Consider the following 55061-nt stretch of genomic DNA (forward strand, 5'->3'; position numbering starts at 1 on the left):
GTACTGGGAAGAAGACGGCAACTCCTAATAAAATAATGATATAGGAGTATATATTTCCAGTAAATAATTGACTATTAATAGAAGAGGCTGCCCCGATAAATAAATAGAAAAGGATATAACTAGTAACAACGAACCCCTTCGAAATATTTTTATAATAATGATAAATGAATAGAAACATAAGGGAGATGATAAGACCAATGATGTGAATGGCAGAAAGATTGAATTTAAATGTAGGGCTGCTCAGATTATTAAACAGGAAAAAGTCAACGATGAAAAAACAAGGATAAGTAGAGATTAACATATAAGAAACGAGCTTAATTCGCTCAAATAATACATCGTAGTTACTATGAATAAACTCTTGATTCAGAGGAGAATTCTTATTCTTTCTATTAAAAAGATTGATTGAAAAGGACCACAAATAGTTCACCCCTTTTTTTACCATTACCTCGAGTATTTTAGCATAGATTGGAAGGTCTGTCATAAAAAAAGCGGTGTCAGGCACTAACAAAATATGCCTATAAAATATTGGTGTCAGGCACCACTTAAAACATGAAAAAAAGCCCATTGCTTGTATGTGGACGATACAGCAATTGGGCTTTTAAGGATGTGATTTATTGGTTTAGTTTTATTTCTTCTGTTCGTTTTTCGCCGTAGATGCCCTTTGACTCGATAAATCTCTGGATTCTTTTCAGGGCTTCTTGCAGCTGTGGCATGGAGGCTGCGTAGGAGCAGCGAATATAACCTTCTCCACTTTCTCCAAACACATTGCCGGGCACAACTGCGACTTTCTCCTTAATCAGTAGTTCTTCGGCGAATTGTTCGGAACTGAGGCCAGTTGCTTTGATCGAAGGAAAGACATAAAAGGCTCCCCCAGGTGTGTGACAGTCCAGGCCGATTTTATTCAAGGTATGCACGACATAGTTCCGTCTCATTCGATAGCTTCGTTTCATCGCTTCTACTTCATGAAAAGTATTCCTTAGTGCTTCAATAGCGCCGTATTGGAGCATGGTCGGAGCACACATCGTCGTATATTGAAAAATTTTCAACATGACCTCCACAAATTCCTTAGGAGCAGCGAGCATGCCTAATCTCCAGCCGGTCATCGCAAAGCCTTTTGAAAATCCGTTGATTAAAATCGTCCGCTCGTACATGCCTTCAATCGTTGCGAAGCTTGTATACGTTTCTTCATAGGTTAATTCTGCATAGATCTCGTCGGAAATAACAATTAAATCATGTTTTTCAACAATTGCGGCAATTTCCTTCAGTTCTTCTTTGTTTAGGGTACTGCCCGTTGGATTGTTGGGCGAGCAAAACAAAATGGCTTTCGTTTTTTCTGTAATCGCCCCTTCTAACTGCTCGGCTGTTAATTTAAAACCATTCGCAGGCGAGGTAGAAATGGCGATTGGTGTCCCGCCGGCAATCGAAACCAAGGGAGCATAAGAAACAAACGCTGGTTCAACAATCAGTACTTCATCATCCTGGTTTAGAATGGCGCGAAAGGCTAGGTCGATTGCCTGGCTTGCTCCGACAGTGACGATAATTTGGTTTGTTGGATCATAATTGACTGCAAATCTTGTTCCGAGATAATTAGAGATCTCCTGCCGCAATTCTAGTAAGCCTGGATTCGCGGTATAGGCGGTATTACCTTGTTCCAGCGATAAAATGGCGGCCTCTCTAATGTTCCAAGGCGTAATGAAGTCTGGTTCGCCAACGCCTAAAGAAATCACGTCTTTCATACCGGCAGCTAAATCGAAGAATTTCCTGATCCCAGATGGCTGTAATTCTCTAGCAGTTTCAGATATATAGTGGGAGTAATCTTTTCTCATGGTGTAATCACCATTCTCCTGTCTTTCTCATCGCCGCCGCCAAAAATCACCCCATCATGTTTGTATTTTTTTAACATGAAATGGGTTGTGGTTGAAATGACATTATCAATCGTTGATAGTTTTTCCGATACAAAGGATGCGATTTGATTCATGGTTTGACCTTCAATGGTGATCGATAAATCGTAGGCACCACTCATGAGGTAAAGAGATGTTACCTCTGGAAAACGATAAATTCTTTCGGCGACCTCATCGAATCCAACTCCACGCTTCGGTGTTACTTTAACATCGATCATCGCAATGATATTTTCCTGCCCCTCGACTTTGCTCCAATCGATTAAGGCCGGGTAACTGACAATTACTTTTTCTTCTTCTAATTTTTTTATGGTGTTTCTTACGGTTTCTTCGCTGCTCATCACCATTAAGGCAATTGTTTCTTCTGAGATTTTGTGATTTTCTTCGATCAGTTTTAATATTTCGAGTTCTTCATTACTTAATTTCATCGGGTGCCTCCAAATTTATATTTCATATTATTGATTTTATAGGAGGAAGCCTTTTAACTCAAATGAAAGTGAAGTGATTATTCATTTTTTTTTGACAATTATCCTGAGCAAATGAACCTTTGGTGAAGGTAACTAGTTATATAGGACTATCTAATAACTGGTTTATAATTGCTCGATTTTTCTTAAGAATCTGCTTGAAAAATTATACCGCTTTCCACTTTAACTTGGTGAAATTTGTGGAAGAGTCAGTAATGCTAGGTATTTGCATTAGGAAGATTCAGCTACAATTCGGGTTCCTTTTTGTTAATTTTATGTAAAATTTTGTAGATTTTAGAAAAATATAGAATTATAATAAATTTGAATATAAAATAATAGTAGTAAAATATTTACTAATGGAAAGTGAGGGTGAGTCAGGAGCTGTAGGAGTTTTACAGCTTAGTAGTCTGCTCGTGATTTTCAAAGATTAGTAATCTAAATTTGGAGGGAATTTATCTGTGACTAAATTAGTAAACAGGTCGAAAAAGTGGATTAGCTTAGCATTGACTGCTATTTTGCTGTTAGCGATTGTGTTACCGTCTGGTGTAAGCGCGGCTTCAGAGCCTGTATCATTGGCGAAGTGGGATTTCAGTAAGGGTAATCTAGTAGCTACCTCAGGAACGGCTGCGAACTTGGACAAAACATTGTCTGTAAACGGGTTGAATAAAGCTGTAGCAAGCATCTTAAACACAAAATATAAGCCAGCAATTGATGCGAAAAAAGCTAAAGCTACTGTAGTTGGTACAGCAGCAGTTGATTTAGTAGGTGGAAATCCTGCACGTACTGGGGAAACAAACCTAGGTAACTTCGTTGCTGACGGTATGCTTGCAAAAGCAAAAACAATCAACCCTAACACTGTTATTGCTTTTCAAAATGGCGGCGGAGTTCGGAAAACTCTTCGTGCAGGAAACATTACATTAGCTGATGTATTGAAAGTATTACCATTCGGAAACACATTAGGAATCATGGACTTAAAAGGTGAAGAAATCAAAGCAGCTCTTGAGTACAGTGTGAAGGATGCACCAGCTGCATTTAGCGGGTTCTTGCAAGTTTCAGGCTTGAAATTCTCTTACGACCCTACTAAACCAGTCGGTGGAAAAGTTCAAACCATTGAAGTAAAAGGTCAAGATGGTACATACACAGCACTAGACCTTACTAAGAACTATTCTGTTGCTACAAACATCATTACTGCTAAAGGCAGCAACGGCTACACAGTGTTTGCTAAAGCTTACGCAGAAGGCCGTGTAAGTGTGCCAGGCTTTGTGGATTGGGAAATGTTCAGAGACTATATTGAAGCGCAGCCAAACAAAACGGTTACTGCAAAAGTTGAAGGACGGATCACAATCGCAAAACCAAAATTCACTTTGAATTTAATGCACACAAATGACACCCATGCAAACCTTGATAATGTGGCGAAAAAAATGACCGCGATTAAGTCGGTCCGTGCCACAAAACCTGCAGCATTATTACTTGATGCTGGAGACGTGTTCTCTGGAACATTGTATTTTAATGAGTATAAAGGATTAGCAGATTTAGAGTTTATGGAACTAGCAGGTTATGATGCAATGACATTTGGTAACCATGAGTTCGATATGGGTACCAAAGTATTATCAAACTTTGTAAAAGAAGCAGATTTCCCGTTTGTAAGTTCAAACGTAAACTTTACAAATGATGCAAATTTACAATCCCGTTTCCATAACGATGTAACAACTGCTAGACCATTGGGCGGCGAAATTTACAACGGCATAATCAAAGTTGTAAATGGTGAAAAAATCGGTATTTTTGGTTTAACAACAGCTGAGACTCCAACTATTTCTAGTCCAGGAGCAGGTGTTACTTTCGAAGATTATATCCAAGAGGCACAAAAATCTGTTTATGCCCTAAAAGCACAAGGCGTTAACAAAATTATTGCTTTAACACACATAGGTTTTGATGACTCACCAGTATGGGACAATGACAAAGTATTAGCTGCGGCGGTTGAAGGAATCGACGTCATTGTTGGAGGTCACTCTCATACTAAGCTTGATGCTCCTTTCTTTGATACATCAGGCGTTGAGCCAACAGCTATCGTTTCAGCCAACGAATACAACAAGTACCTCGGAACATTGGATGTAACATTTGATGCGGCAGGTAAAGTAATCGTTCCTGAAACAACTGGCAAACTTCTTGACATTGCTGCGTTCGCGGAAGATGCAACTATAGCAAACATCTTAAGTACAAAATATAAGCCAGCAATTGATGCGAAGAAAGCTACTATCGTTGGTACAGCTGCTGTTACATTAGAGGGTGGGAATCCTCTTGCACGTACAATAGAAACTAACCTTGGTAACTTTGTTGCTGACGGTATGCTTGCAAAAGCAAAAACAATCAATCCTAACACGTTGATTGCCCTGCAAAATGGTGGCGGAGTTCGGACAACTCTTCCAGCTGGAAACATTACATTAGCAGATGTATTTAAAGTATTACCATTCGGTAACGCTTTAGGAATCATGGACTTAAAAGGTGATGAAATTAAAGCTGCCCTTGAGTACAGTGTGAAGGATGCTCCAGTTGCATTTGGTGGATTCTTACAAGTTTCAGGGTTGAAATTCACTTATGACAGCACGAAACCAGTCGGTCAAAAAGTTCAAACAATTGAAGTGAAAAGTCAAGATGGAAGCTATACTGCTCTAAACCTTACTAAAAACTATTTTGTTGCAACCAACATTTTTACTGCTAAAGGTGGAGACGGATTCTCAATGTTTGCTAAAGCTTACGGAGAGGGACGTGTAAGTGAGCCTGGCTTTGTGGATTGGGAAATGTTTAGAGACTTTATTGAAGCACAGCCAAATAAAACGGTTACTGCAAAAGTGGAAGGACGTATTGTAAACGTAGCTCCACAAGTAGTTCCAGCAGCAACATTCAGCGGAACAGAAGCCAGTCCGAAGATATATACTGGAAATGTTATTGTTGATGTAACAGGTGTTACAAAACTTGAATACGCAACAGTAAAAGGCAACCTTATCTTAAGCGGTGGCACTAATGTTGAGTTATCAACTGTAACAGTTGAAGGCGACACAATCTTTGAAGATAATTAATTAGTAAATTCCTCCAGTGCAACTGCTGGAGGAATTTACAACTATTAAAAAAGATCCAAATAATCACCGAACCCATTCAGGAGGTGCAAGGATTTGTCTAGAAAAAATAAGAAGAAATTAAATATTATACTTGTGGCAATCATGTTTATCAGTATAGTATTACCAAACCTTTCTATTAACTCTGCCACCGCAGCCACTAAGGCCACTGATCTATTTATTTCTGAATATATTGAAGGCACCAGCTTTAACAAGGCACTTGAGCTCTACAATGGGACAGGCGCTGCTGTTAAATTAAGTGAATATTCACTTGAAAATTATAGTAATGGTGCGACTACAACCACTTTTAAAATGTCTTTATCCTCAGATCCGTCTGCAACACTTGCAAGTGGATCAACATTTGTCATTTCTCGTAGTGATGCGGATGCGGCTATCGTCGCAAAGGCAAACTTATTAGACGCTGGTAAAACCATTATCAACTGGAATGGTGATGATGCGGTTGTTTTAAAACATAACGGGACCATTATTGATGTTATCGGTCAAGTAGGAATTGATCCTGGTACTGCTTGGGGAACAACTGTCAAAACATTGGACCAAACGATCGTCCGCAAAAGTTCCGTTACAGCTGGCGATAGTAACCCAAATGACGCATTTGATCCAGTAACTGAATGGGATAGCTTGGGTGTTAATGTGTTTACAAACCTTGGCAGCCACACCATGGATGGTGAGTCTACTCCGGTAGAAACAAAGGTTGCAAACGTAACAACTTCACCCGCTGAAGGTACAGTGGCAGCTGGAACAAAAGTATCTTTAGCAACAGCGACAGCAGACGCTAAAATTCACTACACTACTGATGGCACTACACCAACAGCAGCAAGCATTGAATACACAGCACCAATAGAAATTAGTGCAGACAAGACAATCAAAGCAATTGCTGTAAAAGCTAACTTAGAAAACAGTGATGTCGCAACTTTTGCTTATACAGTTCTACAAGCAAGTACCATTGCTGAAGTTAGAGCAGCTGCGTTACAATCAAACGTTCAAACTAGCGGTGTAGTTACCGCCGTACTAGGCAGAGCAATTTATTTCCAAGATGCTACGGCTGGAATTGTGGCTTATACACCGACTAATAGCACCACGATTCTACCAGGCGATAAAATCACTGTGTCTGGTAAATTAACGGAATTTTCTACGTTGCTTGAAATTGAAGCCAATCATGAAAATATTATTGTTACTGGGAAAGAAGCAGTTCCTGCAGCAGAAGTGTTAACTGCGGTTCAGTTACAAGAAAGCAAAGAAGCAAAACTAGTAACAGTAAAAAATGTAACAGTAGGGGCATTTTCTGGTGGAAACTACACAGTAACTGATGTGGATGGAACAAGCTTCCAAGTTCGTCCACCAAGTTCAACTATGTTAACTACAGGTACAACTTATGAAGCGATTACCGGAGTTCTTAGTGCATTTAATGGTGTCTATCAATTAATTCCACGGAACGAAGGCGATATTTTACTTGATTCAAGCATCGTACAAGCTGTTATTGCTACTCCAGGTGCTGGATTGGTAAATACAGGAACATTAGTAACCTTAGCAACAGGTACAGCTGGGGCAACGATTCACTATACCCTTGATGGCAGTGAACCAACCACAACTAGCCCAGCGTTTACACAGCCAATTGTTATTAGTAAGGCAACAACGATTAAAGCTGTGGCAGTCAAAGAAGGAATGACAAATAGTGCGGTTGCGACCTTTGATTATATCAATCAAGATGGCCCAATTCATATCTATGATATCCAAGGCAAATCACACAACTCGCTATTAAACGGTAAAACAGTATCGGATGTAGAAGGTGTCGTTACTTATATTGATGGAACAAGCCGCTTCTTCATCCAAGACTTAGTCGGTGACGGCGATAAGAGTACATCAGACGGGATCTTGGTATTTAAAACAGCACATGGTGTATCCAATGGTGACCGTGTGAAAGTATCAGGAAAAGTAACCGAATTCTACGGCGAAGGTTTCGCAGAGAAAACAACTACTGACTTAACGATTACAGAAATCGAAGCTGCAACGATTACTAAAATTGGCACAGCTCCAGTACCAGCACCAATCAAACTTGGTGTAGATCGCATTGCACCAACAGAAATCATTGATAATGACCAATTTGCAGCCTTTGATCCTGAGGAAGATGCAATTGATTTCTGGGAAAGCATTGAAGGTATGTATGCACAAGTAGACGACGGGAAAGTTATTGCGCTGCAAAAAGACGGATTAGTTTGGGTTGTTCCTGGAACATATCCAACCAACGTGAATCCTGGCGGTTTACGTATTACAGCAACTGACACGAATCCCGACCGAATTGGGGTTGATGTAAGAAATGGCTCAACAGCCAATAAATCCTACCGTGCAAAAATGGGCGACTATTTTAGGGGAGCAATTAAGGGTGTTGTGAACTACGGTTACAGCAACTATAAATTGATGGCTCAAGAATCAAGTCTTCCAACGTTAACAGAAACACCAATCGTTCGTCCAGCTACAAAAATTACACCAGCAACAGACAAGGTAACAATTGGAACGTATAACGTTGAGAACTTCTCAACCGCTACTCCAGATGCAAAGGTAACAAAAATTGCCGATGCGATTGTCACAAAGATGAAAAATCCTGACATTATCGGCTTAAATGAAGTCCAAGATAACAATGGTGAAACCGATAATGGTTCGGTAGATGGTGCACAAAGTGCGCAAAAAATTATTGACAAGGTCGTCGCTCTCGGTGGACCAACCTATGTTTATACAGAGATCACACCAGTCAATAATCAAGATGGCGGGGCACCAGGCGGGAACATTCGTGTCGCCTTCCTCTACAATCAAGATCGCGTTTCTTTAACTGCAGGAGCACCAAAAGGAACTTCGACACAAGCAGTCGGCTTTGAAAATGGGAAACTGACATTAAACCCGGGACGGATTGATCCAACAAATGCCGCGTTTAATGCAAGCCGTAAACCACTGGCAGCTCAATTTGATTTCCAAGGCCAAAGTGTGATCGTGGTAGCCAACCACTTCAACTCTAAGGGTGGAGATTCGCCGTTATTCGGGAAAACTCAGCCGCCAGTATTAAGCAGTGAAATTCAACGTCATAAGATTGCGACGATTGTTAATAACTTCGTTAAAGATGTAAAAGCAAAAGATGCAAACGCAAACGTTGTTTTACTAGGAGATTTTAATGATTTTGAATTCACGAAAACGCTAGAAATAGCAAAAGGGAATGAATTGACCAATATGGTTGACTTTGTTCCTGAAAATGAGCGTTATAATTACTCTTACCAAGGGAATGCACAAGAACTAGACCAAATCTTAGTGTCCAACAATATGGCAGCTAATACAACGGTCGATATCTTGCACATAAACTCTGGCTTCATGGAAGAGCATGGCCGTGCAAGTGACCATGACCCATTGATTATTCAAACGAAATTAAAGGCTTCAGAAGTCTTACCACCAGTGACACCACCAGAATCAACAAAGGTTTACAACTTAAACGGATTCAAAACGAAGAAGTTAACTATAAACAATGTGGGTGCTGACATTTCTGTAAGTGCAAACTCTATCATTACAGAAGGTATAGTCATAAAAGGTTCTTACGCGAAGCTTTCTGGCGAAGGCTTAAAGACTACTACGGTCATTCTTAGCCCAACCGCACCAGGTGCAGTTATTGATCTTGGCGGCTTAGTGGTAAAAGAAGTAGTCATTGATAATGCGAATATCAGTCAAATTAGAGGCGTCGAGCAGGTTCAAGAATGGACAGTGAAAGACGGCGTCGATACATCTGTCATTAAATTCACAAATACGAGCGGAGTGGTTCTTCCTTCTCCAATCGCATCACCACCAAAAGTGAATCATGCGCCCGTAGTTTCTAAAGCCTTGCCAAATGTTTCAGTTCAAGTCGGCACACCAGTTTCAGTGAATTTAAGCGGCTATTTTGCTGACCCAGATGGCGATGCTTTAACGTACACATCAACTGCTGGTACAGTTCAAGGATCATCGTTAACAATTCAAACTCCACTAGAAGGTACTGTCAATGTGACGGTAACCGCAAATGATGGAACAAAAACAGTTAGTGCAACATTTACGATAACGGTAACGGCTGTACCAGCTAATACTGTGGAAGCTTATTACCAAGCAGCTGCTGGAAAAACAGGTGCTGAACTGAAGCTTTCTTTACACAATATCATAAGAACACAAACAAAATTAACGTATGCGCAAGTAACAGAAGCGTTAAAGAAAACCGATGAAGATCCAAACAATCCAAATAACGTCATCCTGCTATATACGAACCGTTCGCAAGCTAAAACTACGTTTGGTTCAGGTGTAAACGACTGGAATCGTGAGCATGTTTGGGCAAAATCTCATGGTGATTTTGGAACAAGCGTTGGACCTGGAACGGATATCCACCATTTACGACCAACTGACGCATCTGTAAATAGTACACGCGGACATTTGGATTTTGATAACGGTGGTAACCCTCAAGGTGAATGTGCTGAATGTTTTTATGATAGTGATTCATTTGAGCCGCCTAATCGCGTAAAAGGTGATATTGCTAGAATGCTTATGTACATGGATGTCCGCTACGAAGGTGACGGAGGCGAGCTTAACCTTGAGTTAGCTGACAAAGTGAATACGTACCCAACACCATTCCATGGCAAGAAATCCGTTCTTCTGCAATGGAGCAAAATGGATCCGCCGGATGCGTTTGAAAAGCATCGAAATGATGTCATTGAATCGATTCAAGGCAACCGCAATCCATTCATTGATCACCCAGAATGGGCAGAATCTATCTGGCCAGCAAGCTAATTAATAAACAAGAAAAAGCCTCTGCAATCGCAGAGGCTTTTTCTTGTTTATTCGAATAAAGAGTTTAAGGACAATGAAGAGTGCAATAGGTAGTCAAAATAACCAATCTAATGAACATCTCTAACATTTTCACAACTCCTTCTGTGGAATTGATTATTACTATTGATATCATATCGATTGTTTATTAAGTCTGTATTTATTAAATGTAAATTTATTGTCAATTTTGTAAAAGCAGTGAAATAGGTTAACGCTGGTGTATGTCATTATAGGAACAATGGATGGAATGAAATAAAGAAAGGGCGAAATGGACTAAACTATTTTAATATTTCGCTAAATTGTTATGAAAATTGTAAATACTCTGTTAATAAATGTAAAGAATGAGTGATTCTTCTTCTTTTTCTCACAGATTTTTATATCATGAGATTGTACTAAAATTTGAAACAATCAAGGAGGAAGAAAAAATGAAGGATCTAAAAAATTGGGTGTTAGTGTTAATGGCGTCTTTCATGTTGGTAGGAGTTGCCTCAGGTTGTAGCAATACAAAAACAGATGCGGATACAGAGCAAAATCAAGATTCAGGCGATACTGGTTCCCCAGACAGCGGAACTGATCAAGAGTCAGGAAAATAAGGGAAATAATAAAAAAGTAACCAATCATAATTTACAATAAATCATGCTCTAATTGGGAAATTCGTATGTAAAAACGAAATTTCTACTGGATTAATAAGAGTAGCTAACAGGGTGACCTAAACTTTTAGGCACCTTGTTTTTTTACTTATTTTACATGGGCATATAAACAGATGTTGACTGAGTTAAAACTACTAAACGAGAAAGGCAACACTAAAATTTTCCTATTTTTCTTTATATTTCTTTAACTCTACTTAACTTCTAATTTACAAAGCGAGAGTAGGATGGAGCGTGTAAGGACTACATATTAATAAGGAGATGTTTTTATGAAACGCAAAAAGATTCTGGCAGCATCGCTGGCTACTTTGCTTCTAGGTTCAACGTCAGCCTATGCAGGTTACACACAATTTGTCGGTCCTAAGGCAGATGGAACGGCTGTTACCTCTCATGGGTGGCCCGTTACTCCGTCTGGTCAACAAGTGACGCTTGGTGATTTCCCAATGGGTGGTGTATTAAGCCCGGATCACCGCTATCTTATTGTTTCCAACGATGGACAAGGGGAACAATCGCTTCAAGTGGTTGACGTTAGCACCCAGAAGGTCGTACAGACCATCCCATACAAATCTCCTGAATCCCTCTATTTTGGGGTCGCATTTAGCAGCGATGGAAAAACAGTCTATGCCTCAGCAGGAGGGAATAACAAGATCCGTGTCTATGGATTTGAAAATGGAACGTTAACTGAACAATCTCCAATTATGCTTAAAGATAGCAGCAAAACAAACTTTTATCCTGCTGGAATTTCCGTTTCACAGGATGGAACGTCACTCTTTGTTGCGAATAATTTAAATCATTCCGTTTCAAAAATTGACCTTTCCACAAATCAAATCGTAAAAACTATCGCAGTTGGGAAGCATCCGTATGCAGCTGTAATGAGCAATGATGGGAAATCCCTTTATGTCAGCAATTGGGGTGAAAGCAGCATCAGTGTGGTCGATCCAAAAACGCTGACGATCAAAAGCACCATTCCAGTAGGGCTGCATCCGAATGCGATTATTGAAAATGCATCGAACGGCATGATCTATGTATCCAATTCCGACAGCGATTCCGTTTCAATCATCGACACGAAACAACAAAAAGAAATCAAAGCCATTTCGCTTAGCCCATATAAAAATGCTCCTGCGGGAAGCCAGCCTAATGCTCTAACATTAAGCGAGGATGGCAAAACTTTATACGTTACCAACGGTGGAAATAACGACGTTGCGGTCATTGATCTGCAAAAAGGTGAAGTGAAGGGGTTAATTCCAACTGCCTGGTATCCAAGTGGTATCTATTTACATGATGACAAATTGATGGTTTTGAATGCCAAGGGCCTTGGTGCTGGTTCCAACCGAGAAGGCCAGTACATCGGTAATATGATGAAAGGAACCATGTCTTTTATCGATGTTCCGGATGATAAACAGCTGAAGAAATATACGAAACAAGTAGAAAAGAATAATGAAGTATATAAACCAACAGGATTCAGTGGAAGCGAAAAATTCCCAATCCCGCGCTTTGAAGGACAAGAATCACCGATTAAGCATGTCATTTATGTTATCAAGGAAAATCGTACGTATGACCAAGTATTTGGTGATATGGAAAAAGGAAATGGCGACCCCACCTTAACCATCTTTGGTAAAGGTATTACACCGAATATTCATAAGCTGGCCGATCAATTCGTTTTATTAGACAACTTTTATGCGAATGCTGAAATCAGTGCTCAGGGACATAACTGGTCTACAGCTGCACAGTCCAACGACTATGTAGAGAAAAACTGGCTTGCAAACTATTCTGGTCGTAACCGCGGCTATGACTTTGAAGGAGGCAATGAAGCGGCCTATCCAAAAGCGGGATTCTTATGGACGAATGCAAGTCGCTCGGGTGTATCATTCAGAAGCTATGGTGAATTCGTCAATTATGACAAAAATACAGGAAAATATGTAGCAGCTGAAGCTAGCATGGGCAATAATTTTGACCCTGACTACCCTTCCTATAATCTTAAAATTTCGGATCTTACCCGCTTGGAGGCGTGGTCTGAAGAATTTAAGCAATACGAAGATAACGGCAATCTTCCTCAGCTACAAATCGTTCGCCTGCCTAACGACCATACACTTGGAACAAAACCGGGTGAGTTAACCCCACAAGCCATGGTGGCACAAAACGATTATGCGCTTGGTAAGCTTGTCGATATGGTTAGTAACTCTTCTTATTGGAAGGATACTGCTATTTTTGTTACCGAAGATGATGCACAGAATGGTTGGGATTCAGTGGACGCTCACCGGACTACATCACTAGTTATCAGCCCTTACACACAAACGGGCAGCGTAGACAGCACATTATATGATACAACGTCCATGCTTCGTACGATGGAAATGATTTTGGGCATGAAACCTATGACACAGTTTGATGCATCAGCGGTGCCAATGGTCAATTCGTTCACCCAGAAACCTAACTTTTCAACATTTAAGGTTGAAGAACCAACCTATCCACTTGATCGTAAAAATGGAGAAACGGCACCGATGGCTCAAGAATCTAAAAAACTAGATTTCTCAGGAGTTGACCATGCCGATTCGGAAAAATTGAACAAGATTCTCTGGAAAGCTGCAAAAGGTGATAAACCTTATCCAGGCGAAAAAAAGAATAATTAAATAATGTAAGGAGGGTGACCCCATAGCAGGGTGTCAGGCACCATTCGTAAAATGCTGTAAATTCACAAGAGTTTTATACAGTATTCTGTCAGTGAGACCAGACACCATGGGTCATCCTTTTATTTTTGCAATTATAAAAATTACTATTTTAAAAGGATGGTTTTAAAAAATGATTCGATTTATTGAAGGATCGATGAAACGGTCCGTATTGATCCTGACATGTGTGGTTCTAATTATCGCCTGGGGTGCCATGTCTGCCGTGCAGATGCAGCGGGATTACTTACCTCCGATCAACAATACTGCCCTAATGGTCACGATTCAAGCCGATCAATATCAAGCTGATCAGGTCAAACAAATCCTTACCGCAAAGGTTGAGGAAGCGGTCGGATCTGTTGATAAGCTTGATTATCTGGAAACAAACTCATTTGATGGCGGTTTAATGGCGAGCCTCTATTTTCCAGGCCACACCGATATGGAAAAGGCAGAAACTGAAGTGAGGGCGGCGGTTAATAAAATTAACTTGCCGAACGGTGTGAAAACGCCGTTGATTACACGGGTCAGTACGAACTCTTTTCCAGTCATGCGAGTAAGCTTGACGAGTGCTGCCGGAAAAATTGATGAAAATCAATTACGTACATCTATTCAAGATCAAGTGGCCAATGAAATCAAGCGTGTTCCAGGCGTAAGAGAAGTACGTGTCACCGGGGCAGGGACTTCCGGATACGTGTTGACTTTGAAAGCAAATGCCCTCCAAAAATATGGGTTAACCATAAAAGACGTACAAGATGCTCTTGCTTCCATTCATCCAGAATGGCCGCAGGGAACCATCAAAGAAAAGGGCGGACCTGATGGCCAAATCTCCATGCCAATCCGTGTGACCGATTGGACTCTTAATAGTGCTGACTTAAAAAGTGTAAAGATTCCTGTTAGCGGGGGGATCATAGTAAGTTTACAGGAAGTAGCAGACATTGAGAGCAGTATTATTGACTTACAGACCATTTCTAGGACAGCAGGGCAGCCGAGTGTTTTGCTCGATGTCTTAAAAACACCTTCTTCAAACATTACCGATGTGACTGAACGAATCAACGAAAGGATTAAAGAAATACCAGAAATCAAGTCAGGAACAGTCGATCTTTCTATTCTTTTGGACCAGGGAAAAGACATAAACGCTGCTTTGAAGGGTCTGATCAAAGAGGGGTTATTGGGGATTCTGTTCTCGATCATTTGTGTATTTTTATTTTTCAGGAATGTCCGTTCGACATTGATTATCGCCTTATCCTTGCCTATCTGCCTCCTTGGTGCAACAGCGATCTTAAAAGCGATGGATGTCAGTTTGAATATCTTAACCATTTCTGGATTAATTGTTGCGATGGGCCGAGTCGTAGATGATTCGATCGTTGTCATCGATAATATGTACAGGAAACAAATGGAAAAACACAACGGACAGATATCAGCTCGGAACTTGGCTAGCGGGGTAGTGGAAATGATCCCAGCGATTGTTTCCTCCACTGCAACCACCGTTGCTGTGTTTCTTCCAATTAGTATCATCGGCGGGATGATTAGTACTGCTTTTTCTGGATTTGCCTGGTCAGTTGTAATCGCCCTTGTGACATCTCTTGCCGTTTCTATTATTGTCGTCCCAGCGTTAGCTCACTTATTATGGAAAAAATCGCCAATGAATAAGTCAGTAGAAATGGAGAGAAGGGCGCAAAACCTTCTTCATTGGGCATTTCTGAGGAGAAAAGTGGTAGTGGGACTTGCTGTGGTGCTTTTTGCCATCACCATAGCAGAAGCCGTATTTCTGCCGGTTAACTTTTTTCCAAGAGGAAATTCAAAGGATATAGCCATCCAGATCGAGCTCCCTGAAGGTGTACAGCTATCTGATGTGGATGCGGAAGTAAAAAATATCGAAACCATCTTAAAAAATGATCCTGAGGTAGATACCTACACTTCGACTCTCGGTTCGACATTTACACCAATGTTTGATGATGTCTTTGATGAAGGCGGCGGTTGGATGCAAAAGCAGAATATCGCCAATATTTCAGTTGGAATCAAAGATAAAAGCGACATCGATTCATTCGTAAAAAAAATGCGCCAGCAGTTTGGCAGATTATCCACATCTGCCGTCTATACCGTTTCTAATCAAAATATTTCTGGAGATGATTCTCGCTTAAAGGTGATTTTAACCGGGGCTGACCAGCAAAATCTTTCCAAAGCTAGCATTATGGTAAGAAGTAAACTGCAGATGATCCCTGGTTTAAGTATAGAAGGAGCGGCAAATGATGCCGATGCATCAATGAAACATTATCTTTCACTTAAGCAGGAGGAAATTCAACGCTTGGGTATAAATGTCGATGAAGTTCTTAATCGGATTGATCGTTATTTATCTAAAGACGTTAGGATGGATGTTTCCTCCGGTGACCTGACTACCCCAATTGCCCTTCGGTTAGACAATCAGGAAAGTCTTGTTGCAGCTGATGACCCGGATCCTGAAAAAACGATTCTATCAAAAATTGGCCATGAAATGTTTACTGCCAAGAACGGTTCAAAGGTGTCGTTGGCAGAGATTACGACCTTGGAGACCAGTACCCAAACGGTGAGCAGTGAGCGGGAAGGACGTCCATTTGCTGCCGTGACAGGAAATATTATTACTCGGGACATTGGGAAAGTAACAAATCAAGTAAATGAAACAATGAAAGGTTTGGACCTGCCTTCCGGTATTGATTATTCGCTTGGAGGGATCTCACAGCAAGTCAAGCAAATGGTGATTGAAATGAGCCTTGCTTTGGCACTGTCCCTATTGCTAGTCCTTATGATTGTAAGTGCAGTTTTTCGCGGCTGGCATGCACCGGTTTCTGTGATCATGTGCATTCCTTTGGCGTTAATCGGATCGGTTTGGAGCATGGCCATCTTCGGAATGGAGTGGAATCTTGCCGCATTGATTGGAATATTGATGCTCGCTGGTATTGTCGTCACCAACGGAATTGTGCTTGTCGATAAAATTGAACGTAACATTTCTGAGGGGATGGAAACAAAACAGGCGATTCTGCTTGGAACCTCTACAAGGGTTCGACCTGTGTTAATGACAGCAGGAACTACCATCTTAACCTTGCTTCCCTTAGCTTTCTCAGGTAACGGAAATACGATTATTTCAAAAACGCTTGGTGTTGTTGTCGTTGGCGGCATGATTAGCTCGACACTGATCAGCCTTTTGGTTATCCCGATTATGTACGATTGGATGAGTGGGAAAGTCAGAAAAATAAAGACTAAACAACAACAGTTGTCAGCATAATGACTGGAAAGCAAATATCACCTGCTTAATAAGGGCGGTGATATTTTTATTAAATGAAGAAAGGTGAATTTTAACAAAAAAGGACAACAAGCAATTCAAATTTACAAAAAACATCATATCTTTACAAAACTATACAAACCATTAATACTCAGTTAACAAAAAAGGATTAATCTAAAACACGTAAACAACAACATAATTCATAGGGGGATTTAACGAGATGAAAAGTTTGAAAAAATTAAGTCTACTTACATTGCTAGCTGCGTTAATGGTTTTTATGGCTGCTTGTGGAGGCGCAGCTTCTACAGAAAAGACAGAAGGAACTGCGAAGAAAGAAAAAGCAAAGACTGAAGAAACAAAAGAACTTTCTGGCTCATTAAGTATTTCCGGCTCCTCGGCGATGCAGCCTTTAGTGGCAGCGGCAGCTGAAGAATTTATGGCTAATAATCCTAAAGTTGATATTCAAGTAAATGCGGGTGGATCTGGTACAGGCTTATCACAAGTTGCTGAAGGATCCGTTCAAATTGGTAACTCAGACGTTTTTGCAGAAGAAAAAGAAGGTATCCCGGCTGATCAGCTTGTAGACCATAAAGTTGCTGTAGTAGGTATGACTGCTGCTGTTAACCCTAAAGTAGGGATTAAAGATATTAAAAAAGCTGATTTAATTAAAGTTTTCACTGGAAAAATCACAAACTGGAAAGAACTTGGCGGTGCTGATCAAAAAATCGTTCTTGTAAACCGTCCTGACTCTTCAGGAACTCGTGCTGTATTCAATAAGTTTGCCCTTGATGGTGCAACACCTGCTGAAGGAATTACCGAAGATTCTTCAAACACAGTTAAAAAGATTATTAATGAAACTGACGGTGCCATTGGTTACCTAGCATTCTCATACTTTACTGACGAATCTGTTACACCTCTTGCCATCGATGGTGTTGAACCAACTGCAGAAAATGTACAATCTGGTGACTTCCCAGTTTGGGCTTATCAACATTCATATACTAAAGGTGAGCCAGATGAGCTTTCTAAAGCATTCTTCGATTATATGATGAGTGATGATGTTCAAAACAATTTATTAAAAGAACAAGGCTACCTGCCTGTAACAGAAATGACAGTCGAACGTGACGCAAAAGGTAATCAAAAAGATATTTAAGAATGGTATTTTTATATTCATTATGTTTAGTAGCTGATAGAGAACCAACATAACCTTTATCTAGGAGGATATTAATGAATAAGAGGAGATTAGGTAAAAGAGGTACTGCTTTCGCTCTAACACTAGCTTTAACCATTCCTGCTCTAACACCTGCAGCAGCCGCAACAAATAGTCAGGTAAAAATTGATTCCGTAAAATTTAACGGAATGCCAACACCTACAACTATAGAGCAAATGGTAAAAACGTATTCAACTGCGACGGTTGATGTAAAATACAGCAATGGAAAAGTAAAAACGTTCCCTCTATCATATAAAAGACTTTTTAAATCAGAAGATAAGATCGCTATCAATAACGGTGAATTAATTCCTGCAGGTACACCGATTGATTATTATGGGGATCCAATCATGGACACTAGTATTCCTGGATCACCACAACCATTCGTGTCGGATGCACCTGATTCCAACAGTTTACTAAATCCGATTAACGGTAATCTTTATATGGTTACACATTATGAATATCAGACATTAGATGCGGCTGGTAATTCAGCCTATGGAATTGTTCCGGCTTCGATGTCCTTAACCACTTTAGACCAAAATAAGAAGACTGGTGAATTGAAAGCTAAAGAGGTCAAGAAAATTGATTTTTCAGATGTTAACGGACTTTGGATTCCTTGTAATGGATCGCTTTCACCATGGAATACACATTTAGGATCCGAAGAGTATGAGCCAGACGCACGCAAGTACGAATTTGACGTGAAGTCATCGGCAAGAACTTCCGTTGAAAGCTTTTCACAGCTTTATTTCGGGGATAAATTAAAAGCAAATCCATATTTCTATGGTTACGTTCCAGAAATCCAAGTAAAGAAAAACGGTAAAGTAAAAGTTGAGAAGCATTACAGTATCGGCCGTTTCTCACATGAATTAATGAAGATGATGCCTGACAACCGTACAGCCTACTTTGGTGATGACGGCGCAAATACCGGTATGTTCATGTATGTAGCCGATAAAGCGAAAGATTTATCAGCTGGTACATTATACGCTGCTAAATTCGTCCAAACTGGGACTGAAAATGGCGGTTCAGGAAATTTAGAATGGGTTAAGCTAGGACATGCCAATGATAAGGAAATTCAATCGATCATTGACAAGGATATTAAATTCAGTGACATTTTTGAAACGTCTGATACTGCTCAACCAGGTTTTAAAGCGATTAAACAATATTCCTATGGCCAAACAGAATATGTAAAACTTAAGCCTGGTATGGAAAAAGCGGCAGCATTTCTTGAATCACGCCGCTATGCAGCGTACCTTGGTGCCACTACTGAATTCAACAAAATGGAAGGTGTCACTTATAACGCCAAAGATAACAAGGTGTATATCGCTATTTCCGACCAAAGCGGCAGCATGGAAAAAGACAGCACAGGAAAAGATCCAGTTGATGATATGCAATTACCTAAAATTAAGTCCGGTGCAACTTATCAATTAGATTTAATGAGCGGTCAAAAAGATAACAGCGGCCGCGGCATTCTTAGTAAATATGTAGCTACAACGATGTCAGGTTTACTTACAGGTGAAGACCTTGCTACGGCTGATGCTTTCGGTAATACAGCGAATGTAGATAAAGTAGCAAGTCCTGATAATTTAAGCTACTCAGAAGAAATGAAAACCTTATTTATTGGTGAAGATAGCAGTAAGCATACGAATAACTATGTATGGGCTTATAATGTCGATACGAAAGAGTTAACACGTATTTTATCGAACCCAGCAGGAGCGGAATCCACTGGATTGTTCGCAGCGGATGATCGGAATGGTTTCTCTTATATTATGAGTAATTTCCAACATCCTGGAGATGAATTAGATGCTAAAGCTATTACTGCCGTTAATAAAGAAGATTTAAAGAAAGCAATGGAAACAGAAATTGGTATTGATAAAACAGGCGGTGTTGGTTATATCTCTGGTCTTCCGTCATTTACGAATATGCCGGATTTCACAGCTCCTGCGGCTCCAACAGTTAACCAAGTAACGGATCAATCAACATCTGTAACAGGGAAAGCAGAAGTGAATGCAACGGTTAAGCTTTATGTAAATGGAAGATATCAAAAGAGTTCCACTGCTGATAAAAATGGTAATTATAAATTTGTAATTGCTAAGCAGCGTGCAGCAACAGAAATAAAAATTACTGTGACTGATGAAGCCGGGAATGTAAGCACTGCAAAGAGTGTTAAAGTTGTCGATAAGACAGCTCCTGCTAAACCTTCAGTAAATAAAGTAACCTCTAAGTCTACTATTGTTACAGGAAAAGCTGAAATTGGCTCGACCGTCTATGTTTATAACGGAAAAACATATGTAAGCAAAGCAATTGCAGATGCAAAGGGGAATTACCAAGTCAAAATTAAAGCTCAGAAAAAACGTACTACCTTGACAATTTTTTCTAAAGATAAGGCTGGTAATAAAAGCAATTCTGTCTCCATTAAAGTAAATTAGGAACAATTACTCAAACAAACACTTGTTACCTTATCTAGATTGGCCTAAGAATAATCAACATAAAAAAAGCCTTAATTCCCTTACTGTACAAGGAATTAAGGCTTTTTTAATATTGTCCATCTCAAAGCTGGGTGTCAGGCACCATGTGAAATTTTCACATGGTGCCTGACACCCTTCATTTTTTTCTTAAGGATAAGTTAAGGAACCGACAAGATAATAGGCTCATCAAATAAAAACTTCCCTGGTGTCGGAGGGGTAATGCAGCAGGGAGCAAAAGGAGTATATAGGAATGAAAAAGTTGATTTGGATTCTCATAAGTGTTTTGGTGATTGGTTTTGTCGGGTTTCAATACTATAAATCAAAAACAGTCAGCACGGAGACAACGGCTCAAACTCGAACCGCCGTTGTACAACAAGGCAAACTCGAAGTGAAGATTAGTGGATCTGGCACCGTTGCACCAGTGACTAGTGAAGACATTAAATCCACGGTCGATAATGATGAAATTGATGAAGTGTTAGTTTCTGCAGGGGACACCGTAAGAGAGGGAGATGAGTTGATTACCTTCACAGATGATAGTGCCCCGATTACGGCCCCAGCAGATGGTAAGATTACAACCGTCTCCGTTACTGACGGAGAACGGGTTACAAATGGACAGGTTATCGCTCATCTTACTGATTACGAGGATTTACAAACAGTGGTTCAGGTGGATGAACTAGACATTACTAAGATAAAAAAGAAACAAACCGTTAGTATAACTGTGAGTGCCTATCCTGACACCACTTTTACAGGAAAGGTAACGGATATTGCAGCTGAAGGAACCTCTGCAAACGGAACATCCACTTTTGATGTCACCATTCATATCGATCAACCTAAAAACTTAAAGGTTGGGATGAGTACAGAAGCAAGTATCCTCACCGAAAGTAAGGAAAAGGCTCTTTACGTTCCAGTTGATGGTGTGTATACAAGCAATAATGAGAAGTATGTTGTTGTGACTTCCACTGCTACCGATGCTAGTTCTGCAAGCAGTACTAGCCAGCAAAAGACCGTGAAAACGGGCATTTCGACTGATGATTATGTAGAACTTACAGAGGGGGTAACGGCAGGCGAAACGATTCAATTACCTGCTCTTGCAACTAGTAGTTCTTCTAACAATCAAAGCGGCAGGATGCAAGGCGGCATGGGCGGAATGGGAGCAATGACTGGCGGTGGAATGCCTCCAAGCGGTGGTGGACAGGGACAAACTAGCACGAGTGGAAAGGGTGGCAATTAATGAGTACCCCAATTATTGAGATAAAAAATATGATGAAGTCCTATAAACTTGGCGGTGAAACCGTCTATGCTCTCAATGATGTTTCACTAGAAATTCAAAAGGGCGAGTTTCTAGCGATTATTGGCCCATCGGGATCGGGAAAATCGACATTAATGAATATGCTCGGCTGCCTTGACCGACCCAATAAGGGTACCTATCACCTAGATGGCAAAGATATTGGAAAAATGGACGATAACAGCTTGGCGACCATTCGTAATGGTAAGATTGGGTTTATTTTTCAAAACTTTAACTTATTAAATAAGCTCACAGCACTCGAAAATGTAGAATTGCCATTGTTATATGCCGGTGTGTCAACGCGTGAAAGGCGCGAGCGCGCTTTAGACGGATTGGATAAGGTGGGCTTGAAGGATCGTGCCGGACATCTTCCGACCCAACTTTCCGGGGGTCAGCAGCAAAGGGTTGCGATTGCGAGAGCGCTTGTTGGGCAGCCGGCGATTCTCCTCGCCGATGAACCAACAGGGGCACTGGATAGCAAAACGAGCAAGGAGATTCTCTTTTTAATGAAGGAATTGAATGAATTAGGACATACGATTATTTTAATCACACATGATCTAGAGATAGCGAAACAAGCAAGAAGAATGGTTAGTATTCAGGATGGCCAGCTCTTTGAGAATGGGGGTGTACTACTTGGGAATCATGCAATCTATTAAGATGGCCCTTCGGAGTATTCGAAGCAATAAACTCCGGGCTGTCTTGACGATGCTCGGCATCATTATTGGGGTCTCGTCTGTCATTGTGCTGGTGTCGATTGCACAAGGGTCAGCGAAAAACGTCACAAGTCAAATCAATCAATTGGGAACGAACCTTTTGACCGTTAATACCTATAGTACGGACATTGAATTAACCGAGGATAAAATTAATGAGTTAAGTGATATTGATGGAGTCAAAGCTGTTGCACCGGTTGTTTCGGGTCGTGTTTATGTGAAGAAGGAGCGGACCTCCTCACAGATTACCTTAACAGGAACAAACGCCGCATATTCAACGGTACGTGATACGAAGGTTAGTCAAGGTCGCTTTATTACCGATCTGGACGTAGAATACCGCCAAAAGATTGTTGTTCTTGGCTCGGATACCGCTGCGACATTTTTTGGCACAGAGAATCCAATCGGCCAATATATCCAGGTGTCAGGCACCTCGTTCAAAGTTGTCGGGGTATTAGCTTCGAAAGGGAGTTCACTCGGGCAGAGCGGGGATAATGTGGTCATCGTCCCATTAAGCACGGGGCAGCGTTTAGTTGGCAGTACGACAATAAGCACCGTTTATTTGCAAGGCAAAAGCGAAGAACAAATGGATTTCGTCATGAATGAGGTTAAATTGTCACTGGCCAGTATGTATCCCGGCAAAAGTGACTATTATGGCGTAACGAATCAGCAGGATGTGATGGACACGATGAGTTCAGTATCCGACACGATGACGATGATGCTTGGAGGAATTGCAAGTATATCCTTGCTTGTCGGCGGGATCGGCATCATGAATATTATGCTTGTGTCCGTATCAGAACGGACGAAGGAAATTGGAATCAGAAAAGCGATTGGCGCAAAAAGACGTGATGTGCTCCTGCAATTCTTAATTGAGGCGGTCGTCTTAAGCTCAATGGGTGGATTGATTGGAATTTTATTCGGATTAGGATTAGGAAAGGTTGTCTCATCACTGATGAGTTTAAGCATCGCTTACTCCCCAACCGTGATTCTATCATCGTTCCTATTCTCGCTTGTGGTCGGGGTCGTCTTCGGCGTATTCCCTGCCAACAAGGCATCCAAACTGAATCCGATCCAAGCACTTCGCTACCAATAAACTTGATTTATTAAAAAATTAGTAGTTCAAAGCGGCAATTTACAAGAGAGTATCTATAAAAATATAACAAAATGAGGAGAATTTATATGAAAAATACGAGAAAAGCCCATTTATGGATTGGTTTAATTTGTTCTATCTTTATCCTAATCGAGTCAATTACGGGTTTGTTAATGAACGAGCCGTGGTTAATCGGTCAGACACAAATGGAAGGAAATCGAGGCAATTTCCAGCCGGGTCAATTTAATCAAGGTGTAGGCCCACAAGGTGCAACCACAAACTCAAGCCAAACAACTGGGCAAACTCAATCGCAGAATCCTGCTAGCAATCAAATGCAGACAAACGGCCAAACTCAAGGACAAACAGGAACAAACGCAACTGGTCAATTCCTTGGACGCATGGGCGCTGGCGGCCCTGGGGGAGAAGGCGGAACGAGTTCGATCACAAGTATCATTAGAGGTCTTCATGAAGGGAAAATCGGCACGACTAATGTGAAATGGCTGGTCGACCTAGTTGCGATCGCCATGATTTTCTTAACAGTTTCAGGAATTTACTTATCCTTGAAAGTCCTTCATGCAGAAAGGATGAGGAAAAAACGAAAAGCAGACGGGAAGGTGGCATAAATTTTTTGTCAAAAAAAGGAGCAGTAGACCATCAAATAGATTGTGAATTCTGACCAGATTGGTGAAGATGGGGACGGCAAAATATATATTTACCCGAATTAAGAATCATAGTATGAGTAATGGTGTATTATCTGGCTTAGTTGCACCAGGGTCTTCCTGCTTACAAAGGATAGGTGAGGGAGACCGAGTGCATACTAGTCTTTTTAATTTTGAAGAAATATCTGGAGTCACAGATGAAAATACTTCTCAAGAAAATCTATTAAAGTGGTTTGATAGAAAAATTAATGCTGCTTATATACAAGTAACTATATGATACTTGTATATAAGCAGCTATTTTATTGTACAAAAATAAACAATTAACAAGAAAAGAAATACGTTTAAGAGATCTCTAAAACTATGGTGTTTTAATTATGTTGTAAGACTAATAAAACCTGCTTTAGTTAAAGTTTTTCAATAAATCTTATCTTGGCATAAGAGGACTTCAGAAAAATAATCACGATATAGGCATAAGGGGCTAATTCTCTAAATATATTAGACTCGTATGATTTTTTAACAAGTTTATAGTTGAAGGGAGAAATGGTATGAGGAAGAAGATGACTGCTTTAATGGTGAGCTTGGGGTTGTTATTCGCTAGCATTCCTGCGCTTGCTACATCAAATGAATCTGGGAACGGTGGCACTCAGAATTTCAAAAAGGCCACACAAAAGGTCAATCCCGTCATTCAGATTCAAGAACGGAAGTCACAGAGCGATAAAGCCATGGCTACATTTAAAAGCAGCAATGGTAAAAGCTATAAAGAAGGGGAAGTAATCGTAAAGTTTAAAAATACTTATAAAACTGAAAGTTTAGGTGTTTTACAGACGAAGTTCAGCTTGAAGACGAAAAAGAATTTAAATCAATCTAATACAAAACTCATCAGCTTCAATGCTAAAATTCCAATGCAGGAAGTACTGAAATCTCTTAATGCCTCTCCGCAAGTCGAGTATGCGGAGCCTAACTATATACTTAAAGCTGATGCTGTATCAGACCCTATGTTTGGACAGCTATGGGGACTGAAAAATACAGGTCAGTCCATTTTGGGGGTTCCTGGTAAAGCTGGAATTGATATTGGAGCGGAAGCCGCATGGGCTGTGACAAAGGGAAGTACGAGTTTAGTCATAGCGGTCATTGATACTGGGGTAGATATCAATCATCCTGATTTGAAAGCTCAGATCTGGAAAAACCCTGGAGAGGTTGCTGGAGACGGCATCGACAATGACAAAAACGGATATGTTGATGATGTAAACGGCTGGGATTTCTATAATATCGACAATACAGTTTTTGACGCGGCCGATGGGGATGAACACGGTACACACGTTTCTGGAACAATTGCAGGAACAGCCAATACATTAGGGGTTATTGGGGTAGCGCCAAATGTAAAGATTATGCCGCTGAAATTCCTTGGTCCTGATGGAGGCTACACGTCTGATGCTATTTTAGCAGTAAATTATGCGAAGGCAAAAGGGGTCAAGGTTACCAACAACTCGTGGGGTGGAGGAGGCTTCAGCCAAGCCTTGTACGATGCGATTCAAAATTCTAACTCCCTTTTTATAGCGGCAGCTGGAAATGATGGAACAGACAATGATTCTTCACCACATTATCCATCTAACTATAATTTACCGAATGTTTTGTCGGTAGCTGCCATTGATAATACAGGAAACCTAGCATGGTTTTCCAATTATGGAGCTACAACTGTTGATATCGCAGCGCCTGGCCAGGATATCTTAAGTACAGTACCGGCAACAACGCCTGGAAATTACACCAATGCTTACGATTATTTCAGCGGAACATCAATGGCTACTCCTCATGTCACTGGGACAGCAGCATTGTTCTTGAGCAAGAATCCAGCCGCTGCTCCTTTAACAATGAAGGATGCTATTTTGAAAAATTCAACAGCTCTTTCCTCCTTAAAAGGGGCTATATTAACGGGAAGTATGTTAAGTGCAAACAAAACAGTCAATTTCCAACCGGATAACGATATTCCGGGCTTACCATTCCCAGGCACAAGTGTAACAAATACTGTAAGTTCAACAAGCGATCTAGATGATGTTTACGCCATCAATATGCTGAAAGGCGAAAAAGTCACGATTACCTTGTCCGGTGCAACTGGTACGGATTTTGACATATATCTATATAACAGTAGCGCTACAACGGTAAAAAGTAGCGCAGGTATTGTGGCTTATTCTGAAAAAACTGGGACATCGAGTGAGACATTAACGTACATTGCTCCAGCAGACGGCAAGTATTACTTAGATGTATACGCTTTCAAAGGAGCAGGAACTTATACAGCGACCGTGAAGGCTGGCGCAACAGTCGGAACGTATGAGAATACGGCTAAAGAAATTGGATATATCGGTACTTGGAGTACTTTCTCAAATGTTAATACATCGGGTGGATCATTTGCTGGAACAAATACCATGGGATCAAAGGCACAGTTTGTTTTTAATGGTACAGGAGTTACTGTATCAGGGGTCAAATATGGAACGCAGGGAATTGTGAAGGTAACTGTGGACGGTGTAAGTACTTTTGTATCATTGTATTCCGCTACTTCGCTTTATAAGCAGCTGTATTATACTAAAACAGGACTCACTGCTGGGCGGCACGTCCTAACCATTGAATGGACAGGAAAAGCTGCGACAGGCGTGAAAAAGACCGCAACCGGGGTGAATCTCGATACGATTATTGTAAAGTAATTTAGCTATATGGCATGGTCATCAGTTTAGGTTGCTCAAAAGCGGTTCAGGCATTTACCTATCCTTAAAAGTCCTCAAAGCCGATAGAAAGAGAAAAAGTCGTAAAAACAATGACCAAGTAGCTTAACAGTCAGGGTGTCAGGCACCATGTGAAAAATTCACATGGTGCCTGACACTTTTTTACTTTAACGCAAAATATACGTTTTTTCGTCAAAATGCTATAATAAAAAAGGTAATTGAAATTCTAGCTAAGGGGAAATGAATATGATTCTCGTCGTTGGCGGAGCAGGTTACATTGGTAGCCATCTTGTAAAGGAATTAGTAGAAAAAGAAGAGGTTCTCGTTCTCGATAACTTATCGACTGGTCACCGCGCAGCAGTTGATAGCCGGGCCGTTTTTGTCGAAGGTGATCTTGGCAATGAAGAAGATTTACAAATGATCTTCAAAAGTTATCCCATCAAGGCGGTTATGCACTTTGCTGCCTTTAGTTTGGTAGGGGAGTCTGTTGTGGATCCTTTGAAATATTATCAGAATAACGTGGCGTCCACACTTACCTTGTTAAAAGTGATGATGAAAAACAACGTAAAAAACTTTATTTTCTCTTCCACTGCAGCTACCTATGGAATTCCTGATGTGGAGTTGATTGATGAAACAACTCCAACCAGACCGATTAATCCGTATGGACATTCCAAACTGATGATCGAACAAATCCTGTCTGATTTCTCAAAATCCTATGGATTGAACTATGTGGTCTTACGTTACTTTAATGCAGCAGGAGCCCACGAATCAGCAGTAATTGGCGAGAGTCATGACCCAGAAACACATTTGATTCCGATTGTCCTTCAACAACTGTTAGGCCAGCGGGAAAAAGTATCTGTCTTCGGATCCGATTATGATACAGCTGATGGTACTTGTATTCGCGATTATATCCACGTGACTGATTTAGCCAGTGCCCATATCCTCGCACTTGAGGCGTTATTAACTGGGAAGAAATCGGCTGAGGTTTATAATCTTGGCAACGGTCTTGGCTACTCTGTTAAGGAAGTCATTGAAACATGTGAAAAAGTTACCGGTGTGGAGGCAAACGTAGAAATGGCTGACCGCCGTGCCGGAGATCCTGCGATGCTTGTCGCTTCCTCTCAAAAAATTCTTAGCGAACTAGGATGGAAGGCTGAACGGAATCTGGAACGAATTATTGCAGATGCGTGGAATTGGCATCAGAAACAAACATATTAATTGGCAGCTCTGTCTACAAAAGTAGGCAGGGCTTTTTTATATTAGCTTCCTGGCGGAGCGGCGAATGTTATAGATTAAAATGAAGTGAGAATTTAATGTTCTTGAAGTATTTTTTTATCTTGATTTTTGGCCTAATTTGTAGTTTGATGGTTATTATTTACTAGGTTAAGATAAGGATATAAATTTCGTTAAGGGGTTCTTTTTTATGAAGAAAACGTTGAAGGATATTACATATATTTTGCTAGGATCACTTATTTTTGCGGTAGGTGTCAATTATTTTACAATCCCGAATCATCTATCAGAGGGTGGAATTCTAGGGATTACGATTATTGCTCATTACTTATTTGATTGGTCGCCAGGTGTCGTAAATTTTGTATTGAATGCAGTGCTGCTCGTGGTCGGTTATAAATTTTTTGAAAAAAGAACGTTTGTCTATACGCTGATTTCGATTGCAGCGTGCTCGCTATGTTTATTTTTAACCGAGGATATTGGACATCAATTAACTGAGGATACGTTCTTAGCCTCAATCTTTGCGGGTTTGCTTGTCGGAGCTGGGTTGGGATTGATTTTCCGGACGGGAGGAACCTCGGGAGGATCGACAATATTAGCGAGATTGGCGAACCAATTGCTAGGTTGGAGCATTGGGAAAGGCATGCTAATTATTGATATTTTAGTAGTGGTTGGTTCGATTTTCGTCATTGGTTTGGAAAAAGCGATGTATACGCTGTTGATTGTGTTCATCGGAGCGAAGGCGATCGATTTCATTGTCGAAGGACTCGATGAAAAGGTAGCAGTGATGATTATTTCCAATTCTCCTGAACAGGTTTTGGCCAACATCACCAGTCGGATGTCGCGTGGATTAACCGTTTTAGACGGACGAGGGGGCTATAGCGGTCAGAACAGAGAAGTCCTTTATATCGTCATCAATAAGCAGGAAATCGTCCAACTGAAAAATATTATTAAGGAAGTAGATGAAAACGCCTATGTCACCGTCCATAATGTCCATGAGATGATCGGGCATGGCTATAAGGCTAGTAAGACGAGTGCCTGACACCCATTGTAGGTGTCAGGCACTATTTATATTTTTTCCACACTTACCCGTCCGGAAAAGAAGGTGGCACCGCCGCCCATATCGGCGATTCGGTCCGGGGTAAGGGAGTTTACTAACTGTTTTGTTGCTGTTTGGTTTGTTGAGTCAGCTGAATCTGCCCACAGCCCTTGTGTAACGACGACTCCAGGAAGAACATGATCTCCGACAGCCGCTTTTAGCTGGCATTCTCCTCGATCGTTCCAGACACGGACCGTATCTCCATCTACAATCCCCGCCGTGAAAGCATCCTGATGATTCATATACACCTTTGGTTCTTTTTCCAAGCTGATGTGCTTTGGATTGTTGGAAAAGGTAGAGTTTAAGAAATTATGATTCGGGCCAGGAACAAACTGATACGGATGATCCCCGTCGTTTACTAATGGTACGTAAGTTGGCAATGCGGGATAGCCATCCTCTTGCATCTTCTGTGAAAATAATTCAATTTTTCCACTAGGGGTTGACAGGTTCCCAGGAAAAATTGCTTTCACCTTCGCTTTCATGAATTGCAGCTCAACTAAAGCTTCGTAACTAATTCCTTCCAAATAAGGATTGCGTCGATTATCAAGGGCCTGGGAAATCATTTCTGCCTCTGTCTCTTGGAAAAGCGGTTCATCAAAGCCCATTTCCTTTGCGAGTAGCCTGAACACATCAACATTGGATTTTGACTCAGCAAATGGTGCAATAACGGGCTGCTGCAGTTGAATATAATGATGCCAATACGATGTGTAGATGTCCGTGTTTTCAAAGGAGGATGTCGCTGGTAAAACGATATCCGCGTATTTGGCAGTCTCTGTTAAAAATAAATCATGGACCACGGTAAATAAATCTTCCCGCGCTAACCCATTTCGGACTTTAATAGACTCAGGTGCGACCACGGCAGGATTCGAACCGTACACATAAAGTGATTTCATAGGAGGGTCTAGTGAAAGTAATGCCTCACCAAGTAAGTTCATGTTAATCACGCGGGTATGTTTATTTTTTAATAAATCCGGTCGTTGCAAGTGAGCCGTATTCGGAGCAAGATAGGCTGAATTTCCTTTGATCGCGCCGCCGCCTTTGACAAGCCACTGTCCAGTGAGGGCAGGAAGGCATGCGACCGTCCGGACGAACATCCCGCCATTGTCGTGATGCTGTGGTCCATTGCCAATACGAATAAAGGATGGTGACGTTTCGCCATATATCCGTGCCAGCTTATAAATATCTTCTACTGGTACACCCGTGATAGTAGAAACCGTGATCGGGTCGTACTGGGCAACATGTTCGCGCAGCTCTTCGGATCCGACGGTATATTTTTGTAAAAAGTCTTGGCTGACCAGGCCTTCAGCAAATATGATGTGCATCATCCCTAAAGCGAGAGCACTGTCGGTTCCAGGCAATATCGGAATAAACCAATCTGCTAATCTACCAGTTTGATTTTTGTGAACATCGATAACGATGATTTTGGCGCCATTTTGTTTGCGGGCTTTTTGAGCTAACGCGACTTGATGCATGTTAGTGCTCGCTGCATTAATACCCCAAAAAAGGAATAGTTTGGAATGGATCGTATCCTCTGGGTCGATGCCGATACTGCCGCCCATCGTATATTTATAGCCTACCGAACCAGCCGCCGAACAGATGGTTTGATCTAACCGCGATGCACCGAGGCGATGGAAGAATCGGCGGTCCATTCCCTCGGCACTAAGCCTGCCCATGTTTCCGTAAAAACTGTAAGGAAGAATGCTTTCCGGTCCATCGGATTCGATCAACTCTTTCCAACTGGAAGTAATCGTCTGGATGGCTTCCTCCCAGCTGATTTGTTCAAATTTACCCTCGCCTTTCGCGCCTATGCGTTTCAACGGGAATTTTAGGCGGTTTTCATCATAAATCCGTTCCGTCATATTCCGAACTTTGTTACAGATATGACCTTTGGTGACCGGGTGCTCGGGATCGCCTTCCACTTTGATAATCTTCCCGTCTTCCTTATGTAAAAGTAATCCGCACTGATCCGGGCAATCCAGCGAACAAACCGCATGAAAAACACCAGCTCGTTCATCAATAAAAGAAGCCATAGCTTAGTCAATCTCCTTTCATGTTTAACTTGAATTTTTAAGATTGGTACTATCATAACATCAAATTCTTTGTTATGAACACATCTGGCGAGCTATTTTTATAGGTAATCAAGTCTTATAAACAATGTATCGATTTTGAATAAATGGATAAAAAAAGACGGTCACGTAGAAGTTTCATGTGACCGCCTTTTTGGATATACGAGAACCCGAGAGGACAATTTATTATTGCCCAAGCTCTTTGATTTGATTAAGGATATTGGTTATATCTTGTACGCTTTGAAATAATTCTGTATTTTCAAGGACAGAAGGATCGAGTAAGCCATTCTTCATATGTTTTAGATACACGTCAATTCCGGCTGCAAGTTTGTTGTTTTGATCGACAATTTGCTGGTGTAAATCAACAGCTACGTTTGGGGCTTGAAGTTTATTGAATGCATTTATTTCTTGTTTCATATCTTGGAGCATGTTTTGGAAATCTGCTGCACTTTGCTTATCTCCAACGGCAAGTTGAGCAACAGAGGGTGCTTCATTTGCAAATGCCGTCGCCTTGTCTAAGTAATCCTTTGCATCATTTACATACGTAAGCGTATCTTTCGCATCATTTAGCAGTGAACAACCGCTTAGGAGCAATGCTATAAACGCGGATAAAACCAATAACTTCTTTTTCATGTAAGAACCTCCGTTTTAAAATTTTTAAGGGAGCTTTTGGCCGTTTAACTATCATTAAAATAGGGTTGAAAATTTGTTTCGTTTCTAAGGCATAAGCAGTTTCGTAAGCTAATATCAATAAAAATAGCAGGATCTTCGTTTAGAAGTTCCGCTTATTTTTGAAGAGAGCACTTTTACCATTCTTTCTAAAAATGAACCATACTAAACGGTGTCAGGCACCACAGCTGATATTTTCATTTTACTTTCCCAAAGAAGTACTGGATAGTAAGCACCCATCGTCTTCTCGCACGTAGGATATCCATGAGAAAAATCGGGAGGTTCTACAATGTACCCATATACAAATTACTACGATGCCTTATATAGACAAAATAATAAGTTGATAAGAGAACTAGAAAAGGCAATTAATGGTGAGTACAATGCCATAAATTGTTACGAAAAGTTAGCAAATTTGGCATCCAATGAGAAGGAGAAAAGTCGAATCCTTGAAATTCGTCAAGATGAATCAAAGCATTATCAACAATTTGAACAGATCTATACAAGGCTGACTGGCCGAAAGCCACAACCGAAAATCAGCGAAGAATGTCCGAGGGTTTATTTAAATGGATTGGAATTTGCGTTACAAGATGAGCAAACAACGGTGGATTTTTACATGGAAGTAGCTGATGGAACTTCGGACCCAACTATAAAAGAGGCATTTCGAAGAGCGGCAGCAGATGAGCAAAATCATGCCGTATGGTTTTTGTATTATTTTACTAAAAATAAATAACCTCTTGCTTCATGCCTTTGGTTGGATTTGATTGCTATTTCCATGCAAATAGTAGTTTAGCCTTCAAAAAATGACACCCTTGTCTCTAAGGCAAGGGTGTCTTTTCAATGATGCATTCTGTGAGGATTAATCTCCACCGCCGCCGCCGTCTCCACCTGAATCTCCTCCACCACCCGAATCCCCTCCGGAATCCCCGTCACCGTCGGAACCGCGGTCGTCATCCGTGCTGTCTGAATTACTTTCATAATAATGTACATGATCATTGCTATAGGAACTTTTCCTTCCATTTCCTAAACTAGGAAAGATAAAAAAAGCCGCGATTATTGCTAAGGTTCCAAAGAACTCCTGCACTCCAAAAATAAGGTAAATCCCATACACAAGAAGCAATGCACCCACCAGCCATTGAATTACCCTCACCGCGAGACATCCCCCCATATAGAAAATAAGAATAATAAATCCATACAAAATAAATATTACAAACTAAGACTTTTTATACATCTTTTTAGAGAATGGTGTCAGGCACCGATCGTGGACATTCGTCCTTCCTGGATAGACAGTCATTGATACCCAGAATTATATAAATGAGGTGAATTTTGGTGAATTGTGCAGGATTTTTGGAGAGGGTGTCGAAAGGTTTTAGTGGTTACTATTTGCTGTTCCTGTTTTATGGGGAATGCTCGCTTCGGATGACCTCATTTTCTACCTCGATTCCCCACCTGTATTCTATCAATTTACTAAATAAGGAGTGATTGCAATGGTTCGCAGTGTCCGGCCTTGGTTTGAAGGCGCAAAGTATCATGTTACCACTAGAGGAATTAGGAAAAGTTCGCTATTTTTCGAAGATGAAGATTTTGAGAAGTACCTAGCTATAGTTCAAGAAACAAGAGAAAGTTACCCATTCATCCTTCACACCTACTGCTTGATGACAAATCATACCCACCTACAGCTCGAAACGATAAAAACCCCTTTGAGTATTATCATGAAAAATCTCAACACCAAATTTGCAAAGTATTTTAATAGAAAGTACGATTTCTCCGGTCATGTATTCGATAAGCGCTATGGTGCCGAGCTCCTCAATTCTTCCGAATATGAGATAGACGTGAGTAAATATATTCACTTAAATCCCTACTCAGCAGGAATGGTGGCAAAACCTGAGGATTACCCTTGGAGCAGCTGCCGAGCCTATGTCTTTGGAGAAAGTATCCCTCTGATTGCCCCGAAAACACTACTTTCATATTTTCCCAACCCACCAATACAACACTATGAAAATTATTTAAAGGCATTACCAACCGACAAGTTCTTTTGGGAAGATGGAAAAATTCACATGATTAAGAGGGAGGAAGAGACATGTGGGCTAAAGTAACGAGTATCGGCTTAAAAGGGATGGAAGGATACCGGGTGCATGTCGAGGTTGGCTCTTATGTAGGGAACGATTCGTTTAAAATTGTTGGATTGCCAGATGCGGCTGTAAAAGAATCAAAGGAGCGAATCATTGCTGCGCTTCGAGCCTTAGGTTATCACCTGTCAGGTCAGAAAATCATTATTAATCTATCACCAGCGGATCAAAAAAAGTACGGTTCTATGTTTGATTTTCAGATGGCGATTGCTGTACTGCAAAGTTTGCATGAACTGGAGGTAATCGTCCCCGAGGATACTGGTTTTCTGGGATCATTATCGTTGGATGGATCGATTCAGCCTGTCGAAGGAATGCTGCCTGCTGTACTTGCGGCAAAGAGACTGGGGATTCAAAAGCTTTATATGCCTTTTGATGAGGGTTTGCCGGTATTAGACCTTAAGCCATTGGAAATCATCTATGTTTCTAGTTTACAGGGTGCGATTGGACATCTTTCTGGTCAATGGATTCCTCCTTTTAATAAAAAGCAGGATGATGAGCGGTTCACCAACACTGTTTATTTGGATATGCAGCAGATTATTGGTCATACAGGAGCGAAACATGCTTTATAGGTAGCTGCGGCTGGAGAACGCCATGTCTTACTGACGGGACCACCAGGTTGTGGGAAAAGTATGTTAGCTGAAAGTTTCCCGTCCATTTTACCAGCATTAACAAAAGAGTCGCTACTTGAGGTAATCAGCTTGTATCAATTGAGTCAAAATTCCTTTTCTCATTCCAATATGCCTCCCTATCGAAATCCGCACCACTCAGCTTCAGGTGTTTCTATAATCGGGGGCGGACAATACCCAAAGCCAGGAGAAATATCGTTAGCACATCATGGTGTTTTGTTTCTCGATGAAATTGGCGAGTTTTCGAAAAAAACATTAGATATGCTGCGCCAGCCATTAGAAAATGGGTTGATCATGATTAGCCGCACCCATGCGACCATTACATATCCGGCGTCGTTTATTTAGATAGCGGCAATGAATCCATGCCCATGTGGCTATGAAGGGTCAAATTCACATTATTGCACCTGCTCGAAGAAGCAGATACTCGCCTATCAAAATAGGCTTTCAGGTCCGCTCAGGGAACGGTTTGATATTAATCTCTCCTTAGGACCCATTAATTTTAATGCAGCTGCGATTGAAACGGCAGGAGAGTCCTCCAAAATTGTCCGGGGGAGAGTGGAGGAAACAAGGAACAGGCAATATGATCGTTATGGAATGGAGGTTTGCAATAGCAGAATCCCTTACGAAATGCTATTAAGGGCAAGCCCATTGACAGACACACAGCAATCTACATTGCAACGACTCGCTATAAAGAAGAGTTGGAGCAACCGCACACAAATCAAAATCATCCGTCTCGCCCGCACCATCTCTGACCTACAAGCAAGCCCTGCCATAACAGATCAAAGTATTTGGGAAGCTGTTCAGTTAAATGAAGTGTGAACAGAGGTCAGTTAGTGACATCAGTTGAATTCATCAGTGGGTGTCAGGCACCATCCGTGGACAAAATCGCTAAAATGTCCGTGTGGGGTGGACTGTGGACATCTGATGTTATTTTTTCAGTCTTACCTTGATATTGTCCCAATGGGCCAGGAATATGAATACTAAGATACACAATACAATTGCACAACTTATCCAATCATGGTCGATGATTATTAGAAAAGGAGGAATGAACAGGAATGCACCTAATCCTGAAAAAGTGAAGCTCTTTGTAAAAGGATAGAGTACTAGAAATGCTAAGATAATAACGGAAACAAGCAGCGGTTCAAACATAATTATTCCGCCAATAAAAGTTGAGATCCCTTTTCCTCCCTTAAAGTTCAGGGTAATTGGTTTCAGATGGCCTAAAATGGCCATGCCTAAACCAACAAGTTGAACGGGGTCAGAAAATCCAAAATAGCGAGCCAGCAGAATGACGAGGCCACCTTTTAGAGCATCCCCTAGAAATATCAATACAAAGGCCGTTTTTCCATGAAGGCGTCCTGCGTTCCTCGCCCCTACATTTCCACTCCCATGAAGGCGAATATCCTTACGGTAGAGAGCTTTCATAACCAGAAATCCAAACATGATACTCCCAATCAAATAGGATAAGACTAGAAAAAAGTAAATCATTTGGCTTCACCTCCTAATAGAATAGATGGTTGTCAGGCACCATGTGAAAAATTCACATGGTGCCTGATACCCATCAGCATACCCTTATATAAATAATAACAGGCTTAGGACCATAACGGCCATACCGCCAATTAACCCGTAAATGGATAAATGTGCTTCATCATACCTCATGGCTGCAGGCAATTATTCGTCCAGATAGTTCATCACATCTGCTCTCCCTTAAGGAAATGGATTCTTATTTAAAGAAATGGGACGTAGTGTCAACTACATCCCATTTTTCTATAGGTTTTATCGAGGTATATTGGTGTCAGGCACCACATTATTCCTCGTCTTTTTTCTGCTTTTTCTGAGCCTCTTGAAGGGCGAGTAGAATATCTTGAACGTCGATTTTTCCATCGTTATTTAAGTCTGTTAGGGTATTTTCAGGTGTAGTTGGCTGTGGGGCTACAGGCGTTGGGTTTGGAGCTGCCGGTGCCGCAGCAACTGCTTGCTGTTTCGGTCTAAAGGCAAACGTGAACAACAGAAGAATAATAATGAGCAATCCGGCAACACCATCAACGATGTAGAAGATAGTCGCATAATCGGACCAGAGCGTCTTGCTGCTGCCCATCTTTTTCTCGGAGTTCGCGATATATTGTTTAATTTCGGAATGATTCGGATAAATCCGTTGGACTGCCTCAAATTTTTCTAACGCATGCTTATAGTAGCCGCCCCAGTATAGGTTAAGTCCTTCTTGATAAAGCTTATCCGTATCACTCTTCGCATTTTTTGCGCCCGCTTGGTTGACAAATTCTTTAACGGTATTAACAGGAACGGCAAAATTAAAGCCTTGAACTTCTTGGCCGTTGACTGTGTCGCCCCTAAAGGTGAGCAAGCCAATAATTTCCCCTTTTGCGTTGATGACCGGTCCACCGCTATTCCCATGAGTGGCAGCAGCATTAATTTGAATGACCGGGCTTCCTTGTTCGGTTTTCTTGGAAGTTGCAGAAATTTGGCCTGCATTCATGGAAGAAACTAACGACGAATCTGGCGATAATAAATCAGAATCGGCCGCAGCAGGATAGCCGCTGACCCAAATATTATCTTGGTTCTGGATATTATCAGAATCTCCAAGCGGTAGAGTCGGCAGGTTTTTCCCTTCAATTTTTAGAACGGCGACATCTTTTCCTTCATTAATAGGAGCACCATAGCTTTTAACCTCGCCATCAAGTACATCCCCACTTGGTAAAATTACTTTTAGAACCTTTTCGATTCCACTGTATTGTGTATACTGGACCATATACTTGTAGGCTGTTTCATAATCTACCTTAAAATAGTCCGCGATGATCGTTACCAGTTGTTCAAACGCAGCATTGGCAATATCCTCGTCTTCCTGTTGAGTCGCTTCAACGACGTGAGCATTGGTAACGATATAGCCGTTAGAGCTAATAATCGCCCCTGAACCTGAGCCGCCCACTACGGATTGATTTTTTAGCTGTTCCAATATGGCGATGACTTCAGGATCATTGGGATTATTAAATTGCCACTGGACAACAGCATAATCAATGATTCGAACGACTGCCGGCTTGGAGTATTCAGCGAGCTTTTGGGCTTGAGCGATTTTCCCAGCGGCTGGTTTGAGATTGATGAGGAAAATGGAAGCCACCATTACTGCGATGAGTAGCAAGGTGATAGGGATGGTAAAAAGGGCCCTTTTTTTCAAAATATAATTCACTCCTAGGTTGGATATTTTAAAAATTTACTCTGCAATATATTCGCCCTTATGAAAAAAGTAATATTGTACATAAAATTTTTAGATAATTACAAGGTGTCATTGATAGTTGAGGAATTTTAATGACAGAACAGGGAGGATTGTTTTTTCATAAATGTATAATCTTTGGTATCATGTTTAGTGAATGTAAATGATATTGGACTGAAGATATAGTTGGAGGCCTCTATGGACAATCAATTGAAGGTAATGACTGTGTTTGGAACGAGACCGGAAGCAATTAAAATGGCTCCCTTGGTAAAAGAATTAGAGAAATATCCTGATAGAATTAAACCGATTGTGACGGTGACAGCGCAGCACCGCGAGATGCTTGACCAAGTGTTGCATATTTTTGAAATTACACCTGATTATGACTTAAATATAATGAAGGAACGGCAATCTCTTCTGGATGTTACGACGCGTAGCTTAGAGGGGCTCAATCAAGTTCTTGCCGACGTCAAGCCAGATATTGTGCTGGTCCATGGTGATACGACAACAACATTTGTGGCAAGCTTGGCTGCGTTCTATCACTCGATTCCGATTGGTCATGTGGAGGCCGGACTCCGGACTCATAATAAATATTCCCCGTACCCAGAGGAAATGAACCGCCAGTTGACAGGTGTTTTGGCCGATCTCCATTTCTCACCAACGGTCCAATCGAAGCAAAACCTTTTGGTGGAAAATAAGAGAGAAAAGGCTATTTATATCACTGGAAATACGGCCATCGATGCGCTAAAAACAACGGTGAGAGCGAATTATTCTCATCCAGTTTTAGACAAACTCGGGGATGACCGGTTAATTCTCATGACAGCCCATCGCAGGGAAAACACGGGAGAGCCAATGGAAAATATGTTCCGTGCGATTTGCCGTGTGGTCGAAAAGCATGCCGATGTTCAGGTGGTTTATCCAGTCCATATGAATCCAGTGGTTCGTGAAATTGCCAATCGAGTACTGGGAGAAAACGAGAGAATTCATCTGATTGAGCCTTTAGATGTGATCGATTTCCATAACTTTGCCGCAAGGGCCTATCTGATTTTGACCGATTCAGGCGGTGTACAGGAAGAGGCACCATCTTTGGGTGTACCGGTGCTAGTTTTACGTGATACCACCGAGCGCCCAGAAGGAATTGAAGCGGGTACATTAAAACTGGCTGGAACCAATGAGAAAACCATCTTTCAACTTGCAGATGAGCTGTTGTCAGACCAAGCCGCACATGACCAAATGGCGCACGCCTCCAATCCTTACGGAGATGGGTTCGCCTCTGAACGAATCGTCAAAGCCATCCTTCACCACTTTGAAAATGGAGAACGCCCAACGGATTTTGGCGAATAGAGTGGGGGAAAGATGTGGTGTCAAAAGATGTGGTGTCAAAAGATGTGGTGTCAGGCACCAGCCGTGGACACTTTTAGGGTTTTGTACGTGTAGGGTGGACGGTTAAGTTGATAATAGAACCTCTTGTCTATTTGAGCAGACAAGAGGAATCTGGTTTAAGTGATGATTTTTTAGGGGGATGTGGATAGATGAAGTTAAATAAGATCCATCATATTGCGGTGATTTGCTCGGATTATGAAAAATCTAAGGATTTTTATGTTCGAATCCTTGGGTTGAAGCCTATTAATGAAGTTTACCGAGAGGAAAGAGATTCCTATAAGTTGGATTTGGAAGTGAATGGTCAATATCAGATTGAGTTGTTTTCCTTTCCGGAACCAGCTGTCCGGCCAAGCTATCCTGAAGCAGCTGGTTTGAGACATCTAGCCTTTGAAGTAGATGATATCGAAGATGCGGTCCAATATTTGACAAGGTTTCAAGTGAATGTGGAGGCCGTGCGTGTGGACCCCGTAACAAACAAGAAATTCACCTTCTTCGCGGACCCGGATGGGCTGCCGCTAGAACTATATGAACGATAATATCTTTTTAAAAAGCGGGTTGCCTCTATGGTTATCCTGCTTTTTTAATCTTTAATCTTATATCAACTTTCTAATTCATAATTCTGGGAGTCGGTGGCTTTGTAGCTAGGTATACTAAAAACAAAACTATAGCGGGGATCTTAGGTATTCTACTCGGTGGTATTGGGGCCCATAAGTTTTACCTCGGCCGACCGGGTATGGGGATTCTTTATTTGTTATTCTGCTGGACTTATGTTCCTACAATTATAGGATTTATAGAAGGTATCCTATACCTTGTTGGAAATCAAGAGGATTTTGCTAGAAAGCATGATAAAGGCTATCAAGTTCCTATTAATTACTAAATCATTCCCTTCACATTCAGTTTCTATCCCCATGTGATTACATGGGGACTAATCTAGTAATGTATGGATTGGAACTCAAATAATAATAAAGGGAAGCTCATTGGGGCTTTCCTTTATTAGTTAATTTATGAGTATTTTAATCCTTGAGGTGAATTGAATTTAGTATGTGCCAAACTTGGATTTACACTTGGGATCCCATATTCGTTAGGAGACCATGACCCATAGCCACTATTAAAACCAGGGTTTGGTTGGAACTGTCCGTACGTGTTCATATTAGGTCCTGATCCTGGGTAACCTGGCGTGCCAACACCAAGAAAGCCTAATCCTCCACCGACTCCTGTGCCATAAGGATTGTATCCCTGACCTGGTCCAACGCTGCCGTATCCTCCGAACCCACCGTATCCAGGGAAGCCGCCATAACCGCCACCATACCCATATCCTCCTGGATTAGGTCCATTTCCTAGCGCGGCTCCTCCTAAATAACCTAAGCCAAGCCCAAGCAAGCTAGATCCCAATGATCCAAGATTAAAACCTGAATGCCCACCGTGCTGTAGTTTTCCGCCACCATGATACTGTTGTCCACCACCATGGTGATGCTGTCCGCCATGATATTGTCTACTATAAATTAGCTGGTTCAATCCACTTTGATAATCTATAGGCATATTATAAGGATTATTCATAATATTCTCCTCTCTCCTCACTATCCTATCTATCCTATGCAACATATTAATATACTCTTAGGCAGAAGCCTAGATAATTGGGATTCCTCATAAAAGCATCGCACTTGACAAGAATGGAAACCCAGAACACAGTGTCCACTGTGCGTGGACAAATGGTGAATGTGTCCACGAGCGGTGCCTGACACCATAATGACACCATAAATGACACCATAAAAGAACCAATAAATATGACACAATCTAAAAATACGTCTCAAGACCTAGATTTCTTTCCGTTTGAGGTCTATGGCAGGCAGGAGTTTTTTCGTGTATTGTTGAAGTAGTAAATGGAAATAATTTTCTTTTTGGTTTATATTTTGAGGAAATTGAAACATTCCATTGCATTCATTCGTAGGAATATAAAGATGTCTTAACTCAGGAGTCGATTTATTATGAACCCGATTTTGTCGTTTCTTCTTCGCTCATTTGTAGCCGTCCCATTAACAGTGGTAACCTGGCTGGTCTGCTTTTTTCCTTTGGGTCAAGCATTTTGGCCGTCAACGGGCATTGCCATTACCGGGGGGATTCTTACCCACTTAGTCCTTTCCATCGTTATGAATAGAAGCTTTTTAAAAAAGCATCAGATATCAAGAAAAGAATATCGATACATTCGGAAAAACCTAATGGAAGCCAAACAGAAAATCAATCGCTTAAATAAAAACCTTTTTACCATTCGTGATATTTCGTCCGTAAAACAAAGACTTGACCTCCTTAGAATTACAAAAAAAATACACAAGATGACAACCAAAGAGCCGAAGCGATTTTACCAGGCTGAGCAGTTTTATTTTTCACATTTAGATTCCATCGTTGAACTTACCGAAAAATATAGCTTCTTATCCTCCCAGCCGAAAAAGAACATGGAAATGGGCCAATCTCTTATTGAAACACGTCATACATTAAATGAACTAACCAAGGTATTGGAAGAGGATTTATATAAAGTGATTTCCGATGATATCGATCACTTGAATTTTGAAATTGACGTCGCAAAGCATACCCTTAATAAGCAAAAGGACGCTAAATTCCCGGAAGAAAATAGGTGGTTAAAATGAACGAAAACAACCCAATCCAACCCAATAAATCTGGTAACTTATTAGATGATATCCTTGCAGACCCGTTTGGGGATAAACTAGAACTTTCAAAAAATCCGGTCCAGCACACTAGTGAGGCTAGGCCTGTTAAATTAATTGATGTGATACCAGAAGAACATCGCGCAAAGGCGTATCAGATTGCTGAACAAATCGATCCAACAAACCATCAGTCGATGATTCAATATGGTACCCAAGCCCAAGGTAAGCTATTATCTTTCTCGCATACGATGCTAGAGCATGTGCAGAAACAAGATGTGGGTGAAATCGGGCAAATCATCAGTGATTTAATGAAGAGACTTGATGAAGTGAATCCGGATGATTTGAAGGATGGGAAACCATCCTTATTTGCTCGTATGTTTGGAAAAATTTCAGGTTCGATTCAAGAAGTGCTCTCAAAATATCAAAAAACAGGCGCCCAAATTGACCGAATCAGTGTGAAACTCGATCGCAGCAAAAATGTCCTGATGTCGGATATTAAATTGCTTGAACAGTTGTATGAGACGAATAAGGAATACTTCCATGCCCTTAATGTCTATATTGCCGCAGGGGAGATCAAGCTTGAAGAAATGCAGGAAAAGACAATTCCACAGCTGAAAAAAGCAGCCGAAGTAACCAATGACCAAATGAAATTTCAAGAAGTTAACGATATGATCCAATTTGCGGATCGCTTAGATAAGCGTCTCCATGATTTAAAATTAAGCCGGGAAATTACCATTCAAAGTGCTCCGCAGATTCGCTTGATTCAAAACACGAACCAAGCCCTAGTGGAAAAAATTCAATCATCGATTATGACGGCGATTCCGTTATGGAAAAATCAGGTGGCGATTGCGTTGACGTTAATACGCCAGCGTCATGCTGTCGAGGCTCAGAAACAGGTTTCGAAAACAACCAATGAACTCCTTTTGAAAAATGCAGAAATGCTAAAAACCAATACAATCGAGACGGCGAAAGAAAATGAGCGCGGCATCGTAGATATTGAAACCTTAAAGAAAACTCAGGAAAGCCTAATCACGACACTTGAAGAAACCATGCGAATCCAAGAGGAAGGCCGCCATAAGCGCCGCCAAGCCGAACAGGAACTAGCTTCGATGGAAAACGACCTTCGACTGAAATTATTAGAAATAAAAGGGAAATAAATACAAAAGGCCTTCACTGCAACTCCGGTTGTAGTGAGGGCCTTTTTGACTCTTACACATGCGCGAACCATTTCGGTGTCAGGCACCAGAAAATCGAGGCACCGAAAACCAGCTAAACGGGCGCTCCCGCTTTTTACGGTGCCTGACACCACATTAAAAGCACCACATCAATTAATTATTCACAACTGTGGCATTATAGTATTCTTCCAGAGTGATGCCGCGGCTCATGATTTCTTTGGCGATTACCTTGCCGACATAGCGCAGGTGCCAGGGTTCGTATTGGTAGCCGGTGATCGAGTCTTTACCTTTCGGGTAGCGGATGATGAAGCCGTACTCCGCTACATGATCTTGGAGCCAGCTTGCCTCCTTTGTTCCTTCAAAGCAGTCCTCGGCCGCACATGTTCCATCTCCGCCGGTCACATCAATAGCCAGGCCAGTTTCATGCTCGCTCGTTCCGGGAACTGCGCTATAAGTTCGGGCTGCTTCGTATCCATCTTTTTCAACATAGTAATTAAATAAAGCTGTTTGGGAAGCATAGGACCTGTAGGCAGAAACACCTAACAGATGCACATCCTGCTGTTTTGCTCCTGCGAATAATTTTTCGATCGCCGCACCTGCCTCGGCCCTCATTTGCCGCTTTTCTGCTTTCTGTGCGAACGTAAATGGGATGTCAGGGTAAATTAAATCACTTGGCTGATAATTATCGGGCAGTTTATTGTCCTTATTAACAAGAACAGGGATCACCTTTGGGGAGGAACCAACTTGGACGTTAGCATCCTGTTGCTGACCTCCTGCATCAGTTGAGGAATTGTTATCCAATTTTCCATCGTTTTGCATAAAATGAAATTTTCCAGTGCAGCCGGTCAAAGAGATTGCAAACACCATAAGAGTCAAAAAGACGAAACGTATTTTTAACATAGTTAACTTCCTTTTTTTTAAAATTCACTTCAGTAAACATCATGGACAGGATTAGAGACTTTAAAACGTCATTCTAAATTCTGTCCAAGATGATTTCAAAACGGCTGTGAATCTAAGGATGTTTCATCGATATGTTTGGTAGAATCAATTGGCAGCAATCCAAGGTATAACGACAGAAGGATGTTAACTATTAAGTGAGTGTAGGTACAAAGACACTTTTATTTTATAATTCAGTTGCATATATTTTTAATAACACATAAATCGTACGAAACGGCAAAGCCATTGAAAAATGGTGACGCAAAACTAAAGGGGCTAAGGTTTAACGACGATGCTTGCCAGTTACCGAACACGATAACTCCGTCGATTTATGTAAATGACTATTGAGGAGGATTTTTTGTGTTGAAAATGTTCTTTAAGGGAAAATATTATTATCATTTAATCCAGCACAGACACAACGCTCTGTTACAGCAAGATTGCCTGGATGAAGAATTAAGAGCCAAGTTTATGATTAGAGCAAGCTATCATAATAGTAAAGTTGTCGAGTTTGGTTTAAAAATCTAAGCGAAATCATATTAAAAAAAAATGCCTGTATCTGTGTAGTTGGTACAGGCTTTTATGTTTTTATAGACTAAAAGGTATAAAATAAAACAATAGGACAACCATTACATATATTAACCATAGTAAAAGAGGGATGATTTCGAAATGTACAATCTGACAAAATTTAAAATAATAAAACCAGCTAATGAAGTATTTGAAGCCTTCGTAGACCCTTCGAAAATCAAGAATTTCTGGTTCTCATCAAGTTCGAGATGGGAGCAGGGCCAAACAGTCACATTAAGATATGAAGAATACGATGCACAAGTCGATATTGAAGTCATCGAAGTCGAGCTAAATAAGAAAATCGTGTTCCGGTGGGGGACAGATGGAGAAGGGAATAGTGTAACAATTTCTCTGGAAGAATTGAATCAATCAAGTACCATTATTGAAGTGATCGAAGAAGGTTTTAGAGAAGTTGATGATGAGTTAGTCGCTCAATTGATTGATAATAAAGAAGGCTGGGTGTATATGCTGACCTGTTTAAAGGGGTATTTGGAGTTTGGGATTAATAAATTAAGGGCAGCAATCGTTAAATAACATTACAATCGATAAGAAAGTTAAAGAGCTTGGAACCTTATCCAAGCTCTGTTTTGTGTTTTGGAATTTATCTGAATTCAGCTCCAACGCCCAGCGGCTAGTGTACCTCGCTCTCCGCCCTAAATGTTTGAGATGCTTAGTTGCCAAAAAGCGCCGAGTTCCTGACACCGACGCTTCAATTTGTTAAACTGTCCTTATATTTTAGTGTGACATTGTTTCACTGCCGTCGTCATTTCCGTCTTTAGTGACTTTCAAGACACCGACTGCGCCCTTTGTTGCGTGATTAAATTGGTGTGTGACAAAAGGATAGCTGCCTTCCTGGGTTACGGTAAATTCGACTACCGCCCCGCCGCTCGCTGGAAGTAAGACTGTTTGCATTCCCTTCATATGGTTAAATGGATTCCCGTCGATATAGACATCATCAAACAGAGTTCCAACGACATGGAAGCTACTGACTTCATTGGGACCAACGTTATTAATGTGAAATCTCACTTTGTCACCGACTTTTGCTAGCAGAGGTTTGTCGACAAGAGCGCCAACCGTACCGTTCGTGTTGACATCACCATCTTTTAAAGCCTTAGCTGAAAAAACTACATATTTGGGTTTTCCATTTGTAAAATCGTCCATATCGTTGTATTTGTACCATTCATTTTGAACAATGACAAATTCCCGGTCTACCTTGGAATCGGTTGGATAGCCTTCAGTTGGTTTGACGATAATTGTACCGTGCATTCCATTGGCAATATGTGCAAGAACAGGCTTTGTTCCACAATGGTACATGAATACGCCTGGATTATTGGCTGGATAGGAAAATGAACCGCTTTCATTTGGCGGCACATTGGCAAAATCTCTAGATGGTGCGGTGTGTACGGCATGAAAGTCCATGCTGTGCGGAATGGATGGATCCATGTTTTTCAATGTAAAATTGATTTTATCGCCTTGGTTCACCACAATAACTGGTCCAGGAGCTTCGCCGTTAAAGGTCCAAGCTTTATACATTTCACCTTTGGAAATTTCAATATCTGTGATTTGTGATGTCATCTCCACATTTACTTCATGTGGACCGATTCGATTCATTTTAATTGGAGTTGGATTTTGATTTATATGCTCATGGGGTCCGATTACTTTAGTTGTCACAGTGGTGTCCGTTTTGGCTTGAACAGTTTTTTCTCTTGATAAACCATCTTTTCCACAAGCACTTAATACCATCACACACGAAACCATAATTGCTCCAAACTTCGCTAAATTATTCATCCCATCTCCTCCATTTATCTCCTGTAATGTAATATTATTTACACTTTTATTTTAGATCGTGTGCAAAACAGTCGAGTGATTGAAATCACAGGAAATAAGTGGATTAGTGAAAAATTTGTGAATTACTGAGCAATGTTGTATTAGCACGTTGCCAATGTTAAATAATTTTGAAAATAAATGGCTAAGATATAGGATATAAAGGAGGTATTTTTTTGAAAAATGAAGAAGAAAAAACTAGTGAAGGATTAAATCAAATTTTTGAGATCATTAATGCAAAAGGGGATACGGGTGAGTTAAAAGAAATTGTCGATCGTTATGACAGTGCAAATCCAGATGAAAACTCGAACAGTTAAATACAAAAGGCCTAGAGATCCGTCTGGGCCTTTTGTAATGAAAAATGTGGATAGTTCGTATGGAAAATGTGGATATATGAAGATAGATTGTGGGTAAATCTGTTAGTTTTGTGGATAATACTGTGGGAAATGTGGATAAATTCACTTGTTGGAAAGTCCTTTATGAAAAAGAAAAAGTTACTCACATAATCTGTGTATAAATGGTTAAAATCTGTTGATATCTTCTTATATGGTGTGGATATAGACGTAATTCATGTTGATAACCTTGTTAATATCCTTGAACCAGCCAATTCCTACTTAATCCTATTTGGAACTCGAGAAGAAGCTGGACCAAGCCAACCAGCAGATTGCCGAATTGGTGAAACGCGAGGAGCGAGTTCGGATTGCCCGCGACCTCCATGATACGCTAGGTCATACGTGGTCCCTTTTGACGTTAAAAAGTCAGTTGGTTCAGAGGCTGACCGCACTCGACCCGGAACGGGCCCGAATGGAAGCAAAGGAAATGGAAGTCGCATCCCGAGCTGCGTTAAAGCAAGTTCGAGAATTGGTAACCGATTTGCGTGCCGCAACGATCGCGGAAGAGCTGGTCCAGGTCCAGCAAATATTGCGGGCAGCAGGGATTACCTATCATTATGAGCGCACGGCTGATTTTTCGTAGATATCACTGTTTACGCAAAATATCGTCGGTATGTGTATACGTGAGGCGGCGACGAATGTCGTCAAGCACAGCCGTGCCACCCATTGTGCCATTTCCATTCAACTTCTTTCTGAAAAAATTGACATAGTCGTCCGTGACGATGTGATGGGCGTTAGTAAGCAGCGAGCGTTTGGGAATGGTTTGCGGGGGATGGAAGAAGGGTGCGGCCCCGCCTAAACAAAAAAAGTTGTCATCATTTAAAAGACAAGGTGAAAAGCTCTTAAAGATGACAATATTCATTGATTTGTTTGACACACAAGTTATATACATTGGTCTGTTTATACTTTTTGTACCATTCTATTGTTTTTTCTACTGTTATATCAATATCCCACCTAGGATTCCAGTTTAATTCATATTTAACTTTACTAATATCCAGGCTTAATAACTTTGCTTCATGTAAAGTAGAGTTTTTATGTTCTGGTACCCATCTTCCACTTTCCCAATGGATTAGTACTTTATTAACAAGGTCTTCTACTGTAATGATACTGTGTGTTTCAGGTCCAAAGTTCCAGGCAGTTGAAAAGAGAGGGCCATCTTCAATTATTTTTCCTGCAAGCGTGATATAACCTCCCAGTGGTTCAATCACATGCTGCCACGGCCTGATAGATTTTGGAGATCGTATGACAATATCTTGATTCGATTCTAATGCTCTTATACTATCAGGAATGATTCTGTTTAAGGACCAATCACCTCCGCCAATAACATTTCCAGCCCTAACAGAAGCAATCACTTTCCCATGTTTTTCAAAATTTTCTACCGGAAAGTATGAGTTCCGATAGGAAGAAATTAATAATTCACAGCATCCTTTACTTGAACTATATGGGTCATGCCCTCCCATGGCATCATTTTCACGGTAGCCCCAAACCCACTCTTTGTTCTCATAGCATTTATCACTAGTAACCATAATACCTACTTTGGCTGTATCGCTTTTCCGTATTGCTTCTAACACATTCATGGTCCCCATAACATTTACTTCGTATGTGTAGACTGGATGGTCGTATGAGTATTTCACAATGGACTGTGCAGCTAAATGAAAAACAATTTCAGGATTATATTGGTCGAAGACACTCTTTAATTTTTCATAATCTCTAATGTCACCGCGAATATCTATTATCTTTTTATTTAATTTTGATAAAACAAAGAGGTTCTTTTCACCTTCAGGGTCCAGCGAATACCCTATCACATTAGCCCCTAATTCGTTCAGCCAGATTGCAAGCCAAGCTCCTTTGAAGCCAGTATGTCCTGTAATTAGAACAGTTTTATCTTTAAATAGTAGGTCTGCATTTTTTAACATTGTCACCCTCACCTTCTTTTAGTTAATTGTTTAAATAAATAGATCGCGGTTTTGTTTATACCAGTTGGTAGTTCTTATTATTCCTTCTTCTAGCGTTATTAGGGGTTTCCAATTAAGCCGAGTTTTTATTTTGGTTATATCTGGAAGAGGATTTCTTTCGTTAATTCTGTCTGGAATGGTAGCATAAACAGGTTCTTGATTTGCTTGCATATGATAATAAATCAAGGAAACAAAATGTTTTAATCGATAAATTTCTCCACTGCCAATATTATATATTTCATTTTGGTCAGAAGGCTGATGTGCAGCTATGAGCATGCCGTCAATTAGATTTCCAACATAACAGTAATCTCTAAATTGTTCACATGATGTAAGCTTTACTTCTTGGTTTTTAAGTAAGCTCGTGATAATATAACCAAATAATTTATGGGTATCTTCACCTTCTCCAAAAACACCAAATGGTCGTAAAGTAACAATCGGTATCCTGCTTTCCAATGCGAGTTGATGGGAGATGATCGAAGCGGCTGCCTTTGTGCTTCCATAAATTTCTACTGGATTTAAAGCCATTTCCTCATGGATAGCTCCTGTTTTATTACCATATTCTGAGCTGCTTCCTAGATTTATCAATTTTTCACAGCCAGCCACTTTTGCTGCTTGTACGATATTTATTGTCCCAAGTACATTTATTTGAAGTGCATCCATGTAGTTTTGTTGCCGAGAATTGACTCCGTACGCAGCAAGGTGGAAAATATAATGAGGAGCAAATTGGACAACTGAATGTAATACTTCAGCACCATCTTGTATATCGGCTATCAAAACCTTAATATCCTTTAAAATATCCTGGATTCGCCAAGGATTGGATGTTTCACGTACCAGCACAGCCACCTGGGCTTTTTCTTTAAGCAGCCTTCTGATTAAGTGTGAACCAATAAAACCAAATCCTCCAGTTATTAAAACTCTTTTATTTTCAAAAGAAAGTGTATTCATAATGCTCCTTTCTCATCGTGATTTTACATCAATTGGAAGATGTCTTGGGAAATTATTAGGGTAGTCTGTAAAAACAAATGAAGTGTGGTATTAAATGGAAAAGGGATTTTTTGATTGATAATCATCCGGAATTGAGGCGAAAAATGGAGTTAGGTTTTTCAAATTGGTTTTTTTCTTTAAATTCAGGCAAGTCTTCCTTAATTGAAGGATATAAGGAAGATATATGTTTTCGATAATAGAACTATCAAAAGATAATGGTTCGAGCTTCCATAAATCATAATTTTTTTTATTTATCATCAACATGCTTCCGAAGTGATAGACAATAAGATCAGAATCATCAACGATTACTGTCTTCTTTTTTTTTGATACAGAGGAGTTATTCATCATGACTAAATTCCACGGAGCCGCATTTATCCCAGGGTCATCGCTTACTTTAATATTAGAAAACAAATGAGGAATTGCATCTAAATATTTCTGATCCCCCCATGTTCCATATTTTTCATCATAAATAGAAGAACAACGCTCTATACATTTTTCCCGCCACCAGTTTAGGATTTTCATGCTGTTTTCCTCTTTTTTAAATCCTATTAGCCCAGCCTGATATTGCCCGTGTATCCGTTCAAGCTCTTGTGAACCTCTTTGTTTACACATAAAAATAGAGTATTGGTTCCATTGTTCAAGGATCGGTTTTGGATCTGAAAAAAAATACAGGTCACTATCACAATAGATGATATGATCCACCTCACCATAGTTGCTTAATATATGCTGGCATAAAGGGGCCTTCATGGTCCAGCAATATTCTTGTAAGGTCCTTTCATTTTTTACTTTAAGAAGCTCTTCATTTTCAACTTCTTCTACTTGAAGAATGGAAATATTAGTGAGATTTAGCTGTTTCACTTTTTCAAAGCTTACATGGTCCATACAGCAAATCCACATATGAAAATTGTTTATTTTCTTTTTTAAGGAATAGTATAGGGTTAGTCCTTTAATCAGGAAATTTTTGCTGATAATTATCGCAAAGTTATAGAATTCATCTGATTGGTCCATTTCTCTTCTTAGTGGCGTATAGTTATAAAATGTATTTGCTTCTGTATAAGGCTGTTTACTTAAACAATTACTTAACCCATCTGGCTCGACCGTATTGATTTCCTTCATAACAGATCTGATTTCGTCTAAATAAGGAACATAGATTTCATTAATAATAGTGCTCTGAATCTTTAATTTACCAAGAGACCATAAATCAAATTTTTCATTATCATAGATTGTAAGACAGGCAAAGTGGAAGACTACAAGCGGATCATCTTCAATCAAGATACTCTGATTATTTTTTGTTATCTTATAGTTGTTATTATAAATACTGTTCCAAGGAGCAGCATCAATTCCTAGATGCTCTGAAATTTTGACTTTTTGAAAAAAAAGCGGGAAATTATCAAGATATTTTTGATCACCATATTGTCCGTTTTTTTCTTCATGGCTACACCATTCTAAACAACGACTTTTCCACCATTTCAAGCTTTCCATTCCATATTGATCTTTTTTAAATCCAATTAAGCCCGCCTGGAATCTTCCATACTTTTGTTCTACCCAATCGAGATCCCTTTGGGGACATAGAAAAACAGAATGTTCGCCCCACTCATTTAGTATCGACACAGGGTCAGAGAAAAAATATAAGTCTCCATCACAATAGATCATCTTTTCAATGTCATAGGAAGTTAATAAATATTCCACTAGCGGGGCTTTGATGGTCCAGCAATACTCATTAGGCTTTCGATCCTGTTTGACTTTGCGAAGATTATCATCCTCAATAACTTCTACTTGTAAGAGGTGTACATTTTTCAAGTTAAGTTTCTTCATAAGCATAAATGTAAAGCTATCCATACAACAAATCCAAAGATTGAAAATCTGACAATGCCTTTGTAAAGAATGATGAAGGGCAATTACTTTCAAGCAATACTCCTTCCCCGATATTACACAAAAATTATTATCTGTTCTTTGGATCTCCGAATCCAATTTCTTTAAGTTAGGGAACAACTTAGTCCTACCGTTTCCTAAAATATTGCTGCTTACCATATACATTCTCCCTTTTTTATTAAAATCTTAAAATATCATGTTATATTATGTTAGTTATTGCCCCCTTTGATTTAATGCCCAGATTTTATTTGCTTCTTCTAAATCCTTGGGGGTATCAATAGAAAGCCATAATCCGTTATGCTCATATACGGCAAGTTCTCTATCGTTTATCAGTTTTTTTAAAGGTTCATCCTCCAATACACAATTAGGATCTGAAGTTAAATAATCAAAAAACTTCCTATTACATACAAAAAATCCCCCGTTTACGGTAATATCTAACACAGGCTTTTCAGTAAAATCTACTGCTATTCCATTCTCAATTGATAAAACTCCATATTGGCTATTCTTTTTAATTCCAGTTAAAGTAACTGCTTTTCCTTTTTCTTTATGAAAATTTACTAATTCTTCCAAATTAATATCCGCTAATCCATCTCCATATGTCAAAAGAAAGGTATCTTCATCTAAATATTTCTCCACCAATTTAATCCTTGCACCTGTCATCGTATCTAGGCCTGTGTCAACACAGGTTACCTTCCAAGAATCAGTCTCGTTTAACAAGCGGTATTTATTATCACTAAGATTAAGCTCGAAGTTATGATCCCTCCACGGATAATCCATAAAATACTCCTTAATTTGGTCTCCTTTATAACCTAGCGGCAAGATGAAGTGAGTATGATTATACTGACTAAAAAGCTTCATTATATGCCATATGAGTGGCTTCCCATTTAATTTTGCTAAAGCTTTTGGGACATCTTCTGTTAGTCCTCTCATTCTTAATCCTTTTCCACCACATAATATTACTACTTTCAAATGATCACCAACTCCGAATTTTTTTTATATAAGTTATAATATGTCCGAGCGTGGAGAAGGGAACTAGGTAAGTTATTCATAATCCACAGGATAGAGATAATAAAATTCCACATAAGAAAAGCGATACATTGAATAATATCGCTTTTTCAGTTGAATACCTTATTTCCTTTTGATTTTACAGCACCAACTTCATACTTAATCCAATATAGATGAAGCCGCAATGCTTCTATATAAATAGGCACCTGGATGATAAAAGGGGATCAGACGGTTACTTTACTGTTTATCATTTTGTTTCTCTTTACTTTAAAAAAGGCAATTAGTTTTGATAGGTACGATTTTTCTCATAAAAATTCTTTGTCTCTGTCAAACCACTAAGCAAATCATAGCGAGGTTTCCAGTCCAACAGTTGCCTTGCTTTTCCGTTATTCAACTGGCTGTATTGGATGTCCCCACTCCGCCTTGGAAGGTATAAAGGAGAAACAGGATTATCAACCATGGATGATATGATTTTGTGGAGCTTATTAATACTTGTTTTTTGATTAAGGCCAACGTTGATAATTTCATTTGTTCCTCTTGTTAGTGAAAGGTAATTGGCGGATGCGACATCTTTGACAAAAACAAAATCTCTTGTTTGTTCCCCATCCCCATAAATAACCGATTGCGCCCCTGCTAATGCCTTTTGCATGAAGATAGCAACAACACCGCCTTCGCCTTTTGGAGTTTGACGCGGACCATAAACATTGGCGTAGCGAAGGATTGTAAAGGGAAGTCCGTAAAATTGTGAATAGAGTTGAAGATAAAATTCCGGGGTAAGCTTGGATATTCCATAAAAGGAAATGGGCCGCGTCGTAAACTTCTCTTGAATGCTGGAGTCGTCCGTTTCACCGTACGCAGCACAGGAAGAAGCGTAGATGATTTTCCTAATCTTGAATTTCTGACAGCATTCCAACAATCGAATCGTACCAAGGATATTTGTCTGAGCATCAAAAACGGGGTCTTGAATCGACTTGGCTACGTCGACCTGCGCTGCGTGATGAATGACATATTCCGGTTTTTCTTTTGAAAAAATTCCTTCTAGTTGGGCTGAACTTACATCCAGTTTATAAAATGTTGCTTTCCTGTTAATAAACTCCTTATTTCCAGTAGTTAAATTATCGATCACTATTACTTGATGGCCATCGTCGATGAGCAAATCAACGATATGTGAACCAATAAATCCGGCTCCGCCAGTAACAAGTATCTTCATTAAATTGCCCCTTCCATTGGAATGATAGTGTAGACTATCACGAATTTAAAGTCATTTAAGACACTTAAGGGCTTGCTAGTAAGCAAGTTTCCATTTATCCTATGCGGGCTAGTCTGAAGAGGGAATAGTCGAATATAACAAAATAGAAAAATTGATTTCTATCATTCAATTTTAAAAAACATATAGAGAAGAAGTTTAAAAGAAAACCCTATATTGTCCAAGAGGAGATTCCGTTAGCAAGCATTGATGAATGTCCTCTTGATATCCGCGTCCTGGTCCAGCGTAAACGAGGTTCTCAGGAATGGCATGTTACGGGAAGGGCAGTTAAAGTGGATGAGGACTATTTCATTACTAATGTTGCAAAAGATATTATCACGTTGAATCACGCGTTTTTGGGAAAAGATCAAGAAAAAGGCTCTAAGTACATAAGGAAAGCGATACATGGTCTGTACCGCTTGTTCAGGTCAATTTTACTTTTGATTTTCTAGTACCAACTTCACACCTAAGCCAATATAGATTGAGCCAACAACCTTCCCTTGCCAGCGCGCAAGCCGGCTGTTCTTGTTTGCGGAAAGTCTTTCACCAATGGTGCTAGTTAGGAAGGCAAGCAGGGTGGTGTACAATATGCTCATTAACACAAACGTGAGTCCAAGAATCAGTAGTTGAATGACAACAGGGGTCCCATTGTTATGAACGAACTGTGGTAAGAAGGCTAAGAAAAAAAGAGCCGTTTTAGGATTAAGCAATTCTATTAACAAGGCCTGGCGAAACGACGTGGCTGTGTTGTTCTTTTTCGGAGCCGGCTGTTTTTGTTTTTTTGCTTTTTCAAGGAGTGACTTAATCCCTAAAAAGATTAAATAAGCAGCACCAAGATATTTCACGATTTCAAAGGCGAGAGCCGAGGTCATTAGAATGGCTGAAAGTCCGAGCACGGCCGCAATCGTATGGATTAAATCACCGACTGCAATCCCGATGCCGGTGATGATGCCAGATTTCCTCCCGCCTTGAGCGGTTTGAGAAATGGTAAGTAAAACAGCTGGACCTGGAATGAGAAACAATAC

At 40.4% G+C, this 55061-nt stretch carries 44 protein-coding genes, 3 pseudogenes and 1 riboswitch (2 of these 48 cut by a window edge); of the genes and pseudogenes, 29 read left to right on the forward strand and 18 right to left on the reverse strand.

Annotated elements, in window-relative coordinates:
• The 3 genes from AB7942_RS14580 to AB7942_RS14590 all read right to left on the reverse strand — a co-directional run.
• Window positions 1–418: the start of a sensor domain-containing diguanylate cyclase gene (locus AB7942_RS14580; protein ID WP_369447403.1), read on the reverse strand. Its footprint begins 1091 nt before the window's first position; the window shows 418 of its 1509 coding nt (coding positions 1–418); it begins with the start codon at window positions 416–418; its stop codon lies beyond the left edge, outside the window.
• Window positions 419–611: 193 nt separating this feature from the next.
• Window positions 612–1826 (reverse strand): aminotransferase, encoded by a 1215-nt coding sequence (locus AB7942_RS14585; protein WP_369447404.1) that lies wholly within the window; start codon window positions 1824–1826, stop codon window positions 612–614.
• Window positions 1823–2326 carry an Lrp/AsnC family transcriptional regulator gene (locus tag AB7942_RS14590; RefSeq protein WP_088089703.1) on the reverse strand — a complete coding sequence of 168 codons (504 nt, stop codon included), beginning with the start codon at window positions 2324–2326 and terminating at the stop codon, window positions 1823–1825. The genes AB7942_RS14585 and AB7942_RS14590 overlap by 4 nt, the downstream gene beginning before the upstream one ends.
• A gap of 494 nt (window positions 2327–2820) precedes the next feature.
• Here AB7942_RS14590 and AB7942_RS14595 point away from each other — a divergent pair, with 494 nt between their 5' ends.
• The 15 genes from AB7942_RS14595 (at window position 2821) to AB7942_RS14665 (ending at window position 29273) form a co-directional block, all read left to right on the forward strand.
• Entirely contained in the window at window positions 2821–5439 is a 2619-nt protein-coding gene (locus AB7942_RS14595; protein WP_369447405.1) for a 5'-nucleotidase C-terminal domain-containing protein, read from the forward strand.
• Window positions 5440–5532: 93 nt separating this feature from the next.
• A complete protein-coding gene (locus tag AB7942_RS14600) occupies window positions 5533–10281 on the forward strand; it encodes an endonuclease (RefSeq protein WP_369447406.1) in 4749 nt (1582 codons plus the stop codon).
• A 461-nt stretch (window positions 10282–10742) separates the two neighbouring features.
• Entirely contained in the window at window positions 10743–10910 is a 168-nt protein-coding gene (locus tag AB7942_RS14605; protein ID WP_179195959.1) for a hypothetical protein, read from the forward strand.
• A gap of 323 nt (window positions 10911–11233) precedes the next feature.
• Window positions 11234–13591 (forward strand): bifunctional YncE family protein/alkaline phosphatase family protein, encoded by a 2358-nt coding sequence (locus AB7942_RS14610; RefSeq protein ID WP_369447407.1) that lies wholly within the window; start codon window positions 11234–11236, stop codon window positions 13589–13591.
• Window positions 13592–13760: 169 nt separating this feature from the next.
• Entirely contained in the window at window positions 13761–16883 is a 3123-nt protein-coding gene (locus tag AB7942_RS14615; protein ID WP_369447408.1) for an efflux RND transporter permease subunit, read from the forward strand.
• Window positions 16884–17100: 217 nt separating this feature from the next.
• The gene (locus AB7942_RS14620; RefSeq protein ID WP_369447409.1) at window positions 17101–18030 is read left to right on the forward strand and encodes a phosphate ABC transporter substrate-binding protein; all 930 of its coding nucleotides are present in this window, start codon (window positions 17101–17103) and stop codon (window positions 18028–18030) included.
• Window positions 18031–18104: 74 nt separating this feature from the next.
• Complete coding sequence (locus AB7942_RS14625; protein ID WP_369447410.1) at window positions 18105–20510, forward strand: Ig-like domain-containing protein; 2406 nt, start codon at window positions 18105–18107, stop codon at window positions 20508–20510.
• 289 nt (window positions 20511–20799) lie between these two features.
• Entirely contained in the window at window positions 20800–21780 is a 981-nt protein-coding gene (locus AB7942_RS14630; RefSeq protein WP_369447411.1) for an efflux RND transporter periplasmic adaptor subunit, read from the forward strand.
• The gene (locus AB7942_RS14635; RefSeq protein ID WP_098932632.1) at window positions 21780–22490 is read left to right on the forward strand and encodes an ABC transporter ATP-binding protein; all 711 of its coding nucleotides are present in this window, start codon (window positions 21780–21782) and stop codon (window positions 22488–22490) included. Before AB7942_RS14630 ends, AB7942_RS14635 begins: the two co-directional genes overlap by 1 nt.
• Entirely contained in the window at window positions 22477–23634 is a 1158-nt protein-coding gene (locus AB7942_RS14640; RefSeq protein ID WP_369447440.1) for an ABC transporter permease, read from the forward strand. The genes AB7942_RS14635 and AB7942_RS14640 overlap by 14 nt, the downstream gene beginning before the upstream one ends.
• Before the next feature lie 86 nt (window positions 23635–23720).
• Window positions 23721–24254 carry a PepSY-associated TM helix domain-containing protein gene (locus AB7942_RS14645; protein WP_369447412.1) on the forward strand — a complete coding sequence of 178 codons (534 nt, stop codon included), beginning with the start codon at window positions 23721–23723 and terminating at the stop codon, window positions 24252–24254.
• Window positions 24255–24321: 67 nt separating this feature from the next.
• On the forward strand, window positions 24322–24567 hold the full coding sequence (locus tag AB7942_RS14650) for a hypothetical protein (RefSeq protein ID WP_369447413.1): 246 nt from the start codon (window positions 24322–24324) through the stop codon (window positions 24565–24567).
• Window positions 24568–24835: 268 nt separating this feature from the next.
• A complete protein-coding gene (locus AB7942_RS14655) occupies window positions 24836–26986 on the forward strand; it encodes a S8 family serine peptidase (protein WP_369447414.1) in 2151 nt (716 codons plus the stop codon).
• A gap of 264 nt (window positions 26987–27250) precedes the next feature.
• Window positions 27251–28222: a UDP-glucose 4-epimerase GalE gene (galE, locus tag AB7942_RS14660; protein WP_214717261.1), complete on the forward strand. Its 972-nt coding sequence runs from the start codon at window positions 27251–27253 to the stop codon at window positions 28220–28222.
• A gap of 205 nt (window positions 28223–28427) precedes the next feature.
• The gene (locus AB7942_RS14665) at window positions 28428–29273 is read left to right on the forward strand and encodes a YitT family protein (RefSeq protein ID WP_369447415.1); all 846 of its coding nucleotides are present in this window, start codon (window positions 28428–28430) and stop codon (window positions 29271–29273) included.
• A gap of 26 nt (window positions 29274–29299) precedes the next feature.
• Here AB7942_RS14665 and AB7942_RS14670 read toward each other — a convergent pair whose 3' ends face one another.
• Window positions 29300–31360, reverse strand: a complete 2061-nt coding sequence (locus AB7942_RS14670) for a molybdopterin oxidoreductase family protein (RefSeq protein WP_369447416.1) — start codon at window positions 31358–31360, stop codon at window positions 29300–29302.
• Between the two features lie 222 nt (window positions 31361–31582).
• The gene (locus AB7942_RS14675; protein WP_088089691.1) at window positions 31583–32029 is read right to left on the reverse strand and encodes a DUF6376 family protein; all 447 of its coding nucleotides are present in this window, start codon (window positions 32027–32029) and stop codon (window positions 31583–31585) included.
• Window positions 32030–32354: 325 nt separating this feature from the next.
• On the opposite strand from AB7942_RS14675, the gene AB7942_RS14680 reads away from it, so the two are divergent.
• Complete coding sequence (locus AB7942_RS14680; RefSeq protein WP_369447417.1) at window positions 32355–32795, forward strand: ferritin family protein; 441 nt, start codon at window positions 32355–32357, stop codon at window positions 32793–32795.
• A gap of 126 nt (window positions 32796–32921) precedes the next feature.
• On the opposite strand, the gene AB7942_RS14685 is transcribed toward AB7942_RS14680, so the two are convergent.
• Window positions 32922–33212 carry a hypothetical protein gene (locus tag AB7942_RS14685; protein WP_369447418.1) on the reverse strand — a complete coding sequence of 97 codons (291 nt, stop codon included), beginning with the start codon at window positions 33210–33212 and terminating at the stop codon, window positions 32922–32924.
• Between the two features lie 337 nt (window positions 33213–33549).
• On the opposite strand from AB7942_RS14685, the gene AB7942_RS14690 reads away from it, so the two are divergent.
• From AB7942_RS14690 to AB7942_RS14705, 4 genes and pseudogenes are all read left to right on the forward strand, one after another.
• Window positions 33550–34158: a transposase gene (locus AB7942_RS14690; RefSeq protein WP_369447419.1), complete on the forward strand. Its 609-nt coding sequence runs from the start codon at window positions 33550–33552 to the stop codon at window positions 34156–34158.
• Window positions 34143–34760: a magnesium chelatase domain-containing protein gene (locus AB7942_RS14695; RefSeq protein ID WP_369447420.1), complete on the forward strand. Its 618-nt coding sequence runs from the start codon at window positions 34143–34145 to the stop codon at window positions 34758–34760. The genes AB7942_RS14690 and AB7942_RS14695 overlap by 16 nt, the downstream gene beginning before the upstream one ends.
• A gap of 12 nt (window positions 34761–34772) precedes the next feature.
• Window positions 34773–35297 (forward strand): annotated as a pseudogene (locus tag AB7942_RS14700) (ATP-binding protein); the annotation flags it as partial.
• 33 nt (window positions 35298–35330) lie between these two features.
• Window positions 35331–35636: a magnesium chelatase subunit ChlI family protein gene (locus AB7942_RS14705; RefSeq protein WP_369447441.1), complete on the forward strand. Its 306-nt coding sequence runs from the start codon at window positions 35331–35333 to the stop codon at window positions 35634–35636.
• A gap of 108 nt (window positions 35637–35744) precedes the next feature.
• Here AB7942_RS14705 and AB7942_RS14710 read toward each other — a convergent pair whose 3' ends face one another.
• From AB7942_RS14710 to AB7942_RS14720, 3 genes and pseudogenes are all read right to left on the reverse strand, one after another.
• Entirely contained in the window at window positions 35745–36305 is a 561-nt protein-coding gene (locus AB7942_RS14710; protein ID WP_369447421.1) for a glycerol-3-phosphate acyltransferase, read from the reverse strand.
• Between the two features lie 84 nt (window positions 36306–36389).
• Window positions 36390–36488, reverse strand: a pseudogene (locus tag AB7942_RS14715) (zinc transporter ZupT); the annotation flags it as partial.
• A 136-nt stretch (window positions 36489–36624) separates the two neighbouring features.
• A complete protein-coding gene (locus AB7942_RS14720; protein WP_369447422.1) occupies window positions 36625–38007 on the reverse strand; it encodes a S1C family serine protease in 1383 nt (460 codons plus the stop codon).
• Between the two features lie 234 nt (window positions 38008–38241).
• On the opposite strand from AB7942_RS14720, the gene wecB reads away from it, so the two are divergent.
• The 3 genes from wecB (at window position 38242) to AB7942_RS14735 (ending at window position 40300) form a co-directional block, all read left to right on the forward strand.
• Window positions 38242–39384, forward strand: coding sequence for a non-hydrolyzing UDP-N-acetylglucosamine 2-epimerase (gene wecB / locus AB7942_RS14725; RefSeq protein ID WP_369447423.1), 1143 nt, complete (start codon window positions 38242–38244; stop codon window positions 39382–39384).
• 188 nt (window positions 39385–39572) lie between these two features.
• Window positions 39573–39959, forward strand: a complete 387-nt coding sequence (gloA2, locus tag AB7942_RS14730) for an SMU1112c/YaeR family gloxylase I-like metalloprotein (RefSeq protein ID WP_335437568.1) — start codon at window positions 39573–39575, stop codon at window positions 39957–39959.
• Window positions 39960–40042: 83 nt separating this feature from the next.
• A complete protein-coding gene (locus tag AB7942_RS14735; RefSeq protein WP_369447442.1) occupies window positions 40043–40300 on the forward strand; it encodes a TM2 domain-containing protein in 258 nt (85 codons plus the stop codon).
• 125 nt (window positions 40301–40425) lie between these two features.
• Here AB7942_RS14735 and AB7942_RS14740 read toward each other — a convergent pair whose 3' ends face one another.
• Window positions 40426–40980, reverse strand: coding sequence for a hypothetical protein (locus AB7942_RS14740; RefSeq protein ID WP_369447424.1), 555 nt, complete (start codon window positions 40978–40980; stop codon window positions 40426–40428).
• A 428-nt stretch (window positions 40981–41408) separates the two neighbouring features.
• Here AB7942_RS14740 and AB7942_RS14745 point away from each other — a divergent pair, with 428 nt between their 5' ends.
• The gene (locus AB7942_RS14745) at window positions 41409–42065 is read left to right on the forward strand and encodes a 5-bromo-4-chloroindolyl phosphate hydrolysis family protein (RefSeq protein ID WP_369447425.1); all 657 of its coding nucleotides are present in this window, start codon (window positions 41409–41411) and stop codon (window positions 42063–42065) included.
• Complete coding sequence (locus AB7942_RS14750) at window positions 42062–43240, forward strand: toxic anion resistance protein (RefSeq protein WP_369447426.1); 1179 nt, start codon at window positions 42062–42064, stop codon at window positions 43238–43240. Before AB7942_RS14745 ends, AB7942_RS14750 begins: the two co-directional genes overlap by 4 nt.
• Before the next feature lie 171 nt (window positions 43241–43411).
• Here AB7942_RS14750 and AB7942_RS14755 read toward each other — a convergent pair whose 3' ends face one another.
• A complete protein-coding gene (locus AB7942_RS14755; protein WP_369447427.1) occupies window positions 43412–44158 on the reverse strand; it encodes a M15 family metallopeptidase in 747 nt (248 codons plus the stop codon).
• 262 nt (window positions 44159–44420) lie between these two features.
• A riboswitch (cyclic di-GMP riboswitch) is annotated at window positions 44421–44505 on the forward strand.
• 355 nt (window positions 44506–44860) lie between these two features.
• Between AB7942_RS14755 and AB7942_RS14760 the strand changes: the two genes are divergently transcribed.
• Entirely contained in the window at window positions 44861–45292 is a 432-nt protein-coding gene (locus tag AB7942_RS14760; RefSeq protein WP_369447428.1) for an SRPBCC family protein, read from the forward strand.
• Between the two features lie 201 nt (window positions 45293–45493).
• Here the strand turns inward: AB7942_RS14760 and AB7942_RS14765 are convergent, their stop codons facing one another.
• Window positions 45494–46546 carry a multicopper oxidase domain-containing protein gene (locus AB7942_RS14765; RefSeq protein WP_369447429.1) on the reverse strand — a complete coding sequence of 351 codons (1053 nt, stop codon included), beginning with the start codon at window positions 46544–46546 and terminating at the stop codon, window positions 45494–45496.
• Between the two features lie 212 nt (window positions 46547–46758).
• On the opposite strand from AB7942_RS14765, the gene AB7942_RS14770 reads away from it, so the two are divergent.
• Together AB7942_RS14770 and AB7942_RS14775 are read left to right on the forward strand one after the other, a co-directional pair.
• Window positions 46759–46899: a hypothetical protein gene (locus tag AB7942_RS14770; protein WP_179195957.1), complete on the forward strand. Its 141-nt coding sequence runs from the start codon at window positions 46759–46761 to the stop codon at window positions 46897–46899.
• Between the two features lie 307 nt (window positions 46900–47206).
• Window positions 47207–47755, forward strand: a pseudogene (locus AB7942_RS14775) (sensor histidine kinase); the annotation flags it as partial.
• Window positions 47756–47816: 61 nt separating this feature from the next.
• On the opposite strand, the gene rfbG reads toward AB7942_RS14775, so the two are convergent.
• From rfbG to AB7942_RS14800, 5 genes are all read right to left on the reverse strand, one after another.
• Window positions 47817–48890, reverse strand: coding sequence for a CDP-glucose 4,6-dehydratase (gene rfbG, locus AB7942_RS14780; protein ID WP_369447430.1), 1074 nt, complete (start codon window positions 48888–48890; stop codon window positions 47817–47819).
• Window positions 48891–48920: 30 nt separating this feature from the next.
• Entirely contained in the window at window positions 48921–49874 is a 954-nt protein-coding gene (locus AB7942_RS14785; protein ID WP_369447431.1) for an NAD-dependent epimerase/dehydratase family protein, read from the reverse strand.
• Window positions 49875–49964: 90 nt separating this feature from the next.
• A complete protein-coding gene (locus AB7942_RS14790) occupies window positions 49965–51713 on the reverse strand; it encodes a glycosyltransferase (RefSeq protein WP_369447432.1) in 1749 nt (582 codons plus the stop codon).
• A 285-nt stretch (window positions 51714–51998) separates the two neighbouring features.
• Window positions 51999–52754: a sugar phosphate nucleotidyltransferase gene (locus AB7942_RS14795; protein WP_369447433.1), complete on the reverse strand. Its 756-nt coding sequence runs from the start codon at window positions 52752–52754 to the stop codon at window positions 51999–52001.
• A 316-nt stretch (window positions 52755–53070) separates the two neighbouring features.
• Complete coding sequence (locus tag AB7942_RS14800) at window positions 53071–54000, reverse strand: NAD-dependent epimerase/dehydratase family protein (RefSeq protein ID WP_369447434.1); 930 nt, start codon at window positions 53998–54000, stop codon at window positions 53071–53073.
• Between the two features lie 182 nt (window positions 54001–54182).
• On the opposite strand from AB7942_RS14800, the gene AB7942_RS14805 reads away from it, so the two are divergent.
• Entirely contained in the window at window positions 54183–54488 is a 306-nt protein-coding gene (locus tag AB7942_RS14805; RefSeq protein WP_369447443.1) for a YheC/YheD family protein, read from the forward strand.
• Here AB7942_RS14805 and AB7942_RS14810 read toward each other — a convergent pair.
• Window positions 54471–55061 carry the 3' portion of a LysE family translocator gene (locus AB7942_RS14810; protein ID WP_369447435.1) on the reverse strand. It continues 27 nt past the right edge of the window, so only the last 591 of its 618 coding nucleotides appear in the window; the start codon falls outside the window, past its right edge; the stop codon is at window positions 54471–54473. The genes AB7942_RS14805 and AB7942_RS14810 overlap by 18 nt on opposite strands.

The organism is Neobacillus sp. BF23-41 (assembly GCF_041106275.1).

Excerpts from the sequence above, each read along its gene's own strand:
- AB7942_RS14755 (WP_369447427.1), bottom strand. The coding sequence starts at position 44,158 with ATGTTAAAAATACGTTTCGTCTTTTTGACTCTTATGGTGTTTGCAATC.
- AB7942_RS14640 (WP_369447440.1), top strand. The coding sequence starts at position 22,477 with ATGCAATCTATTAAGATGGCCCTTCGGAGTATTCGAAGCAATAAACTC.
- AB7942_RS14695 (WP_369447420.1), top strand. The coding sequence starts at position 34,143 with ATGTGGGCTAAAGTAACGAGTATCGGCTTAAAAGGGATGGAAGGATAC.
- gloA2 (WP_335437568.1), top strand. The coding sequence starts at position 39,573 with ATGAAGTTAAATAAGATCCATCATATTGCGGTGATTTGCTCGGATTAT.
- AB7942_RS14620 (WP_369447409.1), top strand. The coding sequence starts at position 17,101 with ATGAAAAGTTTGAAAAAATTAAGTCTACTTACATTGCTAGCTGCGTTA.
- AB7942_RS14590 (WP_088089703.1), bottom strand. The coding sequence starts at position 2,326 with ATGAAATTAAGTAATGAAGAACTCGAAATATTAAAACTGATCGAAGAA.
- AB7942_RS14785 (WP_369447431.1), bottom strand. The coding sequence starts at position 49,874 with ATGAATACACTTTCTTTTGAAAATAAAAGAGTTTTAATAACTGGAGGA.
- AB7942_RS14665 (WP_369447415.1), top strand. The coding sequence starts at position 28,428 with ATGAAGAAAACGTTGAAGGATATTACATATATTTTGCTAGGATCACTT.
- AB7942_RS14630 (WP_369447411.1), top strand. The coding sequence starts at position 20,800 with ATGAAAAAGTTGATTTGGATTCTCATAAGTGTTTTGGTGATTGGTTTT.
- AB7942_RS14585 (WP_369447404.1), bottom strand. The coding sequence starts at position 1,826 with ATGAGAAAAGATTACTCCCACTATATATCTGAAACTGCTAGAGAATTA.
- galE (WP_214717261.1), top strand. The coding sequence starts at position 27,251 with ATGATTCTCGTCGTTGGCGGAGCAGGTTACATTGGTAGCCATCTTGTA.
- AB7942_RS14675 (WP_088089691.1), bottom strand. The coding sequence starts at position 32,029 with ATGAAAAAGAAGTTATTGGTTTTATCCGCGTTTATAGCATTGCTCCTA.
- AB7942_RS14690 (WP_369447419.1), top strand. The coding sequence starts at position 33,550 with ATGGTTCGCAGTGTCCGGCCTTGGTTTGAAGGCGCAAAGTATCATGTT.
- AB7942_RS14740 (WP_369447424.1), bottom strand. The coding sequence starts at position 40,980 with ATGAATAATCCTTATAATATGCCTATAGATTATCAAAGTGGATTGAAC.
- AB7942_RS14745 (WP_369447425.1), top strand. The coding sequence starts at position 41,409 with ATGAACCCGATTTTGTCGTTTCTTCTTCGCTCATTTGTAGCCGTCCCA.
- AB7942_RS14765 (WP_369447429.1), bottom strand. The coding sequence starts at position 46,546 with ATGAATAATTTAGCGAAGTTTGGAGCAATTATGGTTTCGTGTGTGATG.
- rfbG (WP_369447430.1), bottom strand. The coding sequence starts at position 48,890 with ATGTTAAAAAATGCAGACCTACTATTTAAAGATAAAACTGTTCTAATT.
- wecB (WP_369447423.1), top strand. The coding sequence starts at position 38,242 with ATGGACAATCAATTGAAGGTAATGACTGTGTTTGGAACGAGACCGGAA.
- AB7942_RS14670 (WP_369447416.1), bottom strand. The coding sequence starts at position 31,360 with ATGGCTTCTTTTATTGATGAACGAGCTGGTGTTTTTCATGCGGTTTGT.
- AB7942_RS14750 (WP_369447426.1), top strand. The coding sequence starts at position 42,062 with ATGAACGAAAACAACCCAATCCAACCCAATAAATCTGGTAACTTATTA.
- AB7942_RS14655 (WP_369447414.1), top strand. The coding sequence starts at position 24,836 with ATGAGGAAGAAGATGACTGCTTTAATGGTGAGCTTGGGGTTGTTATTC.
- AB7942_RS14605 (WP_179195959.1), top strand. The coding sequence starts at position 10,743 with ATGAAGGATCTAAAAAATTGGGTGTTAGTGTTAATGGCGTCTTTCATG.
- AB7942_RS14645 (WP_369447412.1), top strand. The coding sequence starts at position 23,721 with ATGAAAAATACGAGAAAAGCCCATTTATGGATTGGTTTAATTTGTTCT.
- AB7942_RS14650 (WP_369447413.1), top strand. The coding sequence starts at position 24,322 with ATGGGGACGGCAAAATATATATTTACCCGAATTAAGAATCATAGTATG.
- AB7942_RS14800 (WP_369447434.1), bottom strand. The coding sequence starts at position 54,000 with ATGAAGATACTTGTTACTGGCGGAGCCGGATTTATTGGTTCACATATC.
- AB7942_RS14610 (WP_369447407.1), top strand. The coding sequence starts at position 11,234 with ATGAAACGCAAAAAGATTCTGGCAGCATCGCTGGCTACTTTGCTTCTA.
- AB7942_RS14760 (WP_369447428.1), top strand. The coding sequence starts at position 44,861 with ATGTACAATCTGACAAAATTTAAAATAATAAAACCAGCTAATGAAGTA.
- AB7942_RS14615 (WP_369447408.1), top strand. The coding sequence starts at position 13,761 with ATGATTCGATTTATTGAAGGATCGATGAAACGGTCCGTATTGATCCTG.
- AB7942_RS14625 (WP_369447410.1), top strand. The coding sequence starts at position 18,105 with ATGAATAAGAGGAGATTAGGTAAAAGAGGTACTGCTTTCGCTCTAACA.
- AB7942_RS14710 (WP_369447421.1), bottom strand. The coding sequence starts at position 36,305 with ATGATTTACTTTTTTCTAGTCTTATCCTATTTGATTGGGAGTATCATG.
- AB7942_RS14680 (WP_369447417.1), top strand. The coding sequence starts at position 32,355 with ATGTACCCATATACAAATTACTACGATGCCTTATATAGACAAAATAAT.
- AB7942_RS14635 (WP_098932632.1), top strand. The coding sequence starts at position 21,780 with ATGAGTACCCCAATTATTGAGATAAAAAATATGATGAAGTCCTATAAA.